Here is a 56,326-nt window from a genome sequence, read left to right as displayed (position 1 = left end):
GCTGGGCCATGGGTCTCCTCTCGGCGGTCGGCGCACCCCAGGCTCCCACGGACGGGCGCGCCGGACCTGCTCGACGTTGCCCGGTTCGCGCGCTGGCGACGCGCCCGTGCGTCCCATGAACGCGATCGCCATTCGACGACAATTCGCGAATTCGTCGAAACATCGCCTGTACGCGGACCTATTCACGTGCATGAACTTCCTACACAAATGTGACCGCGCAGGGTTACCCTTCCTGGGAGCGCTCCCAGAATGCCCTGCTCGCAAGGAGGCGACGCATGAACACGGTTACTGGCACGCGCAGAAGAAAGCTGACCGGTCGATTCGCGGCGATCACGGCCGCGGCTTCGGTGACGGCGATGGCCGCGGCGATGGTGGTGGCCGGCGGCCAGAGCGCCTACGCGGCCGTCGGGTGCCGCGTCGACTACACCGTCACGAACCAGTGGGGCGGCGGGTTCGGCGCGAACGTCACGATCACCAACCTGGGTGACGCCCTGTCGAGCTGGAGCCTGGAGTGGACCTTCGCCGCCGGCCAGCGCGTCGACCAGCTGTGGGGCGGCGAGTTCAGCCAGTCGGGCAGCACGGTGACCGTCCGCAACGCGAGCTACAACGGCTCCCTGGCCACCGGCGCGAGCACGACGCCCGGCTTCAACGGCTCGTGGTCCGGCTCGAACCCCGCGCCGACCTCGTTCAAGCTCAACGGGGTGACGTGCACCGGCTCGCCGACCAGCACGTCCGTCTCCCCCTCCACCTCGCCCTCGACCACCAGCCGGACCACCACCACCACCACCACCACCACCACCACCACCAACCCCGGTGGCGGCGGTGACGGCAGCGGCCCCTGGCCCACCGACACGGGCAGCGTGCACACCCCGACCACCCGCAACGCCGGCACGTTCTTCGACGGCGGCATGAAGCGGTACTACGGCATCGGTGACGGCGGCCAGGGCGAGAGCCAGGACCCGATGTTCGTGGTGGCCAACGGCGGCACCATCCAGAACGTGATCATCGACGCCCCGGCGGGCGACGGCATCCACTGCGAGGGTTCCTGCACCATCCGCAACGTCTGGTGGAACGACGTGGGCGAGGACGCCGCGACGTTCAAGTCCTCCAGCTCCTCGGCGCAGTACCTGGTCGACGGCGGCGGCGCGAAGTCGGGCGCGGACAAGGTGTTCCAGCACAACGGCGCGGGCACCGTGACCATCCGCAACTTCCAGGTGCACAGCAGCGGCAAGCTCTACCGCGCCTGCGGCAACTGCTCGACGTCCTACCAGCGCCACGTGGTCATGGACGGCGTCACGGCGCGGTCGACGAAGGTCCTCGCGGGCATCAACACCAACTGGGGCGACACCGCCCGCTTCTCCCGCATCACCGTCTACGGCAGCACGGTGATCTGCGAGAAGTACCAGGGCGTGCCGAAGGGCTCCGAGCCGAAGAAGATCGGTGAGGGCGCGGACGGCAAGAACTGCTTCTACTCGCCGTCCGACATCACCCAGCGGTAGCGGCACCGGCGGTGCGGGCGCGGCCACCCCTCGACGACGCGCCCGCACCACCGGTCACCAGTGCAGGTCCGGCAGTTCCGCGATCCGGACCAGGTCCGCCTCCCCCAGCGGCGGGGTCGGGCGCGTCGGTGCGTCGGACGCCCCGCCGGTCTGCGCGGCGTTGGAGGTCTGGACGCTGACCCACGTGCCGTCCGCCGCCTGCGCGGTCAGCGACAGCCTGGTCACGCCCCCTTCCACCACGGTCTCCAACGCCGCCTTGCGGCCATCCGAGAGGTCGACCAGGCGGCACGCGGCACGACCGGCGCAGCCCACCTCGCCGCCGCCGGGCTTCTCCAGGTTCACCATCAGCCAGCCGCTGCCGGCGGCGTCGGTCAGGTTGGCGATCGCGCGGTAGGCGCCCTGCCTGATGCCGAACTTCAACGCCTCCTCGGCGGGAGTCCGCTCGGGCCTCAAACCGGGTGGGAGGGCGCCCGCCAGCACCGGGTCGAGCTCGGCCGCGCGGCGGTCCGAAGGCGCGGGGGGCACCGGACGGCCCACCCACTGCACCTTGAGCTGCGGCGCGGTGGCGATGGCGGTCAGGCGGTCGTCGTCGAGCACCCTCGTCTTGGAGCCCTGTCCGCCGGTCTCCATGACGCGCACGTACGTGCCGTCGGTGCGCCACACCTCGACGGTGGCCATCGTCACCTCGGCCGTCGACAACACGTCGACCTTCGCCGTCGCCCCGTCCGGCAGCTGCTCGATCGCGCACCGGACCTCCGACGTGGGCGCCCCCGACAGCGTGCACTCCCCCGGCGGCTGGCCGCCGAGCGGCCTGACGTAGACGATGACCGTCCGGTCGCCGGTCAGCACGAAGTTGCCGCCCCAGCTGTCCGCGATGGCGCAGAGCCGCAGCGGTGTCGCCTCGACCCCCGCCGGCAACGGCAGCGCGAACCGCGCGAACGCCTCGGTGAGGCGACCGGACTCGGCCAGTTCCGCCGGCGTCGCCGAACCGCGCGGCTGGTCGGGGAAGCCGCCCGTCATCCGCTCCGCCGCGCATCCCGGAGTCGTCACGACCGCCGACGTCGCGCTCGTCGTCGGCGACGTCGACAGCACGCCGGCGGGCGGGGCCGAGGCCTGCCCGAACGTCCCGCTCACCGCGACCGCGACCACCGCCACGACACCCGCCGCCGCGGCGGTCAGCGCGCCGTACCGCCGACGTGCCCGCCGCCTGCGCCCGTCCTCGACCACCTGCTCGAACGCCAGGCCCAACGCGGGCTCGTCCGCCAACGCCGACCTGATCATGTCCCGCACCTCGTCGCTCACGAGCCCTCCCACAGCACGGTCCGCTTGGTCGCCAACGCCCGGCGCAGGGCGCCCAGCCCCTTGGCGACCTGGCTCTTCACCGTTCCCTCGCTGCAGCCCAGCGCCGCCGCGGTCTCCGCGACCGGCAGGTCCTCCCAGTACCGCAGCACGACCGCGGCCCGCTGCCTGGGCGGCAGCGCGGCCAACGCCCGCCGCACGTCCAGGGCCTCCTCGAGCCCCGTCGACGCCTCGGCCACCTCCGGCACGGCCTCGACCACCGTCTCCGGCCGCCGTCCCCGCCACCGCGACTCGTCGATCACGGCCCGCACGAGCACCTTGCGCACGTACGCGTCGACCCGTCCCTCCCGGTCCAACCGCCCCCAGTGCACGTAGACCTTGGCCAGCGCCGTCTGCGCCAGGTCCTCGGCCCGGTGCCAATCGCCGCACAACAAGAAGGCGGTCCGCCGCACGACAGCCGCCCGTGCCTCGAAGTACGCCCGGAACTCGCGGTCCCGATCGTGCACGTGACACCTCCTCCACTCGGTCACCCCCTATACGGCGTCCGCACGCGGCCCGTTGCCCGTAACTTTGCGTGAGCACGCCGAAGGGCCCGCGCGCCGTCGAGCGCACGGGCCCCCGAACCGCCGGGCTCCCCGATCAGCCGGCGGGCTCGACCCCGATGGCGTCCACCACCGCCGTCGTCACCGCGGTGAACTCCAGCACGGTCCCGGCCTCGAAGTCGTCCACGTCGTCGGTCGCGACCTGCCGCTCGCCGATGAACCGGCCGGTCTCCGGGTCGATGATGATGTCCCGGCGCCGGTCGTCGTCCTCGACGCCCAACGCGATGCCGACCCGACCGCCCAGGTTGGCCTGCTCCTCGGTCACCTCCAGGCCGTCGATCCTGGTCAACGCCCGGTAGATCGCGGCACGCACGTCCTTGTCGACCAGCCCGCTGCGCAACGCGTCGGCGGCGTAGGCGAACAGCGCGGCGTCACCCCGGCCGTCCGGCACGTCGGCCCGCAGCCGCTCGAACAGCGCGTCCGGATCGGTCGGCAGGCCCGCCTGCCACTCGGCGGTCGGGTTCTGCCAGGAACCGCCGTCCTGGCACTTCGACTCGCCGAAGAAGTCGCCGCACGGCGCGCGCCACTCCCCCTCGGGCCAGCCGCGCCGGTCGGGCAAGCCGCGCCGGCCGGCCACGCCAGCCGCCTCCGCCTCCGCCCGCGTGCCGATGACCCACTGCTCGTTGCCGGTCGCGTCCCGGCGCAGCATCCACTCGTCGCTCGGGTTCGCGGGCACCCACGTCTCCATCAGGTGCTCCGTGAGCCAGGCGAAGCCCTTGCCCTCGACCGAGGTCGTGCCCATCCACCAGGCGTGCGTCGCGACGTAGCGGTACTGACCGGGCCCGACGGGCTCGTCCACGGCGCCGATCGTCGTGGAGGCCGCCTGGTCGAGCGTCCGCACGGCCTCGGCGGTCGCCGGCGCGGGACCGCCGAACGACACGGTCTGCGCGACCAGGGCCCCGGCCACCAGCACCACGACCACCGCCGCGGCGGCCAACCAGCGCCCGGTGCTCCTCCGTGGTCGGCGCTCCGGTGTCGTGGTCACGCCCTCCTCCTCCTGCTCGATGTCCGCGAGCAACGCCGCCCTGGTCCGGACGAGCACCGGCTCGTCCGCGCGGACGTGGGCGTTCAAGGCGTCCAGCGCGGAGTCCAGTTCGTCCTCGGTCCACAGGCGGCGGACGTCGTCGTCACTCATCGCCGCTCCTCGTGTGCTCGGTGTTCGACGCGTGGGCCCGCAGCCGCTGCCGCACGCGGTGCAGCCGGGAGCGGACCGTGCCGACGGGGATGCCGAGCGCCTCGGCGACCTCGTTCGAGTCGAGGCCCGCCCAGCTGGTCAGCAGCAGCACGTCCCGGTCGCCCTCGTCCAGCCCGACCAGCGCGCCGGCCAGCAGCCTGGCCCGCGACGAGGCGTCCACCCGGTCGGCCACCCGGTTCCCGTGGTCCTCGGCGCCCGAGGCCGACCCGGCCGCCCGCGCCGCCGCGCGCAGCCCGCGCACCTCCTGCCGCACGTGCCTGCGCAGCAGGTTCGTGGCGATGCCGTAGAGCCAGGAACGCGCCGTGCCGCGGCCCGGGTCGTACCCGGTGCGGGTCTGGAACGCGATCAGGAACGTCTCGCCGACCAGGTCGTCGGCCAGGTCGCCGACGCGGCGGGCCAGGTACCGGTGCAGCGGCCGGGCGTGCCGGTCGAACAGCTGCCCGAAGAGCCGCGACGGGTGCGGTCCGGCCAGGTCCGGCCGGTCGTCGGCGGCCGCGGCCCCGCCGCCCGCGTGCTCGGTCATGATCCTCACACCAGGTGTTGCCCGCAGCGCGCCGCCACGTTCACGCCGTGCCGGTCGGTCACGCCGCACGGTACGGCGTCCGGGGACGTCTCCGGGGCGCGATCAGGGGCGTCCGCAGTGCAGCGCGGTGATGCCGCAGTCGAACGCGCGGGCCTCCACCAGCCGGAACCGCCGTCGGGCGGCGGTGTCGCCGAACACCGGCAGGCCCGTGCCGATCGCGGTCGGGTCGACGAACAGGTGCAGTTCGTCCAGCAGGTCCTCGGCGAGCTCGCGGCCGAGCACGATGCGGTCGACCGGTCCGGTCAGCGCGCCGACGTGGGGTGAGGTCCTCGGTCCACGGGGAGGTGAGCCAGTCCGTCTCCCCGCCCGGACCGGCCACCACCCCGTTCCGACACCGACGACCGGGAACCGCGCGCGACGGCCGTCGCCTCCGGCTCAGCGGGCGCCGGGGCGGTAGGCGTCGTTCACGGCCACCGGGCCGGCGCCGCTCGTGGTGCCACCACCCGGGACGTAGATCGTGCCGTCCACCGCGACGGCGGCGGTGCCGTGGCGGGGTACCGGCATCGGCGCCAGGCGCTGCCAGCGGTCGCGGGCCACGTCGTACACCTCGTGGTCGGGGAAGACGCCGTGCGCGCCCGGCGCGTGGTTGCCCTCGCCGCCGAACGCGTGGATCCGGCCGCCGACGACGGCGGTCGCGATGCCGCCCCGGGCGGTCGGCATGGGCGCGCGCTCGGTCCAGCGCCGGGTGCGCAGGTCGAGCGCGTACACGCTGTCCCGGACGTTCACCTGGCCCCGGTCACGTCCGCCGAGCACGTAGAACGTCGCACCGAGGATCGCGCCGCCGACGTGGTCACGGGCCTCGGGCAGGCTCGGCAACGACTCCCAGCGACCGGTGACGACGTCGTAGGACGACACGGTGTCCACCGTGTCCTGCAACCCGCCGGGTCCGGGCGTCAACGTCCGCATGCCGCCGGCGAGGTAGATCTTCGTCCCCCGCACGCCCACGGCGGCGCTGCCGCGTTCGGCGCCGGCGGGCATCGGCGGCAGTTCGGTCCACCGGTCCGCGCGCGGGTCGTAGACGTAGCTGTCGGGCAACGCCTGCCACGACGCGCCGCCGGTCAGCCCGCCCACGACGTAGAGCCGACCGCCCACCGCCGCCACGTTCGGGTGGTTCATCGCCACCGGCAGGGGCGCGGCCGTCGACCAGCGGTCGGTGCGCGGGTCGTAGACCTCGACCTTGTCGGTGGTCACGACCCCGCCGCCGGCGTTCGGGAGGATGCCGCCGATGACGTAGACCCGGCCGTCGAGCGCGGCGACGCTGTGCTCCTGCCGCGGCCCGCTCGCGATCGGCGCCAACGGCTGCCAGCCGTGGCCGTACCCGGTCGTCGGCGGCGTGCCGCCGGGGGATGTCCCGGGTCCGGGATGGGCGTGGGCCGCAGGGGCGACCAGCAGCGCCACGCCCGCGGCCAGGGCGGTCCATCGTCGCATCGCGACCTCCACTTGCACGTCGTTACACCATCTCTATATCGACGTTAGACGAGTTCTATAACGGTGACAAGTGTGGGTATAGTCCGGTTACATGAGCGAGGGGCAGCAGGCGCGGGAGCGCATCCTGGCCGCGGCGGCGACCCTGGTCGGCAAGGTCGGCATCGAGGGCACGTCGATCCGCGACGTGTGCACGCGCGCGGGCGTCACGCCGCCGACCGTCTACCACTACTTCGGCGACAAGCGCGGTCTGCTCGACGCCGTGGTCGCCGACGGGTTCGAGCGCTACCTCGCGGAGAAGCGCAGGCGTCGCCCGTCTCCCGACCCGGTCGAGGACCTGCGCCGCGGCTGGCACGGGCACGTGGAGTTCGGGCTGCGCAACCCCGCGTTCTACGGGCTGATGTACGGCGGCGTGCGGGCCGGTCGGCACCCGGCGGCGCTGGAGGGCGAGCGGATCCTCCGCCGGATCGTCGAGCGGATCGCCGAGGCCGGCCTGGTGCGCGTCACGGTGGACGAGGCCGTGCAGACCGTCCACGCCGCCACCGTCGGCACCACGATCCTGCTGATCGGCGACCCCGACGCGCCGGGCGCCGCAGGGCTGTCCGAGCGCAACCTCGAAGCCGTGCTCGACGCGGTGCTGATCACCCGGCCCGACGCCGACCGCACCGGCCTGCCCGCCGAGGCCGAGAAGCTGGTCGCGCTCGTCGCGCGGACCCCGGATGCCCCGCTCACCCCCGGCGAGCGGGGCATCCTGCTGGAACTGCTGGCGAAGCTCGCCCGGACCGGGTGAGCTACGCCTCCCTGGCCCAGGCCTTGGCCAGCGCGAGCTTGCCGCCGGTGTGCAGCAGCGACCCGGAGTACACCCGGCTCGCCAGCAGCACGGTCAGCACCACCGTCCCGGCCAGCAACCCCATGGCCAGCAGCGGTTCCCACAGCGCCGCGTCACCGGCGAACAGCCGCACCGGCATGGCGATCGCCGACGAGAACGGCAGGAACGACAGCACGGTGAGCACGGCGACGTTGTCGGAGAAGAACATCACGCCGAAGTAGGGCCCCATCACCAGGAGCATCACCAGGCCCATGCTCGAACCCAGGTCCTCCTGCCTGCTGACCAACGACCCGGCCACCGCCCACATCGCGGCCAGCAGCACGAAGCCGAGCAGCAGGAACGGCACGAACCAGCCCAGCGCGGGCGCGACCAGCGCCAGCAGCTCCGAGTGCCCGCCGAGCCGCATCGCCACCGGCCCGGCCACCGCGATCACCAGCACCTGGCCGATCGTCAGCAGCGAGTGGCCCACGATCTTGCCCGCCAGCAGCGCGCGCACCGGCACCGTCGACACCAGGATCTCCACGATCCGCGTCTGCTTCTCGGTGACCGTGCTCTGCGCGATCGCCGTGCCGCTCATCCCGAACATGAGGAACAGCAGGGCGAACACCATGATCACGAGCTGCCGCTGACCCTGGCCGACCTCGGCCGGGTCGAGCAGGTCGACCGGCGGCGCGGTGCGCAGCGCGGCCAGGACGTCGGTCGGCGGGTCGGCCAGCGCGACCACCCGGACACCCGTGGCCGACTCGCCCGTCGGGTCCGGCACGACCGCCGCCTCCACCTCCTCCGACCGGACCAGCGCCTCGGCCTCGGCCACGTCGGCGACGGCGCGGACCTCGACACCGGTGTCCGTCAGCACGTCCGCGGCCCGCGCGCCGACCGTGGCCACCTTGGTCTCGCCGCCGCCGATCACGGTCGGCAGGATCGACATCGCGAACAACCCCACCACGATCACGCCGAGGCCGATCCAGAAGGCCTTGGCGCGCAGGAAGGTCTTCATCTCCCGCTCGGCCACCAGCCTGGTGGCCGCGACGAACCCGCGCGACCCGCCGTCCCGCTCCCGCTCCGCCACGCCGGTCATCAGATCGCCTCCATGAAGATCTCGCCGAGCGTCGGCACTACGGGGGTGAAGCTGCGCACGGGACCGCGGCGCAGGGCCGCTGCCAGGACCGCCTGGTCCACTTCGGCGTCACCGTCCGGTTCGAACACCACGCGCGGACCGTCCACGTCGACCACCCGGACGCCCGGCACGTCGCGCACCCACCCCGCGTCGGACGCCACGACCAGCTCGAACCTCGTGGTGCCGTACCGGGTCCGCAGCTCGTCCCGCGCGCCGGCGACCGCGATCCGGCCGCCGGAGATGATCACCACGTCGTCGCAGAGCCGTTCCACCACCGACAGCTGGTGGCTGGAGAACAGCACGGGCACGCCGTTCGCGGCCCGCTCGCGCAGCACGCCGAGCACCGTCTCGACCGCGATCGGGTCCAGCCCGGAGAACGGCTCGTCCAGGATCAGCATGACGGGGTCGTGCACGAGCGCGGCGGCGACCTGCGCGCGCTGCTGGTTGCCCAGCGACAGCTCCTCGAGCTTGTCCTTGGCCCGGTGCCCCAGTTCGAGCTGGTCGAGCAGCCGCTCGGTGTTGCGCCGCGCGGTGTCCTTGTCGAGGCCGTGCAGCTGCCCGAGCCAGGCGATCTGCTCGCCGACGGCCATCTTCGGGTAGAGGCCGCGCTCCTCGGGCATGTACCCGAACCGCTGCCGCACCGCGCCGGTCACCGGCGAGCCGTGCCAGGCGACCGTGCCGCCCTGCGCCGCCAGGACGCCGAGGACGATGCGCATGGTGGTGGTCTTGCCGGACCCGTTCGCGCCCAGGAACCCGGTCATGCGGCCGGGTCGGACCTCGAAGGACACCCCGTCGAGGACCTGGTGGTCGCCGAAACTCCGGCTGACCGACGTCACTGTCAACATGACCGCAACGCTAGGTCCCGCAACCCGGCGGCGCGTCCGGCGCGAGATCGACTCCCGGGGTCATCCTCGCGGAGGACCCCCTTGGCCCGGCTCCACGATCCCGTGCTCGTAGGCGAACACGACGGCGTGCGTGCGGTCGCGCAGGCCCAGCTTGGCCAGGATGCGCGACACGTGCGTCTTCACCGTCGTCTCGCCCAGGTACAGCGCGCCGGCGATCTCCGAGTTGCTCGCGCCGCGCGCGAGGTGTTCCAGCACCTCGAACTCGCGGTCGGTCAGCTCCGCCGGCCGCCGCGCGGGCGTGGCGGGCCCCCGTTCGGTGAACCGGGCGATGACGCGCCGCGTGACCTCGGGCGAGAGCAGGGCGTCGCCGCGGGCCACGATCCGGACCGAGTCGACCAGGTCCTCCGGCGAGGCGTTCTTGAGCAGGAAACCGCTCGCGCCCGCGCGCAGCGCCTCGAACAGGTAGTCCTCGCGGTCGAACGTGGTGAGGATGACGACCTTGATCGGGTTGCCCGCGCCGGCCGGGCCGAGGATGCGCCGGGTGGCCTCCAGGCCGTCGACGCCCGGCATCTGCACGTCCATCAGCACGACGTCCGGCCGGAGCCTGCCGACCACCTCCACGGCCTCGACGCCGTCACGGGCCTCGCCGACCACCTCGATGTCGTCCTCGGTGCCGAGGATCACCCGGAAGCCCGCCCGCACCAGGTCCTGGTCGTCGGCGAGCACCACGCGCAACGGGATCGTCATGCCGGGAACCTCGCACGGACCCGGTACCCGGCATCACGGCGGGGTCCGGCTTCCAGCTCGCCGCCGTGCACCGCGACCCGCTCCCGCATCCCGACCAGGCCGAACCCGGCCCGACCCGACGTGCCCGACCGACCCCGGCCGTCGTCGGCCACCTCGACCTCCAGCGAGTTCGCCAGGAACCGCACCCGCACGTCGGCCTTGCGCGCGTCCGCGTGCTTCACCACGTTCGTCAACGACTCCTGCACGATCCGGTACACCGACAGCGCCACGCCCTCCGGCACCGGCCGAGGCTCGCCGTACACGCCGTGCTCCACGTCGAGCCCGGCCGACCGCGCCAGTTCGGCCAGCTCGGGCAGCTGGTCCAGCCCCGGCGAGGACGTCTCGCCCGCCTTGGGTGGCGCCTCGTCCTGATCGGCGCGCAGCACGCCGAGCAGCCCGCGCAGCTCGCCGATGGCGGTGCGGGCGGTGTCCTCGACGGTCCGCAACGCCTCCCTGGCCAGGTCGGGGTCGCGGTCGAGCACCCGCCGCGCCGCGCCCGCCTGCACGCCCATCACCGACACGTGGTGCGCCACGACGTCGTGCAGGTCGCGGGCGATGCGGACGCGTTCGGCGACGATCGCGCCACGCGTGTTCTGCTCCTGCGAGCGGCGCAGCTGCTCGGCGCGGTGCTCCAGCTCGGCCTGCCGACGGGCCGAGACCCACGCCATCTCGCCGAAGAAGTACGCGGACAGGAAGAACAGCACGTTGAACCCGATGCCGTAGAGCACGGTCGCGAGCACCGGGTCGAGCGGCCCGGCCGCGCCCTCGAACGGCGGCATCGGCCTGACCAGGAACCGCACCAGCCCGAACCCGAGCCAGCCGAACATGGCCACGATCACCGCGATCCGCGCCCACCGCGCCCGCGTCCGGTCCCGCCCCCACGCGCCCGCGCTGAAGATGGCCAGGAACAGCGCGACGGACGGCACGAGGTTGTCGCCCACCTGCCGGGCCTGCGCCGCGACGAGCAGCGCGCCCACCACGAACATCACCGTCAGCGGGTAGCGCCGGCGCGCCGCCAGCGGCAGGGTCATCGCCGCGCCCCAGGCGAGCTGCTCGGCCAGCGGCGGTCCGCCGTCCCACGGGCTCGCGCCCATGCTGTTGATCAGCACGGTCACCGCCACCGCGCCGGCCAGGGCCGCGAGCGCCAGCCAGACGTCCTCGCGCCACTCGGCCCCGGTGGGACCGGGACGCCGCCACCGCGCCCACACCGGCTCGGGACCGCCGTCGCGCGTCCAGTCGTCCGCCATGCCCGTGAACGTAGCCCGAGCGGCGTTCGGCCGGAGCGCCGGACCACTGCGGTTCACCGGGCAGGTGCGGCAGCGGGGGTGCTGCGCCAGACCGGCGGGGTGGACGGGTTCCGCCACTCCGGCCTGCTCGACGACCGGGACCGGTTGCCCATCCCGCCGTCCGGCGACCCGCGGGCTTCCTAGTCCGCGCCCGACCGGGCGGCGGTGACGACGACGGCGGTGTAGCGCATGACGAAGGCGCCGCCCACCGAGTCGATGGCGGCGCCGGTCGCGGCCAGCACCTCGTCCAGCTCGGCCGGTGGGAGCCGGGCGGCCACGCCGGAGGTCGGCAGCTGGTCCAGCCACTCGTCCCGGGTGTAGGTCCGCTCCCAGTCGAACCGCCACTCCTCGTGCTCGCCGAACGCGCCCGACCGCCGGATGCCGTCGACCGCCTTGGCGGTGAAGGGCGAGTACCCGGCCGCGGGGGCGGGCGGGGAGTCCGGCAGGACGCGGCGATAGCCGGCGTTGAAGGCCTCGGCCAGGTCGGGCGGCGGTTGGGCGACGTTCCAGAACACGGCCAGCCGGCCGCCCGGCCGCAGCACGCGGGCCGCCTTCGCCGCGCCCGCGACCGGGTCGACCCAGTGCCAGGTCTGGCCGGACACCACGGCGTCGAACACGCGGCCGGCGGGCTCCCAGTCCTCGAACCTGCCCACCTCCACGTCGAGACCGCGCCGCCGTGCCACGTCGGCCATCCGGGGGTCGACCTCGACGCCGAGCACCCGGCACCCGGCCGCCTGGAACCCGCGGGCCGCGATGCCGGTGCCCGTGCCGACGTCCACCACGTGGGGCCCGGGGCTCGCGGCGACGATCGCCCGCACCATGGCGTCGGGATAGGACGGTCGGGAGCGGTCGTAGCGCTCGGGGTCCGTGCCGAACGACTCGGCCATGTCACGGGCGCGGTGCGGGTCCGGGGGTACTGTGGGCATGCGCCCACTATGAGTGGGCAAGCGCCCACTCGTCAACCGAGAGGAGCACCGTGCCGACCGGTGTGGCCATCCGCGACGTGCGCGAGCAGCTGTTCGACGCCGCCGACCGCATCCTGCTGCGGGACGGGCCCAGCGCGCTGACCAGCCGTGCCGTCACCACCGAGGCGGGTTGCGCCAAGGGCGTGCTGCACCGGCACTTCGAGGACTTCGACGCCTTCCTGGCCGAGTTCGTGCTCGACCGCGTCGACCGGATGGACGCCCAGGCCGCCGCGCTGCGCGGGGCCGCGGGCTCCGGCGCGGTCGTCGACAACCTCACCGACGCGCTCATCTCGCTGTTCGGGTCGGTCGCGGTGGCGATCGTCGCCCTGGTGACCTTCCGGGACGAGCTGCGCGCCCGGCTGCGGCGGGCGTGGCCCGCGGGCGTGCCGGTGCTGACGGAGGCGGTGACCATGATCGCGGCCTACCTCACCGCCGAGCGCGACCTCGGCCGCATCGCGCCGACCGCTCAGGTCGACGCCCTCGCACCCACCCTCATCGGCACCGCGCACCTGCTGTTCGCCGACCGCGGCGCGCGGCCGGAGCGCGACGCCGTGCGCCAGGCCGTGACCGCGGTCGTCGCCGGCGTGCTCTGAGCGCTTCAGCGCGGCTCGACCCTGGTGGCCGTGTCGCCGAAGACGAACGCGGACGGCTCGCACTCGGCGATGAAGTCGCCGGGGAACCCGAGCCGGAACTCCACCGCCGCCTCCAGCCGCCGGACCGCGTCCTCGGGCAGGGTCAGGTCGAGCGCGCCGAGGTTCTCGGCGAGCTGCTCGACGCTGCTCACGCCGACCAGCGGCAGCACCGCGCGGTGCTTGGCGCGCGTCCACGCCAACGCCACCTGCGCCGGGCGTGCGCCCAGCTCGTCGGCGACCTCCCGGACGGCACGGGCCGCCGCGCGGTCGCGTTCGGTCAGCGTGGCGGGGTCGGCGCGCCTGGGGTTCGACGACCCGGACAGCTTGCCCGCCGCGAGCGGGGCCCAGGCGGTGACGCTCAGGCCGAGCGCCTCGGCCATCGGCAGCAGCTCGCGCTCGACGTCGCGGTTGAGCAGGTTGTAGGGCACCTGGAGCCCGGCGAACGGCGTCCAGTCGCGCCACTGCGCGAGCGTGTTGGCGCGGGAGACGACCCACGCCGGCGCGTCGGAGATGCCGGTGTAGAGGATCTTGCCCGCGCGGACGGCGTCGTCCAGGGCGCGCATCGTCTCCTCGACCGGGGTGTGCCGGTCCCAGATGTGCACCCAGTAGATGTCGACGTAGTCGGTGCGCAGCCGGCGCAGGCTCCGGTCCAGCGAGGCCGTCAGGTTCTTGCGGTGGTTGCCCGAGGCGTTGGGGTCGGCGGCGTCGCGCGACAACGTGTACTTCGTGCCGATGACGAACCGGTCCCGCCGGTCCACGATCGAGCCGAGCAGCTCCTCGCCGGCGCCGTAGGCCGACGCGGTGTCGAGCACGTTGCCGCCCGCGTCGGCGTAGGCGTCCACGATGCGGCGCGACTCGACGGGGTCGCTCAGGGTCATCGTGCCGAGCAGGAGTTCCGACACGCGCAAACCGGTCTGGCCGAAGAGGCGGTACTTCATGGTCATGCCGCCCAGCCTGGGGTGGCGGGCCGGGCGGAGGGAGGCCCCCGCAGGGCCACCGTCGGCCTAGACTCGGCGACCATGAACGCGTTGGGCGGGTTCCTGCGTGCCCGGCGGGAGGCGATCACCCCGGCCGAGGTCGGCCTGCCGACCGGACCGCGCCGCCGCACGCCCGGTCTGCGCCGGGCGGAGCTGGCCGCGTTGGCCGGGGTGAGCGTCGAGTACCTGACCCGGCTGGAACGCGGGCGTGACCGCCACCCGTCGGCGCAGGTCGTCGGGGCGTTGGCGGACGCGTTGCGCCTGTCGTCGCACGAGCGCGTGCACCTGCACCGGCTGGTGAAGGGCGGCGGCGCGGTGTGCCCGGCGGCGCCGGAGCCGCGTCCGGTGCGGCCGACCGTGCTCGCGCTGCTCGACCGGCTGGAGCCGACGCCCGCGTACGTCTGCGACGGGCAGGGCGACCTGCTCGCGTGGACCGCCGGGTTCCGCCTGCTGGCCGCGCCGTCCGGCCTGCTCGACGTCGACCGGCCGAACCTCGCGCGGTTCGTGTTCGGCGATGCCAGGGCGCGCACGGCGTTCCCGGACTGGGACCGCGTGGCCGACGACCGCGCGGCCGCCCTCCGCACGGCGGCGGACCTGGGTGACGGCTCGGCGGCCGTGCTGGCGGAGGAGCTGTCGATCACGGTGGGCGCGGACTTCGGCCGCCGCTTCACCGCCGGAACGGTGCCCGGCGGCACGGGCGTCGAGCGGTGGCGCCACCCGGAGGCGGGCGTGCTGCGCCTGGCCTACGAAACCCTGACCGTGCCGGGCGACGAGGACCACAGCCTGGTCGCCTACCTGCCCGCCGACCCCGCGACCGCGCAGGCGCTCGACGCCCACGCCTACGCCGCCACGTCGTAGGCATCGGGACACCGCGCCGGCCGAGCGGGCTGCCCGGCGGACCGCGGCAGCACCGCTGCCGCCCGGCGGGCCCGGGACCGCGCCGCTACAGCACCGCGGCGAGCTCTTCCAGCGCCGCCAACGGATCCGGACCGATCGGGAAGAGCACGGCGCTGTCCACACCGGCCGCGAACAGCTCGGCCAAGCGGGCCCGCGCGTCCGCCGGCGTGCCGGTCACCGCGAGTTGCCGCACCCACTCCTCCGGCAGCCGGCGCACGAACTCCTCCCGCGTGCCGCACTCCCGCCGCAGCGCCGCGAACTCCGCCGCGAACGGCAGCGGGGCCAGGTGCGGCGCCCAGTCCGGCTCGCCGATCCACTCCAGCCCGGCCCGGACGGCGTCGATCGCGACCGTCGCGTCGGCGTGCACCGCCGCCACGTTGTAGCCGACCAGCCGGTGGGGCCGGCCCGCGTCCACGTGCGCCAGCGCCGCTCGCGCGTACTCCGGCGTCGTCGGCTCGGCCAGGACCGTCCCGTCCGCCACCCGCCCCGACACCGCCAGCGAACGCGGACCGCGCACCCCGGCCAGCACGCGCGGCGGGATGTCCGGCACGCAAGCGGGTTCCAGGCGGACGCCGTCCAGCCGGACGTACGTACCCCGCTCGACCGACTCGCCGCGCACCAGGGCCATCACCGCGCCCAGGTACTCCTCGATCGACGTCAACGGGCTGGCGGGCCACTCCCCGACCGACCGCATCCACCCCGGCATGCCGTGCCCGATGCCGATGTCGATCCGACCGGGGAACAGCTGGGCCAGCGTCGCCGCCTCCATCGCGGCGAACGCGGCGTTGCGCGCGCCGACCGGCAGCAGCCCGATGCCGACCCGGATCCGCCCCGTCACCGCCAGCACCGCCGCGGCCTGGCCGATCCCGCCGCGGAAACCCAGGTCCTCCACCACCCACAGCTCGTCGAACCCGAGCTCGTCGGCACGCCGCGCGAACGGCAGCACCTGCGACGGCGCGAGGTCACGGGGCAGGATCAGCCCGACCGATCCGGAACGACTCACCACAAGCTCCTAGGTCCGCAAGTACGAAGCGCCGTTGAGGTCGAGCACCGCGCCGGAGGCCCACTCCGCCGCCGGCGAGGCGAGGTAGACCACCGCGGCGGCCACCTCCTCCGGTTCCGCCACCCGGCCGAACGGGCTCTGCGCCAGCACCTCGTCGGTCACCAGGTCGGCCACCCGGTCGGTGCCGACGAACCCGGGCGCCACCGACGCCACCGCGATGCCGTGCGGCGCGAGGGCCACCGCCAGGGACTGCCCCATCGAGTGCAGCGCCGCCTTGCTCGCGCCGTACGCGGGCATGGCCGGCTCACCGCGGAACGCGCCGCGCGATCCGACGTTGACGATCCGCCCGCGGGTGCCGCGCGCGATCATGTGCCGGGCGACGCAGTAGGACATGTCGGCCGCGCCGAACACGTTCACCGCGAACGTGCGACGCCACAACGCCTGCCACTGCGCGTACGGGAGCTCCACCGAACCGAGCTCCACCAGACCCGCGTTGTTGACCAGGACGTCGATGCCGCCGAGGGTGTCCTCGGCGGAGTCGACCACCCGCTCGATCGCCTCCGGGTCCGCCAGGTCGACGTCCGAAGAGGACAGCGCGACGACCTCGTCACCGAGGTCCCGGAACGCCTGGACGATCGCCGCGCCGATGCCGCGGCTGCCACCGGTGACCAGCACGCCCCGGCTCACTTGGCGAACACCTGCGACTCGTCCTTGAAGGCCTTGAACTCCAGCGCGTTGCCGGCCGGGTCGCGGAAGAACATCGTCCACTGCTCGCCCGGCTCGCCCGCGAACCGCAGGTACGGCTCGATCACGAAGTCCGTGCCCGCCGCGCGCAGCCGCTCGGCCAGCGCGTGGAACTCGTCGACGGGCAGGATCAGGCCGAAGTGCGGCACGGGCACGTCGTGGCCGTCGACCGGGTTGCGGCCGGAGTCGCCGCGCGGTCCGGGCACGACGTGCGTCACGAACTGGTGGCCGTAGAAGTTCCAGTCCACCCACTTCTCGGCCGAGCGCCCCTCTTCGAGCCCGAGCACGCCGCCGTAGAACTCGCGGGCCCTGGCCAGGTCGTCGACGGGAACAGCGAGGTGGAACCCAGGTCTCATGCCTCCACCTTGACCAACGGCCGGGCCAATGTCAACATTCGACATTATGCAGCTGCGCAAGGCCGACCGGCGGGGCCTGGCGGACGAGGCCGCCGACCGGATCCGGGAGGCGATCTTCGCGGGCCTCTTCCCGCCCGGCTCGCCGGTGCGCGAGGTGGAGCTGGCCGAGTCACTGGACGTCAGCCGCGGCTCGGTGCGCGAGGGCCTCGCCGTGCTGGAGCGCGAAGGGCTCGTGCGCAGCGCCTGGCACCGCGGCACCAGGGTCATCGACCTCACCGCGCGGGACGCCGAGGAGGTCTACTCGGTCCGCGCCGCGCTGGAAGGGCTGGCCGGCCGCCGCGCGATCGGCCGGGTCGACCTGGACGCGCTCGGCGACCTGGTCGACGCCATGGCCCGGCGGCTGGCCGCGGGCGCGCCGAGCGACGAGCTGCTCGCGCTGGACATGGAGTTCCACGACACGATCTACCGGTCCGCCGACAACCGGCGCCTGCTCGAGGCGTGGCGCGCGGTGCGGTCGCAGGTGCACCTGTTCCAGCTCACCCGCATCCGCCTCGGCCACCACGACTACCGCGCCGTCGTCGTCGACGAGCACCGGGAGATCGTGCGGCTGCTCGACGCCGGCGACGCCGACGAGGTCACCCGCTTCGCCGAGGAGCACGTCCACTCGGCGAAGCGGGTGCTCGTCGGTCAGCTCGACGGCTCGACGAGCGAGACCTCCGGGTAGCTCGCCGACGCCCGGTCCAGCAGCGGCTGCGGCTCACCGCGCAGGTGCAGGTCGAAGAACGCCCGCACGTAGGCGCGGGTGATCGCCGCGCCGCGCTCGCCCGGGACGCCGCCGCCGGGACCGATGCCCAACTGCGGCAGCACCACGCCGATGTCGGTGAACGACGGGTGCGACATGCCCGCCACCACCAGCCAGCGCTTCCACCCGGTCAGCATCGGCCAGGTGTCCTGCCAGCTCTTGGCGCCGTCCCGGCCGGGCGCGTAGTTGTCCTCCCGCCCCAGGAGCATGACCGGCTGCGAGATCCCCGGCGCCGGGACCGGCGTGCTGATCACGCCGTCCACGTCGATCGCGGCGCGGATGCGGGCGTCGGCACGTGCGGCGACGAGGCTGCTCGCCCCGCCCACGGAGTGGCCGCCCATGGCGATCCGCGAGGCGTCGACCAGGTTCGCGCCCCGGTGGTGGCGCAGCGGCCCGGTCAGCTGGTCAAGCACGAACGACACGTCCGCCGCGCGGCCCTCGCCCAGCTTCAACCAGAACTCGTGGTCGTGGAAGAGCTCGCAGGAGGCGCAGGGCGCGACCCGCCCGTCGGGGAACGTGGTGGCGACGTTCTCGTAGGTGTGGTCAACCACCGCGACGACGTAGCCGTGGCTCGCCAGGTCCTCCGCGAGGGTGGTGAGGGTGGCGCGGGACCGCTTGTAGCCCGGTGACAGCACTACCAGCGGCAGGCCGTGCCGCCGCCCGACCGGTCGGGCGTCCACCACCGCGTTGGTCCGCACGTGGCTCAACGCGTCGGGCGGCACGGTGGTGATGCCGCCTTCTTCGAGCGCCGCCTGGGACTCGGCCGGCGTCATGTACTGCTTCTTCGGACCGCGCGCGGACGCCGTCGGGTAGAAGAGGGAGACCATCAGCTCCCGGTTCACCGCCGGCACCCAGGGATCGGGGCGCGAGGGGTCCGTCAGGTGCAACGAGGTCGTGCCCACCGGGTGCCGACCGGTCGGCGCGGGCAGGTACGGCGTCGGGTCGGCGGGCTCGGGCTCCGACGCCGACGCGGGCGTGGCGGACAGGACGAGGGTCAGGGCGATCAGGAACGTGAGGCCACGCATGGGCCTTCCTTCCGACGAGGGGTCAGGACAGGTGGCGCAGCCGGCGGAAGCAGAACCACGTCAGCAGTGCCGACAGCACGAGGAACAACGCCAGTTCGGCCCACTGCAAGGGCCAGAACCGGGTCACCGGCTGGTAGGCGAGGTGCTGCCGGTAGCCGAGGCCGTCCAGCCGCGCGAAGCACGCGCGGATCCGGTCGAGGTCCGCCAGGGTCGGCGGGTCGGCCGACGCGGGCGGCAGGCAGTCGCCCACCGCGGCGGGCAGCGGGTGCGTCACGACGCCGTTCGCGTCGACGGTCTCGTTCGCCAGCACCCAGGCGCCCGCCGGTTCGGCCACCCGCACGGACACGGGCACGTCACCGCTCACGCCCTCGTCCGCCTGGATGCCCTCGATGCTGCGCGCGGTGAGCGTGACGGACTCCTCGACCGGCGGCAGCACGTGCGGGCGCACGCCGTACGGGACCGCCAGCTGCACGGCGACGTACACCACGAGGGTCACCGCCATCGCGGGCACGGTGCGGCGCAACAGGATCGCGATCGCGACACCGAGCACGAACGCGAACGCGGCGTAGCCGATGGGCGCGATCCCCCGTGCGGCGAACACCAGCGGCGTGACGCGCGCCTGGAAGCCCCGCTCGGCGTCGAGGTCGGCCGCCGTGTCGATCGGGTCGGCCCACCAGCCGACGACCAGGCTGAGCACGCCCGCCGCGACCATGGCGGCCGGCGCGCCGATGCCGAGCTTCACCGCGAGCCACCGGGTGCGGGTGACGCTCTGGTTCCACACCAGGTTGTGCGTGCCGGTCTCCAGCTCGCGGGTGATCATCGGCACGCCCCAGAACACGCCGAGGACGGCCGGCAGCAGCTGCACCGCCAGCGTGCCGGCGAGGTAGGCGAACCCCAGGTCGCCGAAGTCGCCGCCCACCGGGCGGCTGATCGCCAGCACGAGCACCGCCGGCGCGAGCACCGCGTACACCGACATCACCGGGAAGCGCAGCTGCCGCCACGCCAACCACGTCATCGGACGACCCCCAGAGCGGGGCGTTCGACGCCGGACGCGGTCAGGTAGGCCAGGATCAGGTCCTCCAGGCCGGGTTCGCCGACGTCCCACGCGGGGTCGAGGATCGGCGCCCCGGTGCGCACCAGCGCGGTGGTCTGGCGCTCGGTGTGGCTCGCCGCGACCACCCGCTGGTCCGCGGGCAGGGTGTCGAGGTCCCGGCGCGGCCCGGTCAGCCTGCGGTGCGTGGCGAGCAGCTCGTCGACGTCGCCCGCGATCCGGACCCGGGAGTCCACCAGCACGACGAGGTGGTCGCAGACCCGTTCCAGGTCGGCGACCAGGTGCGAGGACATCACCACGCTCAGCCCGTGCTCGGCCACGGCCGCCATGAGGTCGCCCAGGAACTCCCGCCGCGCCAACGGGTCCAGCGAGGCGACCGGTTCGTCCAGCAGCAGCAGTTCGGGCCGCTTCGCGATGCCGAGGGTGAGCGAGAGCTGGGCGCGTTGCCCGCCGGACAGCTTGCCCGCGGCCAGCGCCGGGTCGAGCCCGAGCCGCGCCACCCGGCCGCGGGCCAGCTCGTCGTCCCAGCCGGGGTTGAGGCGGGCGCCCAGGCGCAGGTGCTCTTCGACGGTGAGGTTCGGGTAGACCGGGGTGTTCTGCGCGACGAAGCCGACCTTCGCCAGCTGGGCCGGACCGCTGCCCGGCACGCCGCCGCACACCTCGATCGTGCCGCTCGACGGTGCGAGCATGCCCGCGGCGAGGCCGAGCAACGTGGACTTGCCCGCGCCGTTCGGGCCGACCAGCCCGGTCACGCGCCCGGCGGGCACGTCCAGCGTGCAGCCGGTCAACGCCCAGCGCCGCTTGTACTTCTTGCCCAACCCCCGGGCGCGCAGCACGCTCACGCTATGTCCTCCTTGGCCCCGGTGCGGAACGTGGTGAGGAACAACGCCTCGATGCTCTCCTCGTCCAGCCCGGCGCGGCGGGCCTTGGCCAGCCAGCGCCGCAGGTCCTGGCGCAGCGGCGCGAGCGCGGCGGGCGACGTGCCGGACAGCGTGCCCGTCACGAACGTGCCCACCCCGGGACGGGCGGCGACCAGGCCGTCGTGCTCGAGCTCGCGGTAGGCCTTGAGCACCGTGTTCGGGTTGATCGCGAGGTCCGCCACCACGTCCTTCACCTTGGGCAGCTGATCGCCTTCGCGCAGCAGGCCGAGCCGCAGCGCGTGCCGCACCTGTCGGACCAGTTGCTGGTACGGCGACAGTCCCGACTTGCCGTCCAGGTGGAACTCGATCACGACTACCTCCATTTATCTAGCTACCTAGCACTATAGGCATAAGGAGGTGCCGCGTCGAGCGGGCGACGGCGCGACGGGCCGGTCCTCGGGTCAGGGTGGACAAACGACGGGCGGGGGGGGGGGGGGGGGGGGGGGGGGGGGCCGCGGGGGGGGGGGGGGGGGGGGGGGGGGGGGGGGGGGTGGGGGGGGGGGGGGGGGTGGGGGGGGGGGGGGGGGGGCCCCCCCCCCCCCCCCGCCCGTCGGATCGGAGGTCAGAAGCGCGCGCCCACGTCCGCGCCGTTGCTCGGGCGCAGGAAGGTGGAGGACGGGATCGAGCCGTCGGCGGTGCGCGGACCGGTGATCGTGCCCGGGTTCGTGCTCGCGAACGACCACGAGCCGCCGAGGTCCCACGAGTTGCCGGTGCCGGCGGAGTTCGAGCCGAGCGAGGCGTTCGTGCCGTTGGCCGCCGCCAGGTTCTTGGTCAGCGTGCTGCTCGACCGGTCGAACTGGAACCCGGTCTTCGGGTTGTCCCAGGCCGTGCTGCGCTCGATCCGGTGCCGGCCGGGGTTGTTGTTGTCCACGAAGCCGCCCGCCGCGTTGTCCCACGTCATCGTGTTGCGCACGGTGTGGTCGGCGGCGACGCCGTTGCCGCCGAGCTTGAACCCGTTGCCGTCACCGGTGAAGCCGGGCAGGTTCCAGCGGTTGAAGCCGTTGCCCCAGGCCAGGCTGTTCTCCAGCAGGATCGGCGAGGAGAACATCCAGTAGTCGAGGCCGTCGTCGGAGTTGTTCCACAGCCGCGCGCCGCGCACGACGTTCCCGCTGCCGGAGCCCTCCTTGATGGCCAGGCCGTCGGCGCTCTCGCCGTTCTTGCGCGGGTCGCGGTTGCCGTAGGCGTCCAGGTTGACGATCTGGTTGTTGCTCGACGCGCCCTGGAGGTGCAGCCCGGACTCGTAGTTGTCGCGCGTGACGAGCCGGTCGAAGACGGAGTTGTTCACGTCCAGGCCGAACACGCCGTACGGGCCGTGGACGATCTCCAGGCCGATCAGCCGCCAGTGGTCGCCCTCGATGTGCACGGCGCCGCGTTCCGCGCGGGGGATGCTGGACCCGACGGCACCCGGCGTGTGCGGCATGTTCTCGCCGTCGATGACCACGTGCTCGCCGTTGTAGTTGCGCAAGGTGATCGGCCGGCTCGCGGTGCCGTCCTTGAGCAGCTGGATGTTCGTGCTCGGCGCGTACGTGCCGCCGCGGACGTGGATCGTGGAGCCGGGCTGGGCCAGGTCGACGCCGCGCTGGATGGTGCGCAGGGGTGCGGCCAGGGTGCCGGGGTTGCCGTCGTCGCCGTCGGGCGCCACGTAGAGCGCGTCGACGGGTGGCGGCGTGCCGTCCTGGGTGAAGTCCAGGTAGTCGACGTTCGGCAGGCCGGCGGAGGTGGTCGGGCTGAGCCGGATGTCGACGGCCCCCGACGGCACCGTGACGGCGAGGGTTTTCGACGCCCAGGTCGACCACGCGCCCGTCGCCTCGAACGAGACCGACCCCGCGGTCGAGCCGTTGACCACGAGGTCCGCGGTGCGGGCGGTCGTGCCGCCGTTGGCGAACCGGACCAGGACCGTCGCGGCGCCGGCGGCCGGGGCGCTGACGGTGAACTGCGCGTGGGCGCCGACGGCGTTGTCCGCGTTGCAGAACCCGGAGCCCGAGTAGCCGCCCCAGTTGGCCTCGATGGCGCCGGTGCACACCGCGGGCGCGGATTCGGCCTCGTGGTGCGTGGTCGCCGCACTCGCCGCGGTGCCCGGCAATACGAGGGCCGCGACCACCGCGGTGGCGACGACAAAGGGTTTCAACGACATTGTTTCTCCCTCGATGTGACGCGAAGCGGGGTCGGTTCACGCTTCTGAACAGCGCAAACCCGTTCCGGTAGCGGCCCGGGCACGCTAACGCACATCTTTGGAAGCACGCAATGCACCGAGGGAGGCAAACTGCGGTTTCACAATTATGAACAATTGCGACAACCGCGACGAAGGTCGGGCGCGGGGGCGAATGCCGCCCCCGCGCCCGCCGTTCGCTAGTGCGGGGCGTCCTCGGCCTTGCCGGCCTTGATCATGAACGAACCGGCGACCGCGACCAGCGACAGGATCGCCGCCAGCAGGATCGCGGCGTGCATGCCGCCCATCTCCGCGCCGACCTTCGCCTCACCGGCCGTGGCCAGCTCGGCGGCCCGCGCGCTCATCACGCTGACCAGCAACGCCACGCCCGCCGCGGCGGCGAGCTGCTGGGTCGTGCTGAAGATCGCGCTGCCGTGCGAGTAGAGCCGCGCGGGCAGGGCGCCGAGGCCGGAGGAGAACAGCGGCGTGAACGAGAACGCCAGGCCCAGGCTCAGCACGAGGTGGAACACCAGCACGAGCGGCGTCGGCGTGCCCTCGTCGAACGTGGTGGCGAACCACAGCGAGCCGCTGGTGGCGACCGTGCCGACGATGAGCAGGACGCGCGGCCCCACCCGGTCGTAGAGCCGGCCGACGAACGGCGACAGCAGCCCCATCAGCAGACCGCCCGGCAGCAGGAGCAGGCCGGTGGCGAGCGGGTCGAGCGCCAGCACGTTCTGGGTGTAGATCGGCAGGATCGTGACGACGCCCAGCAGCAGGCCCATCATCACCATCATCAGCGCACTGGCCAGGGTGAACGTGCGGAAGCCGAACGTGCGCAGGTCCAGCAGGGCCCGTTCGTGCCGTTGCAACTGGACCTGCCGCAGCACGAACGCGGTGATGCCCACCACGCCGACCGCGAGCGACACCCACAGCGTGGCGGACGACCCACCGCCGCTGTGCCCGATGCTCGACAGGCCGTAGACCAGCCCGCCGAACCCGAACACCGACAGCACGACCGACAGCACGTCGAGCGGCGCGCTGCTCGACTCGCCGATGCGCGTGACCCAGCGCAGGCCGAGCACCAGCGTGGTCACCGAGATCGGCAGCACTACCCAGAACATGGCGCGCCAGCTGAACATGTCCAGCACCACGCCGGACACCGTCGGCCCGATGGCGGGCGCGACGGAGATGACGATGGAAATGTTGCCCATCACCGCGCCGCGGCGGGCCGGCGGCACGAGCGTCATGACGGTCGTCATGAGCAGCGGCAGCATGATCGCCGTGCCGCAGGCCTGCACGACGCGTGCCGCGAGGAGCACCTCGAAGCCGGGAGCCAGCGCGGCGAGCAACGTGCCCGCGCTGAACAGGCCCATCGCCACGCCGTAGAGCACGCGCGTGGTCACGCGTTGGATGAGGTAGCCGGTGATCGGGATGACCACCGACATGGTCAGCAGGAAGCCGGCGGTGAGCCACTGGCCCACGGCGGCGGTCACGTTGAGTTCGGTGAGCAGCACGGGCAGTGCGACGCCCATGATGGTCTCGTTCAGGATGACCACGAACGTGGCCACGAGCAGCACGCCGATCACGGCGCGGTCGGCGCGGGTGAGCGCGGGCGGCGACGTCACGGCGTCGGACACACCTGCGGAAGTCATGCGTGGATCCCCCAGAGGAAAAGACGGGCGCGACAAAGAGGCAACGGCGCCCCGAACACACCAACCCTACCTCCGAAGATGCCGACGACAACTCGCTTTTCCGTGGGCGAACGCCGACGGACCGGCGTGCCGGCCCGGACCGGGTGTCCAACCGCGACGCCGCCGCGGCGCTGCGCGACCGACCCTGTTCAGCCGGTCACCCGCGTGAGGAAGGCGTGGAGCTTGACGGTGGTCCGGTCGACCAGTTCCGCCAGGGTGAGCGACTCGTGCAGCCGCGAGCCGGGGCCGGCGTCCTTCTTGCCGCGCAGGTAGAGCGAGCAGGCCAGGTCTGCGCAGAGGTAGACGCCGACGGAGTTGCCCTGCTGGCCCTCGCGTCCCGCCTTGCGCGCCGTCATCAAGGAGACGCCGCCACCTTGGTGCGTGGTCAGGCACAGCGAGCACATGGTGCGCCGCGGCTGACCGGCGTGCGGCGACGCCAGGCGCAGCGCCACGCCGACCACGGCGTCACCGGACGTGGCGACCAGGTAGGCGCGTTGCGGTGACGCGGGATCGCGCCAGCCGAGGAAGTCCAGGTCGTCCCACGGCCGCTCGGACAGGTCACCCGGCACGGACAGGCGCTTCGCCTCGCCCTTGGTGCAGTTGACGAACGACGCGCGGATCTCGCGCTCGGTTACGGGTTCCATGCACCCCAAGCTACGTCAGCTAGTCACCAGGGACAAACGTATAAGTGCTAGCCTAGGACTCCTAGGTTGCGGGAGGGCGACATGGCACGCGTGGGACTGACCGTCGAACGCCTGGTCCGAGCGGCGGCGGAGCTGGCGGACGAGGTCGGGTTCGACAACCTGACCGTGTCGGCGCTCGCCCGCCGGTTCGGCGTCAAGGACGCGAGCCTCTACTCCCACCTCAGGAACGCCCAGGACCTGCGGGAGCGGGTGGCGGTGCTGGCGCTGGCGGAGCTCGCCGACCGCGCCGCCTCCGCCCTGGCCGGGCGCGCGGGCAAGGACGCCCTGGTCGCCTTCGCCAACGCCTACCGCGACTACGCGAGGGAGCACCCCGGCCGGTACGCCGCCCTGCGGGTCGACCTGACCCCGGAGATCGCGGCCACGAGCCGGGCCGACCGGCACTCGGAGCTGACCCGCGCCATCCTGCGCGGCTACCACCTGCCCGAGCCGGACGAGACCGACGCCGTGCGCCTGCTGCACAGCACGCTGCACGGCTACACGGCTCTCGAAGCGACGGGCGGCTTCAGCCACCACCCGCGCGACACCGAGGCGTCGTGGGCGAAGGCGCTCGACGCGCTCCACGCCGTCCTCGGGAACTGGCCGTCCTGACGCGCCGTCCGAACTCCCCCGTCTTTGTCGGACCCCTGCGCTACCGTGCGCCGACGACTTTCTTGGGGGTTGGGACCGTGCTGTACTTCGGGGGCCTCTTCGGCGTGCTCACGCTGGGCCTGTGGTTGTTCTGCCTGGTCGACGTCATCACCACCGACGACGGCGACGCCCGGAACCTGCCCAAGGCGGGCTGGCTGCTGATCGTGCTGTTCTTCCCGCTGGTGGGCTCGATCAGCTGGCTCGTGGCGGGCCGCCCGGTCCGTCCCGCCGGCAGGCCGCGCGCCTACGAGCGCACCGCGCCCGCGTTCCCCGAGTACGACCGCCCGGGCCGCTTCGCCGACTCCGAGTCCGACTCCGAGTCCGACGCCGAGTTCCTCCGCCGCTGCCGCGAACGGGCCGAGGAGCAGCGTCGCAAGGCGCGCAGGTCCGAGGACGAGTCGCACTAGCCCGCCGCGCCGCGCCGCCGCCGGTCCGTCGCACGTGGACGGACCGGGTGTCAGGGCGCCGGCTCCCGCCAGGACTCCGCGCCGAGCGCGTTGTGCGCGCCGGCGACCTTCACGAGTCCGCCGCGTGCCAGGACGTCACGGAAGGACGGGTGCAACCCTCGGATCGCTCGGCGCTCCTCGTCGTGCGGGCCGGAACCGGTGTGGCGCGACGCCGGCGGGCCGCCGAACGGTGTCGGCGGCCCGGCACCGACGGGCTCCCCACCAGGGAGCGGTAGACGTAGTAGTCCAGGCCGCCGCGCCTGCCGACGACGCTGGAGCCCTCCTCGGGCAACTGGAGCCGGACCCCGTCGGTCAGGTCGTCCTCGGGTGCGGGCACCAGGTCGGCGATGCTCGTGCTCAGCGCGGCCCGAAGTCCTTGCCGCTCAACTCGTGGCCCGCCGGCTCCGCCTTCCGCCACGACCGGCGCGCACCTTGCCGGTCGGCGAGGGCGATCCGGCCCGCACGACGACCCGGGTCGACCACGAGGACCTTCGCCGGTTCGAACCGTCCCGGTCGTCGCCCTTCGGAAGACCGGCGCTCGTGGCGTGATCTAGCTCGGGCAAGTTGGCTCCACTTGATCCGAAACTTTCGACACCACTTGACATGGGTCGATTACCGCGCGTACCGCTCGACCGGCCCACCAAAAGGCGGCCATCACAGCGTCCGAATGGCGTCTACCAGCGAAGTATCCACCTTTTGATACGCGCCAGTACACCGGCAGTTCATTGACGCGACACCAGGGTGGCCCCTATCGTTTCGAACGAGTTCCCGAAAGTTTACCTGAATATTCGAAAGTTTCGGCGACCGTCCTGCAGACCCCCGCCAAGAAGCGGGCGGTGCCCAGCCGATCTCGGCACGCGGCTGTAGGAGGAACGAACGAGATGTCACAGCTCGTCCTGTTCGCGATCGACATCTGTGCGGTGGTGCTGCTCGTCTTCGGGCTCTACTTCCCGCGGCACCGCCGACGCGACCTCGTCGTCGCCTACCTGGGGGTCAACATCGGCGTCCTCGCCGTCGCGAGCGCGCTGAGCACCACCAACACCGGTGCGGGCATCGGGCTCGGCATGGCGCTGTTCGGCGTGCTGTCGATCATCCGCCTGCGCTCGACGGAGCTCGACCAGCACGAGGTGGCGTACTACTTCTCCGCCCTCGCCCTCGGCCTGCTCGGCGCGTTGAGCACGAGCTCGTTGTGGCTCAACGGCGGCCTCATGGGGCTCATCGTCGTGGTGATGTTCCTGGGCGACAACCGGAAGCTGTTCCGCCACTACCGGCACCAGATCCTGGTCCTGGACTCGGCCATCACCGACCACGTCACGCTCGTCGCGCACCTGGAGCAGCTGCTCAACGCCAGGGTGCACGCCGTCACCGTGCAGCGGCTGGACCTGGTGAACGAGACCACGATCGTCGACGTCCGCTACGCGCTGACCCCGCACGCCCTGACCACGGCGCCCACCGCGCCCGCAGCCTCGGGAGCGCGCCGATGACCATGACGACCACCATGCCCGCCCTCGCGCGGATGACCCCGGTGGGGCTGGCCGAGCTGATCGAGCGGGCCGCGTTGCAGACCAGGGTCGACCGCAAGTACGTCGTGCCGTCCGACGCCCTGCCGCACCTGCTGGAGCAGCTCGCGCCGCACGCGCGGGTGCTCGACATCGGCGGCGAGCGGACGTTCCGCTACGAGTCGGTCTACTTCGACACGCCGCGGCTGGAGAGCTACCACTCCGCGGCCTACCGCAGGCGCCGCCGGTTCAAGGTGCGCACCCGCACCTACGTCGACTCCGGCGAGTGCTGGCTGGAGGTCAAGATCAGCGGCGCGCGGGGCAGCATCACCAAGCACCGGCTGCCCTACCACCCGGACGACTGCGACACCGTCCGCCCGGGACGCGACTTCGTCGACGAGGCGCTCGCCCGCGAGTCGATCGCGCCCGACGCCGACGGCTCGCTCGACCCGGTCCTGGTCACGGACTACGACCGCACCACGTTGCTGCTGCCGGAGTCCGCGAGCCGGGTCACCATCGACACCGCGCTGTCCTGGCGGCACGACGACGCCACGCTGCGGTTGTCCGGCTGGGCCGTGATCGAGACCAAGACCGCGTCGGCCGCCTCGCCGGTCGACCGCATGCTGTGGCAGCGGGGGGTGCGGCCGGCCCGGATCTCCAAGTACGCCACCGGCCTGGCCGCGCTCCGCCTCGACCTGCCCGACGCGCCGTGGCGACGCACGCTGCGCCGCCACTTCCGGGGCGCCACGTCGTCGCTGGGCCCGGCGCCGACCGCCCTGTCCCACCGAACCGAACAGGAGGCATCGTGCGTTTGACCCTCCGCAGCAACGGCGCCGCGGCGACGACCCACAAGGCCAAGGGGCTGGCGGTCGCCGCCGTGCTCCTCACCGGTCTGCTCATCCCGTTGTCCGCAGGCGCAGAACCGAGCTCCCCCACCGGATCCACCGGCGGCACGGCCGCCGCCGACGCCATCGCCGCCGCCGCGGCGGCCGACGACCTGGTCGGCGACATCACGTTCTCCGTGCCCAGCGGCACGTTCCAGGGACAGGTGTCGGTCGCGCTGAGCACCGCGATCGCCGGCGCCCAGATCCGCTACACCACCAACGGCCAGCTGCCCAACGCGCAGTCGACGCTCTATCAGGGCGCGGCGGTGCAGCTCACCCGGACCACGCAGCTGCGCGCGCAGGCGTTCGTCGACAACGCCGCCTCCGGGCGTCCCGGCACGGCGATGTACGTCGCCCGCGAGGCCACCGCCACGGCGCACGACCTGCCCGTGGTCGCGATCGACTCCTACGGCGCGGGCAAGCCGCAGCGCGAGTACTTCGACGGCGCCACCATGATCTTCGAACCGCAGGCGGGCGGCACGACGTCGTTGGCCGCGACCCCGACCGTCGCCACGCGCGGCGGGTTCAAGCTGCGCGGGCAGTCGTCGGCCTCGTTCGAGAAGACGCCGTACCGGCTGGAGTTCTGGGACAACGAGGGTGACGACGCCGACTACCCGGTGCTCGGCATGCCCGCCGACTCCGACTGGGTGCTGCGCGGACCGTTCACCGACAAGTCCCTGATCCGCGAGGCGTTCGTCTACGACCTCGGTCGCGAGATGGGGCTCAAGGCCCCGCGGTACAAGTTCGTCGAGTTCTACCTCAACACCGACACCACCCCCGTCGGCGCGAGCGACTACATGGGCGTCTACATGTTGGTCGAGACGATCAAGAACTCGAAGAACCGGTTGGACCTCAAGGGCCTGGACGAGGACGACACGACGCTGCCCACGATCCAGGGCGGGTACATCTTCAAGTTCGAGTGGATGGCGACCGAGGAGCCGACGCTGGCCTGCACCGGGCCGACGAACACCTGCTGGAACTACCTGGAGGTCGCCGACCCCGACCCGCTGAACACGCAGCAGCGGGACTGGCTGCGCGGTCACATCCAGCAGTTCCACGACGTGCTCCGGGCGCCGAACTTCGCGGACCCGACCACCGGGTACCAGAAGTACATCGACGTGCCGTCGTTCATCGACCACATGATCATCAACGAGCTCAGCCGCGGCATGGACGCCTACCTCCGCAGCGCCCACTTCTACAAGGACCGGGACAGCAAGATCTTCGCCGGGCCGCTGTGGGACTTCGACCTCACGTTCGGCGTCGGCGGGTTCTTCCAGAACGACCAGGTCTCCGGCTGGCAGCACCTGCAGACCCGGCAACCGATCGCCAACGACTGGCACACGCAGCTGTTGCGCGACCCGGCGTTCGTGAACCAGGTCAAGTCGCGCTGGCAGTCGCTGCGGCGCGGCCTGCTCTCCGACTCCTCGCTCGCGACCCGGGTCGACGCCCTCGCCCGGCCGCTGACCAACGGCGCGCAGCGCAACTTCCAGCGCTGGCCGAACCTCAGCTCGCCGACCGTCGGCTTCTTCCGCACCCCGACCGCGCCCACGTGGCAGGGTCAGGTGCAGGCGATGCGGGACTGGATGCAGCGCCGCATCCAGTGGCTGGACTCCACGTCGGGCTGGGGCGGTTCGACCACCCCGACGTCCACGACGACCTCCACCACCACGACCACGACCACGTCGACGACCACCACGACCACGCAACCCGGCGGTGCGCGGTGCTCGGCGACGTACGCGGTGGTCAACCAGTGGCAGGGCGGGTTCCAGGGCGAGGTCCGCGTCACCGCGGGCACGTCGGCGATCAGCAACTGGACCGTGTCGTGGACCTACACCGGCGGTGAGACGGTCAGCCAGTCGTGGAACGCCACCGTGACCAGCCAGGGATCGACCGTCACCGCCCGCAACGCGGCGCACAACGGCTCGGTCGGCGCTGGGGCCAGCACCTCGTTCGGGTTCCTCGGCACGTCCACCGGGTCGCCCGGCACGCCGGTGCTCACGTGCACCGGTAGCTGACCCGTTCCCCCGAGGACCGTGCCCGGCGCCACCCCGGCGCCGGGCACTCGGTCGTGCGAATGCCTTTTCGGCCTGATCACGTGAATCCGTTCGGCGTACCCGACCGGAAAGTTTCGCAAACTGTTGACCGCGCCCGAGGCCGACTCGATGCTATTCGACGTCGATCAGCAATGCTGCTGAAAGGAATTCCCCCGATGTCCGTCAAGATCAGAGGCGGGAGGTTGCTCCCGCTGACGGCGATCACTTTCCTGCTCATGGCAATTGTGACGTCGAACGCCCAGGCGGCGGTGACCACCAACCAAGAGGGCACCAACAACGGCTACTTCTACTCGTTCTGGACCGACAGCCAGGGCACCGTCTCGATGGAGCTGGGGTCCGGCGGCAACTACAGCACGTCGTGGCGCAACACCGGCAACTTCGTGGCGGGCAAGGGCTGGGCCACCGGCGGGCGCCGGACGGTCAACTACTCGGGCAGCTTCAACCCGTCCGGGAACGCCTACCTGACCCTTTACGGTTGGACCCGGAACCCGCTCGTCGAGTACTACATCGTCGACAACTGGGGCACGTACCGGCCCACCGGCCAGTACAAGGGCACGGTCACCACCGATGGCGGCACCTACGACATCTACAAGACGACGCGGACGAATGCGCCGTCCATCGACGGCACCCGGACCTTCGACCAGTACTGGAGCGTCCGGCAGTCGAAGAAGACCGGTGGCAGCATCACGTCCGGCAACCACTTCGACGCGTGGGCGCGCAACGGGATGAACCTCGGCAGCCACTACTACATGATCATGGCGACCGAGGGCTACCAGAGCAGCGGCAACTCCAACATCACGGTCGACGGCGTGTCCGGCGGCAACCCCGGCACGGGCAACCCGGGCACCGGCGGCTGCACCGCCACCCTGTCCGCGGGTGACAAGTGGAGCGACCGCTACAACCTCAACGTCTCGGTCAGCGGCTCGACCAACTGGACCGTGACGATGAACGTCCCGTCGCCCGCGAAGGTCCTGGCGACGTGGAACATCAGCGCGAGCTACCCGAACGCCCAGACGCTGACCGCGAGGCCCAACGGCAGCGGCAACAACTGGGGCGTGACCATACAGGCGAACGGCAACTGGACCTGGCCGTCCGTCTCCTGCGCGGCCGGCTGACCCCGCCAGCCGACCCTTCACCGACCCACTGGCACACGTGGCGCGACGGTCTTGAACCGTCGCGCCACGCTGCGTTCCCGGCCGGTGGCGCCCGAGACGTGCAGCCGGGAGCGGCCGGTGCCCGACTGCACTTACATGCCACCCCACCAGCGCCGATGCCGCCAGTCGGGCTTGTCAGGCGCATCCGGACCAGCCCTCGTGCCCCTGAGGTCTACCCTGATGCAGACCCGCTTAAAGCACAGTCGCGCCGCGGTTGCTATCGTCCTTCAGAGCAAACAGGCACTGAAAAGTGCCACGTAGCACTTTCGCCGCACAGTGACTCGGAGCACCAATGGATGACACACCCCCGTACACCGTCTTCCTCTCGTACGTACACGGGGAGCAGGACAACGCCGCGGCTGAAGAGCTGGTCCGATCGCTCACCGCGAGGGGGATCGAGGTCCTCTACGACCGGCAGCTCGCCCGTCGCAACCCGAGCTCACTGCACCAGTGGATCAGCCGTTGCATCCAGAACCACCCGGTCATCTACCTGATCTCCCGGAACTCGATCGCGTGGTACGACAACGACGACCCGACGACCGATCACCTCGGCATCCGCTATGAGACGAAACAGGTGATCCAGCGCCACTACGAGCACACGTCGCACGAGGGGTGCCCGATCATCCCGGTGCTGCTGCCCGACACACCGGCGGACGTGGCGCCGTTCGCGTTGCGGAGCTTGCAGATGGCCAAGCTCGACCAGATCGACCTCATCGTCGCGCGGATCAAGGACGTGCACAGGCACGAACGCGAGTCGATCAACGCGTCGGGGAACAGTGCCGAGCACCCTGCACCGGACAACGCCACGACGTCGACGACCGAGAGCCCACGCACGTTGCGGGACGTCCTTCGGGACCTCAGGCTGGTCGGCCCGGCCAACTCACCCGCACCAGGTCTGGTGCGCGAGTGGCACGCGCTCGCCTCTCGCGCCCCTCGACCGCTGGACCCCCGTGCGATCCGGATCTTCTCCACGGTCGAGCGGATCATCAAGGCGGCGGGTGACGTCGAACTCATGGCCGACGTCTCCGACCTCTGTCTCGCCGAACTCGAAGCGACCGACGGTGACGAGACGAGCAGCAGGGAAAGGGCGCGGTGGCTGATCTGCGGTCGCGCCTGGGTGCTGCGCAGGCGCAACGCACTGGACGAGGCGCTGCGGGTGACCCACGAGGGTGTGGCGATCGCGGAGGAGATCGACGACCAGACCCTGCTGGCGAAGGGCTGGCGGTGCCTGAGCCGGATCCACCTCGACATCGCGGCCACCCGGCTCGGCGACAAACGCGATCACCACTTGCACAAGGCGCACGAGTACCTCGACCGGGCGCAGAAGATGTTCCTGTTGGCCAACAACCCGCACGAAGTCGACGTGTGCCTGTTGATCGACGCCCGCATCTGGTTCACCCGGCACCGGCTGCTGGGGCATCGCCGTGCCCTTCGCATCGCCCGGAAGCTCGCGGACAGCGCGGAGGAGCGCCTGCGCATGGGTCGGCCATGCCGCGAGCGCTACGAAGCGGCCCTCCTGCGCGCCGAGATCGCGGTCAGGGCCGGCAACCTGGCGCTCGCGACCCGCTTGGCGGGAGGGGACTTGTTGACAGCGCTCCAGAACCGGGCCCGTGACGGGGCGTCCTACATCGAGCTTTCAGGCCGCTTGCACCTCCTCAGGGCCCACTTGGAGCGTGACCGCCGGGGTGCCGACGCCACCTCCGAGATCGACGCCGCGACGCGGATCTTCGAGAAGCTCGGCCTCGACCACCTCGTGGCGGACTGCCGATGGTTCACCATCCGGAGCACCCACAGGGACCGCGGCTTCTCGGCCGGGGACATCCGGGCTCTGGAGCGACTCTGCCCCGACCCGGTCGAGCGCGTCCGGGTGGCGGCGGAGGGCCGGACCTGGACGACCACGCAGGGGATCTGGGGCAGCATCGGCAACCGGAACTGGAAGGCGGTGGTCAAGAAGGTCAGGACGTCCGGAGCGCGCTGAGCGCCACGTCGCACCGCGCCGATTCGACGGCGCGGTGCTGACTCGCGTAGAGGTCGCGCGCCCGTCGCAGGACCGTCGGCGCCGATTCGTCCGCCAGTTCGGCCAACACGGATCCCAGGTGCTCGGCCACCTCGGCCTCGAACGAGATCGACCCCGTGGCGGCGGCCAAGGCGAGCGCTCGTTCGTAGTACTCCACGGCCGTCCGCAGGTCCTCCATCCGCCAGGTGATCGAAGCGAGATTGTCGAGGATCACCATCTGCCCACCGGCGTCCGCCGCCTCGTCGGCGATCCGCAGCGCTTCGGTGCAGAACTCCACCGCCTTCGCGGACGCTCCCAGCTCGGCGTGCGCACGTCCGAGGGCGTTGAGCGCGTGAGCTTCGCCGATGGCGTTACCCGCCGCCCGGTACTGGCGCACCGCCTGCGACGCGTGGTGCCGCGCCCCGTCCTGGTCACCTGACCGGGCGCACAAGCGGCTCAAGTCATGGTGGGTGTGGGCGGACTCCGTGATGTCGCCACCGTCCGCCGCGAGGTCGAGTGCGTGACGCAGTGAATCGGCGGCGGCGGCGAAATCACCGATCCGGGTCTGCGCGCGCCCCAGTTGACGAAGCGCGATACCGCTCATGGTTGGGTCGCCCAGCAGGCGGGCGGCCTCCACGCCCGCCTGCGAGGTGCGGACGTTCTCGGCCAAGTGCCCGCGCCGGTAGTGGAAGGTGTCGAGCGCACGGGAGAGGTGCCACGTGGTCGTGGGCCAGTTGCGCCGCACCGACTCGTCGAGCGCGGCCAGCACTTGTTGGTGCGCCCGTGCGAACCACGCGAACGCCTCCTCTTCCCCGGAGAAGGCCAAGGGCACGCAGCCGTCGACCGGCGGTGGCAGAGGTAGCCGAGTCCGGTGCGGGTACAGGAGGACGTCGGCGGCGTGTGCGGTGCGGGCGTAGAAGTCGACCCATCGCCGTGCGCTCTCCATCAGTGCCCCAGGCTCTTCCGCGTCCTCGGCGAGGGCGCCGGCCCACGCCCGTACCAACGAGTGCATCTGGAACCTGTCGGGCTCACGCTGCCACAACAGGTTCTTCGACTCCAGTGCGCGCAACAGCCGTCGTGCCGAACGCACCGCGTCGGCGAGCAGGGCGGCCGCGGCCGGCAGTTCGAGGTCGCCGGTCGGCGCCGCCCCGACGAGGCGGAAGGCCCGCGCTTGAGCCGGGGTCAGCGACGTGTACGACCACTCCAGCACTCCGCGCAGGCTCACGCTGCCGTCGTCGGACTCGAACGCGTCCACACCGGCCACCGACTCGTCGAACTCCTCCGCCAGGTGGGACAGCGGGAAGTCGGGATGTGCGGACACGCGAGCCGCGACGATGGCGAGCGCGAGCGGCAACCCGGCACAGGCCTCGACCAGGACGTCCGCCGCTCGCGCGCCGGATTCCCCTTCCACGGGTCCGACCCGGCTCTCGAACAGTTCCTTCGCCGCATCCCGGTTCAACACGTCGAGGTGCAACGAGGCGGTCGGTCGAAGACGCAGACCGTGCGGGCGGGTCCTGCTCGTGACCATCACCGCGCACGACGGCGTGCCCGGCAGCGCGAGGTGGACCTCCTCGTTCTCATCGACGTTCTCGAGCACGATGAGCACCGCCTGGTCCGCGATCAGGCTGCGGTAGAGCGCCGCGGCGGACTGCTCATCACCCGGAATCGCACCCGGGTCGGCCCCGAGTGCGAGGAGGAACCCGTGCAACACCCGTTGCACGGGTGAGCCGGGCAGTTCACGCGAACTGGCGAAGTCGGCGAACAGCTGACCACCGGCATAGCGCGACGACTGCCGGTGCGCCCACTCGATCACCAGGGCCGACTTGCCGATCCCACCGACTCCCTCGACCACGAGCACCGGGAGTTCACCGTCGCCCACCGCCGCTTCGAGCGCGCTGTCGAGAAAGGACAGTTCGCGCCCGCGGCCCACCAGCGAGCGGTGCCGAGCCGGCAGTTGACGTGGCGCGCGTCGTGACGATCCGGGTGACGAGACGACGTGGACGCCACCGTGGACGGCACCGACCTGCACGACGGTCCCGCCGACGGAGGACGTGACGCTGTTGCTGGCGTCCAGGTTCATCGCTCAGGGCCGTGGCAAGCGGGATCGATGTGCTTCATGCGCTCTTGAGGTCGGAGAGGAAGGACAACCACGAGGATCCGGTGAAGCTCAAGCGCTCCCCGCCGCGGTTGCGCGAGCTCCTGACGGCGATGCGACTGTCGCGCACCGCGATTTCGACACAAGCGCTGTTGATGTTGCCGCCACTGGCCGAACTCTTCACCCAGACCCTGCCCGTGGAGTCCACCTCGACCACCACGGTCCCGCCCGTTCGCTCCACGCAGCCCCCTTCGCACCGACTTCACCCCGTCCGGCACCTGCCCCCACAGTGGATGTGCCGTGACGAGCGCGCCCTCAGGCACCACCACGAAGCTAGTCGCGGAAGACGGTTCGCCAAAACCGCCGATAGACGTACCGGGGTATCTACGCACAGCGCTCGACGCTGCGCCCGAATGCCCACTCAGACCGCATTATTGCGCACATCCGACCAACCGGGCCGAGACGTCGCGCGGCCGACCGGAACACCACTCGACTATTTCAGCTCATCCTTGAGCTCCCCGATGAATTCGACGGTCTGCCCCTTCGGGGTCGCTACCTCGTCCAGCATGGTGAAGGCATTCAAGTATTTCTCCACCTCGTCCCGGTTGTCCCGGACGAGCACATCCCTCAAAGGCTCCTCCAGGACGAGGATCTTGCCATCCTCGAGCTCACCGAGGTCCAGGATCGAAAAAGACCCCTTCAAGCCCAGGTGACCGCCGGCCACATCGAACGGAAGGAGCCTGATGGAAACGTTCGACAACTGGGCCGCATCGATGAGTCGTTGATATTGACCACGCATCACGTCGACGCTGCCGACACGACGGCGAAGCACCGCCTCGTCCAAGATGAAGACCAGGTCAGGGCCACCCGGACCGACAATGCCTTGCCGCTGCGATCGAATTTTGACGCCGAGGTCGACAGCCTCTTCGTCGTATCCGAACGCACCGGTGAGGACCCTTGTGTAATCCGCCGTCTGCAGCAGTCCGGGCATGGTGAGGGACTGGTACTGGGAGATGCGGACAGCCGATGCCTCATAGCCGATGAAACTGTAGAACTGAGGCTCGACAAGCGATCGGTACTCTTTCCACCAGGCCCGCTGACGGCTCGCCCTGGCCTCCGACACCAGAGAGTCGACCTTGGCCTGGTCCTCCACCCCGTAAAGCAACAGTAAGGCGCGCAAGTCGGTTATCCCGACGTTAGTGGCGCCGTTCTCGATGCGAATGACCTTCGACACGGACCAGTCCAGCCGCTCAGCGGCATCCTTCTGGGTCAGTCCAACGCGTTCACGCAGTCGACGCAGCTCAGACCGAAGACGCCGCTGGTGGACCATGGGAGTGTCACCTTGACTCATGCTGCCCTCCGTTAGCTGGTGGCATTCTGCCACATGTCACATGGAGCATCGCAGAGTGATAGGGGCCGCGTTACAGGTTCCACGATGAAGGATTACTTACCGCATAGTCCTGTAAAAGGACCTACCTGGCTGTGCAGCACCCGCCTGAGCCAACCGGAGCCGCATGAACACGCTGCGTAACAGTCGGGCACCTCCCGCTCGCCTTTCGGGCGGTCACGAAAGGATGCAGGCCACAGGTTGCGCAAGATCGCCACTAGCAGCGGATTCCTCGACCACCGTCACGTGGAATGACGCGCCCGCGACCTGAGCGGCGGAAGCGAAGCGCGGCCGACAACCAATGGACGACCACTCTCCGCTATAGGCGCCAGTCGCCCCAGCGGCCCATAGACACTTCGAATGTGGTTCGTATCAAGACAGGCATTGGTCTATTCCACACAGAGGGGAATTACGACGAACTCGGACGCACACGACATCGTGCCCGCCGCACCGATGGTGGAGAACGGGTCGTCGAAGGGCCGATCCAATCCGGCGCGGATCAGAGTGCGCCACAGCACTCGTCGTGTGCACGCAACGCCGCCGACCAGGTCGCCAGTGGCACGAGGTAGTTGACGCCACACAGAACCCCACGCGGTTCGTCGTCGTCCCCCAGCCCTCAGGGGTGACCGCGGCGGAGCGGGATCGGGCGCGAACCGGCCTTGGTGGCACGAGCCTGTCGGACCGATCGCAAACGGTCGTTCATGGCGCGCCCCAGTACGTTAACTACCCATAGCCGCGCGCATTTCCCGCTCGAAAGGGCCTTGCCCTGGATCGGTTCCCCTCCCTTGAGGACAGTGGAGGCGCAATCCGCTTTTCCCCTCGTCCTAGGGAGTTCGACGTTGTCCAGTACAGCTGAAACGCGGGCCGGGCGACCGGTCGGCGGTGGGGCGCGCGGTGGGCTCGTCCTGCTGTTGTTGTGCGCCGCGCAGTTCATGATCGTCCTCGACTTCTCCATCACCAACGTGGCGCTGCCGACCATCCAGACCGACCTCGGCTTCTCCGTCAACGACCTGCAGTGGGTGGTCAGCGCCTACGCCCTGACCTTCGGCGGGTGCCTGTTGCTCGGCGGGCGGGTCGCCGACCTGCACGGGCAGCGGCGGCTGTTCATCGTCGGGTTGTTGGTGTTCGGCCTCGCCTCGCTGTTCGCCGGGCTCGCACAGGACGCCGCGCAACTGGTCGTGTTGCGCGGCGTCCAGGGCTTGGCGGCGGCGTTCGTGGCGCCGGCGGCCCTGGCGTTGTTGACGACCTCGTTCCCCGAAGGCCCGGCCCGCAACCGCGCGCTGGGCGTGTGGGGCGCGGTGCTGTCGTTGGGGTTCGTGTGCGGTGTCATCGCGGGCGGTGTGCTGACCGACCTGCTGAACTGGCGGTGGGTGTTCTTCATCAACGTGCCCATCGGCGTCGTCACCGGTGTCGCGGCGGTCGTGTTCCTCACCGAGGTCGCCCGGCCCGCCACCCGCACGAAGCTCGACCTGCCCGGCGCGGTCACGGTCACGGTGGCGTTGATCAGCCTCGTCTACGGGCTGTCGGTGGCGCACACCCACGGCTGGCTCGGCGCGACGACGTTGACCGCGTTCGGCCTGTCCGCCGTGCTGCTGGTGGCGTTCGTGCTCATCGAGAACAAGGCGCCGCACCCGCTGGTCCCGATGAGCATCTTCCGGCTGCGCGCCCTGGTGGTGGCCAACGTGACGAACCTGGTGCTGATCGGGGCGTTCGTCGGCTCGACCTACATCGTCACGCTGTACCTCCAGGTGATCGAGCGGTACACGCCGTTGCGCACGGGGTTGACGTTCTCCGTGCTCGGCCTCACCGCCATGCTCGCCGGGTTCACCGCGGGCCGGATCGCGGCGAAGATCGGCTCACGGGCCGCGATGGTCCTCGGCGTCGCCGCGCAGGCGGTCGGGTCGCTGGTGATGGCCGCGCTGCCCTCCGGCGCGGCGGGGCTGGTCGCGGTGCTCGTCGGCACGGCCCTGGTCGGGTTCGGCAACATCACCGCGGTCGTGATGATCATCATCTCCGCGACGGCGGGCGTGCCCGACGACCGGCAGGGACTGGCCGGCGGTCTGTTCAACACCTCCCAGCAGCTCGGTTCCGCGCTCGGTGTCGCGCTGTTCGCCGCCATCGCGGTGAGCCGCACGGCCGGTGAGCTGCCGGCGGGCGCGTCCGTGGCCGAAGCGCCGGCGGCGGCCCTGCTGTCGGGCTACCGGTTCTCGTTGCTGCTGTGCGGTCTGCTCGCCGTCGCGGCCGGGCTGTTCGCCGCGCTCGCCGACCGCCGCCGGGCGAACTGACCCCGAGCACGCGAAAAGGCTCGTAGGACGTGCCGGTCCTACGAGCCTTCTCGCGTGCTCAGAAGCGGGTGAGCCAGACCGCGGCACGGGCGGGCAACGCCAGTTCCGCCACCGCGCGCCCGTCCTCCGGCACGGCCACGACCGCCTCGGGCGCACCGGCGCCGCCGAACTCGACGGCCTCGGTGTGCAGCAGCACCCGCCACACCCCGGACGACGGCAACGGCAGCCGGAAGCCCTCCCTGGCCACGCCGAAGTTCGCCACGCACACCACGTCGGGCGCACCGGGCGCACGCCGCCCGAACGCCACCACGGCGCGTGCCGGGTCGTCGTCGACCAGCCACTCGAAGCCGTCCGGCCGGTCGTCACCCCGGTACAGCGCGGGGTGCAGCGCCTGCACCCGGTTCAGCGCCGCGACCAGCCGCGCTACGCCAGCGTGCACGGGATCGTCCAGCAGGTCCCACGGCAGCTCGAGGTGATCCGCCCACTCCTGCGGCTGACCCAGCTCACCACCCATGAACAGCACCTGGCCTCCGGGGTGCGCCCACAGGTGCGCGAGCAGCACCCGCAACCCCGCCGCGCCACCGGTCTTGGCGATCAGCGAGCCCTTGCCGTGCACGACCTCGTCGTGCGACAGGGGCAGCAGGTAGCGCTCGCCCCAGGCGTAGGACACGGGCAGCTTCAGCCGCTCGTAGTCGCCGTCGCGGAAGTACCGCAGCGTGTCGTGCATCCAGCCGAGGTTCCACTTGCGGTCGAACCCCAGGCCGGACGGCGAGGTGACGCCGGGCCAGGTGGTGGACTCCTCGGCGATCAGCAGCGCGTCCGGGTGCAGCCGACCCACGGTCGCCGTCAGCTCCCGCAGGAACGCCACCGCCTCCAGGTTCTCGTTGCCACCCAGCTCGTTCGGCTCCCACTCACCCGGCCCGCGCGAGTAGTCCCGGTAGAGCATCGACGACACCGCGTCCACCCGCAGGCCGTCCACGTGGAACTCCTCGAGCCAGTACAACGCGTTGGCCACCAGGAAGTTGCGCACCTCGGGCCGACCGAAGTCGAACACGTACGTGCCCCAGTCGGGGTGCTCGCCCCGGCGCGGGTCGGGGTGCTCGTACACCGGCACGCCGGTCAAGCGCCCCAACGCCCAGTCGTCCTTGGGGAAGTGGGCGGGCACCCAGTCCAGGATCACGCCGATGCCGCGGCGGTGCAGCACGTCCACCAAGTGCCGCAGGTCGTCCGGGCTGCCGTGGCGCGCCGTGGGCGCGTAGTACGACGTCACCTGGTAGCCCCACGAGCCGCCGTACGGGTGCTCGGCCAACGGCAGCAGCTCCACGTGCGTGAACCCGAGCCGGACCACGTGGTCGGCGAGCCGTTCGGCCGCCTCCCGGTAACCCAGGCCGGCCCGCCACGACCCCAGGTGCACCTCGTACACGCTGATCCGGTCCGGCCGGTGCCGCCACCCGCCGTCCGACCACACGTGCCGCGACCGCGCCACCACCGACTCGGTCGCGGGCGGCGGCGCGGTGCGGAACGCCAGCGGGTCGGCCTTGTCCCGCCACACGCCGTCCTCGCCCAGGATGCGGAACCGGTAGCGGTGCCCCTCCCGCGCCCGCGGCACCACGGCCTGCCAGACGGGGATCAGCGGGTCGCACGCCAGCTCCGACGAGCCCCACTCGCCGGTCACCCGCACCGCACGCGCGCCGGGCGCCCAGAGGGCGAAGCGCACGCCGTCGTCCACGACGTGCGCGCCCAGCACCTCCCACAGCCGCTCGTGCCGCCCCTCGGCGATCAGGTGGCGGTCCAGGTCGGCGAGCGCCAGCGTGACGACGGCGGTCACGACGACCCGCCGACCAGCTCGCGCACGGCCCGCAACGGCACCGGCAGCCAGCCCGGCCGGTTCGCCGCCTCGTACCGCACCTCGTACAGCGCCTTGTCCAGCTGATAGGCCCGCAGCACGGTGGACGCGGCCCGCAGGTCGAGGCCCGACTCGCTGGCGTACCCGGCGAGGAACGCGCGCTGGGCGTCGCGCACCCAGTGCCGGCTGCGGCGCTCGTCCTCCACCGACCAGTAGGTCGCGGTGAGCCGGTGGTGCCCGGCCACGTAGTCCAGCGACCGCAACATCCCGGCCACGTCGCGCAACGGCGAGTCGGGACGGGCCCGTTCGGCGGGTGGCGCGGACGGCTCGCCCTCGAAGTCCAGCAGCACCCAGCGGCCGTTGCCGCGCAGCACCTGGCCCAGGTGCAGGTCGCCGTGCACGCGCTGCACCTCACCGGGCTCCGCCGCGCGGACGCGGTCGCCCAACGCCACCCGCAACGCCGCCGCGTAGGGCCGCAGCGTCGGCGCGACCTCCAGCGTCTCGGCCAGCCGGGTCAGGAACCGGTCGGCCAGCGCCTCGTGGTCGGCGGGCGCGGCGCCGAGCGCGCGACCCAGGTCGGCGTGCACGGCGGCGACGGCGACGCCCAGCCGTCCCAGCTCGCCGACCAGGTCCAGCTCGCGGGGCGTGCCGGTGAGCGTGTGCCCCAGGTCGGCGCGCGCGGCCTCCCACCCCTCGACGGCGCCGTCCACGAAGGACTCGACCAGCCCCAGCGTGTCCGTGCCGTCCAGCGTGATCGAGCCGAGCAGGCGCGGCACGTACAGGCTGTCGCGCAGCACCCGGTGCAGCGTGAGGTCGGGGTTCTCGCCCGGCCACACCCGCCGGAACGCCTTGAGCACGCTGTGCCGGCCGATCACCAGAGAGGTGTTGGACTGCTCCACGCCCATCGGCCGCACGTCGCCCGCGCGTTCCGGCAGGTCCACGCCCAGCTCGGGCCGGAACGCCACCGCGCCGGTCGTCCCGGCCTGGGCCACCAGCTCGTACAGCCGCGTCACCAGCTCCGGGTCGGCGAGCGCGTCGTAGTGCACCTCGCCGTCGACGGCTCCGATCACCGCGTCGGCCAGGCCCGCGGGCAGGTCGGCGCGGATGCCGACGGGCACGTGGAAGCGGCCGTGCGCGGTGCCGACGACGGCGATCACCCCGCGCACCGGCCCGTCCGCGAAGGGCTCCACCCGCTCGACGGTCACCTCTCCCGCGTCCTCGGCGGGGAACCACCGCTGTCGCGGCAGCCAGTCGGCCAAGCCGGGCAGACCCGTGATGGCGGTGGTCATCGCGAAGGCACCTCCAGGTGGACGGCGAACCAGTAGAAACCGTGACCGGGCAGGGTGATCTGGTACGGGGCCGCGCCGATCACCGGGAACTCCACTCCACCGGTCAGCTCGGTCAGCTCGTGCCCCTGGAACTCCCGCAGGTCCAGCTCGACGGCCTGCGGGTGGCGGGACAGGTTGTTCACGCACAGCACGATGTCCAGGCGGCCGTCCTCGGCGACGTGCTCGCGCAGGTAGGTCATCACGGCGGCGTTGCCCGAGGGCAGCTCGCGGAACCCGCCGAGGCCGAACGCGCGGTGCCCGCGGCGGACGTCGATCATCCGCTTGGTCCAGCGCAGCAGCGAGCCGGGGCTGTCGATCTGCGCTTCCACGTTCAGGCTCTGGTAGCCGTAGACCGGGTCGGAGATGACCGGCAGGTAGAGCCGGCCCGGGTCGCCGGCGCTGAACCCGCCGTTGCGGTCGGGCGTCCACTGCATCGGCGTGCGCACGCCGTCCCGGTCGCCGAGCCAGATGTTGTCGCCCATCCCGATCTCGTCGCCGTAGTACAGCACCGGCGACCCGGGCAGCGACAGCAGCATCGCGGTGAACAGCTCCAGCTGGTTGCGGTCGTTGTCCAGCAACGGTGCCAGGCGCCGCCGGATGCCGATGTTGGCCTTCATCCGGGGGTCCTTGGCGTACTCGGCGTACATGTAGTCACGTTCCTCGTCCGTGACCATCTCCAGCGTCAGCTCGTCGTGGTTGCGCAGGAAGATGCCCCACTGGGCGCCGGCCGGGATCTCCGGCGTGGCCGCCAGGACCTCGGAGATCGGCACCCGCGACTCCTGCCGCACGGCCATGAAGATGCGCGGCATCAACGGGAAGTGGAACGCCATGTGGCACTCGTCGCCGCCGACGCTCTGGTCGCCGAAGTAGTGCACGACGTCCGACGGCCACTGGTTGGCCTCGGCCAGCAGCACGCGCCCCGGGTACTCGTCGTCGACGACCTTGCGGCACAACCGCAGGAACTCGTGCGTCTCGGGCAGGTTCTCGCAGTTGGTGCCCTCGCGCTCGAACAGGTACGGCACCGCGTCCAGCCGGAACCCGTCGATGCCGAGGTCCAGCCAGAACCGCAGGACGTCGAGCATCGCCTCCTGCACGGCCGGGTTGTCGTAGTTGAGGTCGGGCTGGTGGCTGAAGAACCGGTGCCAGTAGAACTGGCCGCGCACCGGGTCGTAGGTCCAGTTCGACGTCTCGGTGTCCACGAAGATGATGCGCGCGTCGGCGTACTTGGAGTCGTCGTCGCTCCACACGTAGAAGTCGCCGTACGGCCCGTCGGGGTCGCGGCGCGACTCCTGGAACCAGTGGTGCGAGTCGGACGTGTGGTTGAGCACCAGGTCGGTGATGACCCGGATGCCCCGCTTGTGCGCCTCGTCCAGCAGGTGCACGAAGTCCTCGATCGTGCCGAACTCCGCCAGCAGCGCGCGGAAGTCGCGGATGTCGTACCCGCCGTCGCGCAGCGGCGAGTCGTAGAACGGCGGCAGCCACAGGCAGTCCACGCCGAGCCACGCGAGGTAGTCCAGGTGGTCGGCCAGCCCGCGCAGGTCGCCCGAGCCGTTGCCGTCGGCGTCGTGGAACGCGCGGACGAGCACCTCGTAGAAGACCGCGGACTTGTACCACTCGGGCTCGACCCCGATGGGCGTGGCGGCGGGCGGCGCCTCGCCGCTGGGCAGCAGGCGGCGCGGCATCAGGCCCTCACCGCCACGATGTGCGCGACGGCGCGGGCGGGGTCGAGGCGCACGTAGTTGCTCGGGCCCCACTCCCACGTCCGGCCGGTCACCTCGTCGTGCGCGGTGAACGCGGGCGGCACGCCGAGGGCGGCGAGGTCGGGGGTCAACGTGCCCTCCTGCGGTCGGTCGGGGTCGAGGGTCACCACGGCCAGCACGGTGTCGCCGGTCGCGGGGTCGCGCTTGGAGAACGCCAGCAGCGCGGGGTTGTCGACGGCGTGGAATGCCAGGCCGTCCAGCGACCACAGCGCGGGGTGCGCGCGGCGGACGCGGTTGAGCAGCGTCAGCCACGGCTCCAGGGACGCGCCACTGGCCCGTGCGGCGGCGTAGTCGCGCGGGCGCAGCTCGTACTTCTCGGAGTGCCGGTACTCCTCGCCGCCGGGCGTGGCCGCCTCGTTCTCGTAGAGCTCGAAACCGGAGTACACGCCCCACGTCGGCGAGAGCAGCGCGGCCAGCGCGGCGCGGATGGCGAACATCGCCGGTCCGCCCTCCTGCAGGTGCCTGGGCAGGATGTCGGGCGTGTTGACGAACAGGTTCGGCCTGGCCTCGTGCGCGTGCGCGGCCAGCTCCTTGCCGAAGCCCTCCAGCTCCGCCTTGTCCTCGCGCCAGGTGAAGTACGTGTAGGACTGCGTGAAACCGAGGCGGGCCAGGCCGTACAGGCGCGCGGGCCGGGTGAACGCCTCGGCCAGGAACAGCACGTCCGGCCGGTCCCGGTGCACCTCCTCGATCAGCCACGCCCAGAAGTCCGGCGGCTTGGTGTGCGGGTTGTCGACCCGGAAGATCCGCACCCCGTGGTCGATCCAGAGGTGCACCACGCGCAGGACCTCCGCGTACAGGCCCTTGGGGTCGTCGTCGAAGTTCAGCGGGTAGATGTCCTGGTACTTCTTGGGCGGGTTCTCCGCGAACGCCACGCTGCCGTCGGGCAGGCGGGTGAACCAGTCGGGGTGCTGCCCGACCCACGGGTGGTCCGGCGCGCACTGCAGCGCCAGGTCGAGCGCCACCTCGATGCCCAGTTCGGCGGCCCGCGCCACGAACGCGTCGAAGTCGGCGAACGTGCCCAGCTCCGGGTGGATGGCGTCATGTCCACCGTGGACGGAGCCGATCGCCCACGGCGAGCCGACGTCGCCCTCCAGCGCGACGAGCGCGTTGTCCTTGCCCTTGCGGTTGACCTCGCCGATCGGGTGGATCGGGGGCAGGTACACCACGTCGAAGCCCATCGCGGCGACCCGGTCCAGCTCCTCGGCCGCGGTGCGGAACGTGCCGTGCACCGGCCGTCCCTGCGCGTCCACGCCGCCGGTGGAGCGGGGGAAGAACTCGTACCAGGAGCCGAACGCGGCCTTCGGCCGGTCCACCCACAGCCGGTGCGGCACGCCCTCGGTGACCAGGTCGCGCACCGGGTGCTCGTGCAGCTCGGCGAGCACGGCCTCGTCGAGCGCGGCGGCCAGCCGGTCCGCCAGCGGCAGCGCGCCGGAGCGCAGCCGGGCCGCGGCGGAGCGCAGCAGCACGCCGTTCGCGTCCTCGTCGAGCGCCGCGCGCTCCAGCAGCCGTGCGCCGAGCTCCAGGTCGTTGGCCAGGTCGGTCGCGCCCTGCCCGGCGCCGGTCTTGGCGCGGATCGCGTGCAGCCAGGTCGACCACGGGTCCGACCACGCGTCGACCCGGAACTCCCACTCCCCCACGGCGTCCGGCACGATCACCGCGGCCCAGCGGTCCGCGCCCGCGTCGTCCACCCGCATCCGGGTGCTCTGCCAGGCGCCGTCCGGGCCGCGCCAGCGCACCGTCGCGGCGACCGCGTCGTGGCCCTCGCGCCACACCGCGGCCCGCACCGGCACGTGCTGCCCGACCACGGCCTTGGCCGGCCGCGCACCCGACGACACCGCCGGGTAGACGTCGTCAACGACGAGTCTCCCCACCGTCGCGTCATCCTTCATCAGGTCCACCTCTCGGATTTCCGCGGGCTTTCGGAACTCTTCGCCCACGTCTTTCGAGAATGACTGGGGATTACGCGCGGAACCATCAACGCGAGACCACTCGGAAAATTCGACGTAGTAGCCCGGAAAGCACGGGACCCGGCGCTCGACGAGGTCGAGGCCGGGTCTCGTGGGTGGTGCCCTACAGGTCGTCGCGGTAGCCCTGGCTGACCTCGACCACGACGCCGTCGGGGTCGGTCAGCCACGCGCTTCGCCAGCCCGGGATGAAGCCGTCGAAGTCGATCGGCCCCAGGTTGACCTGCGCGTCTTCGCCCATCTGCGCGAGCAGGGCGTCCACGTCGTCCACCTGGAACGCCAGGTGGCGCACCGTGCCGACGTGGTCCGGGCCGTCGCGCTCCACCAGCGTGGGCGCGCCGGCCGCGTCCACCGCGGCGCCGCCGAACAGCTCCAGGTACGCCTCACCCGATTTCAGGAAGACGATGGACGTCTCCCCGAGGTCGAAGTAACGGGCGCGCTTGAAGCCGAACCAGCGCGTGTAGAACTCCTCGGTCGCTGCCAGGTCGCGGCAGTTGAGCGCGACGTGGGACCACTTCATGGGGATCGCCTTTCGGTGATGGCAGTCGGCGACCCGTTCCGCGTGACGTCGGTCGGCGCGGCGTCAGTCCGGGTGGCGTCAGGTCGGGGGCAGGCCGACCAGCTCGCTGCTGAGCCGCCACAGCCGCCGCCGCGCGGACGGGTCGTAGCACTGCGCGTGGGCACGGGCTTCGCGGACGCCGTCGTAGTAGCGCCCGGTGATCCCGGCGAGGTCGGCGGAGAGCGCGAGGCGCAACGTCGCCTCGGAGCCCTCCGCCACGGTGCTCATGGTGTAGCCGAAGGTCTCGTGGACCATCTTGGTGCCCATCAAGGACGCCGGGTGCAGGCTGTTCACGGTGGCCTGCGCCGGGTCGAGCCGCTCGGCCAGCTCGAAGCAGGTCGCGATCTGGGCCAGTTTGCTCTGCCGGTAGGCGCGCAACGGCTCGTAACCCCGGCGCAGCATCACGTCGTCGAAGTCGATCGGGGACTGCCCGGCCGACGCGACGGTGACGATCCGCGCGGCGGGTGCCAGCAGCGGCAGCAGCAGCCTGGTGAGGAGGAACGGGGCGAGGTGGTTCACGGTGAACCTCAGCTCGTGGCCCGCCGCGCCCTCCAGGCGCTGGTCGTCGCGGCGTCCCGCGCCCATCCCGGCGTTGTTGATCAGCACGTCCGGCCGCGCGCCGTCGTCGGCGAGGCGTGCGGCGAAGGCGCGGACCTGGTCGAAGTCGGCGAAGTCCGCCAGGTAGGTCCGCACGTCACCACCGAGGTCACGCGCCGCGTTCGCGAGGCGTTGCTCGTCACGGCCGTGGATCAGCACGGTCACCCCGGTCTTGACGAGCCTGCGGGCCAGGTCGAGCCCGAGGCCGTCCGTGGCTCCGGTGACCAGGAAAGTGCGGTCCTTCAACGGTGTTTCTCCTTCGGTTCGACTCGCGACCGGCCGCCGGTCAGGCCAGCTCGGTGACCGCGCGCACGCTCTGGGAGACGGGGTCGCCCTCCAGGCACGGCGCGAACTGCTCCCACACCGGGATGATCTTGGCGAGGTGGTCGTCGAGGTGCTGCCGGCTCTCCCAGCGCTCGAAGAGCGTGAACTTGTTCACGTCATCCTCGTGGCGCAGCCAGGTGAAGTCCACGCAGCCCTCGTCCCGCAGGGACAGCCGCTGGATCTCGGCGAGCGTGCGCAGGGCCTCGCCCTGGTGCTGGGGCTTGACGGTGATGTGCAGCAGGAACGTGGGCATGGTGATCCCCTTCACGGACGTGGTCACGGCAGCGGCACCCCGAGCTGGCGCAGCAGGCCCGCGGTGTCGGCCTGGACCCAGCGCTCGGCGATCCGGCCGTGCTCGAACCGGAAGACCTCGATGCTGGTCCAGGTGATCGGCTCACCGGTGGCGCGCTGACCGAGGAAGTCCTTGACGAACCGCCCGGTGAAGGTGATGTGGATGACGACCTTGTCGTCGCCGGCCGGGTAGATCAGGTCGTGGTGCGAGGTGAACGCCATCGCCTCGTGCGCCTCGGCCAGCAGCACCTTGAGCTCGGCGACGTCGCGGACGCTCCACGCCGGGTTGTTGTCGATGAAGCCGGGCGCGAACAGCTCGTCCATGTCGTCGTAGCGGCGCTCGTTGACGACGTCGTTGAGCGTGCGGATGGCGAGGACGTGCTGCTCCTCGACCCGCAGCGGATCCGTTGTGGTCACTGGGTTTTCCTCCGGTCCGAGTGGACTGTGCGCCACCCAGCCTGCCGAGCGGCGCCGGGCCGGACAATCAGCCCGGGTCCACTGTGGCAACTGCGCTCAGACGTGGTGGCCGACGGCACGTCGGTCGCGCGGAACGTGGGCTCGACGCGGCCCACGCCGTGCCCGGGCACCCTCCCGCCCGTGGAGAACCGGCCCGGTGGGGCGAGCTGCCCGGCTCGGGCTACGGGATCACGTAGGGGCAGGATCACAACGCCGGAGTCCCGTCCGATCCGGCCGGCCACCCCGACGAGGCGGGAGAGGCGCACGATCGGGTCGACGGGTCGCGCGTCCGGCGGGCACGCGTCAGCGGAGCCGGCCAGGTCGCGCGACGGCGGGTGTTCGCCCGCCCACAGCGATTCGTGGCCCGCTCCCCCGGCCGACGACGCGATCCCGGCGAGTTCGGCGAGGCCCGCGGTCGGCGCCGCGGTCGACGCGGACAGGGCCACCGCGGGCGGCGGGTCGACGGCGCGGAGCCGCGTCACGACGATCCCCCATGGTGGGAAGGGAGCGCTGAGCAGGCCGTGCGACCGCCGCGCGCGAATACGATGTCCGGGTTCCACCCAGCTCGGCCCGACCGCGGAGACACCCCGATGACCGACCACCGCAAGCGTGAGCTGGGCGCGTTCCTGCGCGCTCGCCGGGAACGGCTCAAGCCGCAGGACGTCGGCCTGGCGTCCGCCGGCCGTCGGCGCACGCCCGGCTTGCGCCGCGAAGAGGTCGCGCAGCTCTCCGGCGTCGGCCTGACCTGGTACACGTGGCTCGAGCAGGGCCGCGACATCCCGTCGTCCCGGCAGGTGATCGAGGCGCTGGCGACGGCGTTGCGGCTGGACGACGACGACCGCGACCACATCTTCGAGCTGGCCGGGCTCCGCGCCGCCGAGCCGCGTTCGCCGGACGGCGAGCTGCCCGCGCTCGTGCAGCGGGTGCTGGACAACCTGATGCCCAACCCCGCGTACGTGTTCGACCAGCGGCTGGACATCCTGGCGTGGAACGCGGCGCAGGCGGTGCTGTGGGTCGACCCGGCGACGGTCGAGCCGCCCGAGCGGAACCTGCTGTGGCTGATCTTCACCGACCCGCTCGTGCGGTCGCTGCTGGTGGACTGGGAGTCCGCGGCGGGCAGCGTGCTCGGCCAGTTCCGCGCGGCGGCCGGGCGCAACAGCGGCGACCGGCGGTACGCCGAGATCGCGGACCGGTTGCGCGAGGCGAGTCCGGAGTTCGGCAAGCGCTGGGACTCCTACCCCGTGGCGGAGTTCGACGTCGAGGTCAACCGGCTCGACCACCCGAAGGTCGGCCGCATCGACCTGGACCTGCTGCACCTGCGCCTGGTCGAGCACCCGACCCTGACGGTAGTGCTCCAGACCCCGGTCGGCCCGGTCGACTCGGCCCGCATCGCGACGCTGCTCGACCGCTTCGACTGACACGGGGTGGTGGGGGGGGGGGGGGGGGGGGGGGGGGGACAACCACCCCCCCCCCCCCCCCCCCCCACCACTCGTCCTGGTCTGCCCCGGGGGAATGCGGCGCGGCCAGGACGTCATCGCGGTCCGGTCAGGCGGCCGCGCGCTTGCGGGTCAGCGTCACGCCGATCACCGACGCGACCACGGACACCACCACGGCCACGACGAGCGCGTAGCGGAAGCCCGCCACCAGCGACGCCGGGTCAGCCTGCTCCAGCGGTGTGCCCTCGGCGAGCATCCCGCCCGTGACGCCGACCGCGATCGCGGCGAACGCCGCCGCGCCGAGCGCCGCGCCCAGCTGCTGCGAGGTGTTCAGCAGGCCGCCCGCGAGGCCCTGCTGGTGGTCCGGCACACCGGACGTCGCCGAGATGCTGACGATCACGACCGCGGACACGTGGCCGAAACCGATGACCGCCATGCCGACGAGGATCCACCAGATCGCGCCGGTGGCGGGCAGGATCGCCAGGGCCACGGTGCCGACCGCCTGCATCAGCAGGCCGCCGACGAGCGTGGCCGTGCCGCCCAGCTTCCCGGACACCTTGCCCGCCGCCATGCCCGCGACCACCGCGGTCGCGCCGAGCACGGCGAACGTCAACCCCGTCTGCAACGGCGTGAAGCCCTCCACGCCCTGCAGGTAGAGGGTGAGGATGTAGGCGATGCCCACGAACGAGCCGATCAGCAGCACGTTGATCAGGTTGGCGATCAGCAGCACGCGCTGCGCGACGACCTTGAGCGGGATCAGCGGGTGCGGGCTGCGCTGCTCGATCGCCAGGAACGCGGCGAACAGCACGATCGACAGCACGAGCGAGATCAGCCAGCCGAGGCCGCCCTGGGTGATCGTGGACAGCGCGTACACCATGCTGATCACCGAGCCGGTGATGGTGACCGCGCCCGGCACGTCGAGCTTGCGGTTGCTCTCCTGGCCGTGGCTCTCGCGGATGAGCTTGGGCGCCAGCAGCGCCGCGCCCAGGCCGATGGGCACGTTGACGAAGAACACCCACCGCCAGTTCAGCACGTCGGTGAGGATGCCGCCCAGCACCACGCCCGACACGAAGCCGAACGACAGCACCGCGCCGTAGACGCCCAGCGCGCGGTTGCGCTCCGGCCCTTCCGGGAACGACGTGGTGAGCAGTGACAGCGCCGCCGGCGCGACCACCGCCGCCGCCAAACCTTGCGCACCGCGCAACAACACCAACTGCACGTCGTCCTGCGCGATGCCCGCGACCAGCGACACCAGCGCGAAGGCGACGAGGCCGATGATGAACAGGCGGCGGCGACCGTAGAGGTCGGAGATCCGGCCGCCGAGCATCAGGAATCCGCCGAAGGTGATGGCGTAGGCGCTGATGACCCATTGCAGGCCGGAAGTCGTGAAGCCCAGCTCGGTCTGGATGACCGGCAGCGCCACGTTGGTGATGGAGAAGTCCAGGGCGATCATGAACTCGGCCAGGCACAACAACAGCAGGACGAGACCGGCATTCGGACGCCGGCCCGACGCGGTGGCCCCGGTCGTGCTGGTAGTGGTCGCCGCATCCGACGCGGCGGTGCCCGTGGGCGGCCCTGCAGCCGTCTGGTCGGCAGTTTGAGACAAAGTCGGCTCCTTGATATCGCCGGCGTTACGCCGATGCGCCCACCCTCCTCATTCCGCAACCGGGTAACCAGACCAGGGTCTTTCCTAGTAGCAGGACTACCAGGCAACGCGCACCGGCCGCCGCTGTGGGGCTCATCACCAGGGCTATCACGTCGAGCGCAAAAGCCCCCGTAACACGGGCGCAAACAAGCCCCTTCCGCAATTCCGTCAAGTACACCCAGTTGCACCGGCTGCCTTGCCCCGGACCACTTGCGCGGATTGACTCATGTCGTCAATCACGACACCAAAGATGTCACAGCGGGTGACGGTCGCCACGGTCCGTTCGCCACCGACACGGCCACACGGGAGAAATCAGTGCCAGCAACCCTCGACAATGATCTGATCAGCCGGTTCGTCGGCGATTGGTACCGCGCTCTCGACGAGCACGGCACCGAGGACGAGGTGCTCGGATATCTCGTCGACACCAACCTCGCGATGACCTTCCCGGAAGGCACGCTCAGGACCACCGAGGAATTCCTGGGTTGGTACCGGACGGTCGTCAACCGCTTTTTCGACGAAGTGCACGAAGTCACCGAGGTGACGTCGTCCATTCGCGGCGACGTGGCCGACGTGAAGGTGCGCGTGAATTGGCAGGCACGAATCTGGAACCCGCCGGCGGCGACCAGCCAGTGGCTGGGTTTCGACGCCGACCAGACGTGGCAGGTCGTGCGCGACGACGCGGGGCGCCTGCGCATCCGCTCGTACGTCGTGGACGCCCTGCACCCGATGCCCGGCTCCGCCGAGCTCTGAGCAACCCTCACACCCAGGGAGTAGAGAAGTGACCCGACGAGTTCTCGTGGTGCTGTCCGAGTACGGCTACTGGGGGGAGGAGCTGGTCGGTCCGCTGGAGGCGTTCGACGCCCGCGGCTACCAGGTCACCTTCGTCACCCCCACCGGCAAGCGCGCCCACGCGCTGCCGCCGAGCATGGACCCCGACTACATCGACCCGCCGCTCGGCCGCACGGTGACCACGCCGGAGATGGCCCGCGCGGTCCGCGCGCTGGACGAGTCCGACCGGCTGGACAACCCGCTCAGCCTGGCCGACCTCATCCCCGAGCGGCCCTACCACAGCTCGATCAACTTCCTGCGCGAGCTGGAGGCCTACCACCGCAACCTGCAGCCCGCGGTGGACGACCTGGTCGCGGCCTACGACGCGCTGGTGCTCGTCGGCGGCTCCGGCCCGCTGGTCGACATGGTCAACAACGAGCGCCTGCACGAGGTCACCCTCGGCTTCTTCGCCGCGGACAAGCCGATCCTGGCCGAGTGCTACGGCGTCACCGTGCTGGCCTTCGCCCGCGACTGGGAGTCCCGCCAGAGCATCATCTACGGCAAGCACGTCACGGGCCACCCCAAGGAGTACGACTACAAGGACGGCACCGGCTTCCTCGGCGTCGACTTCAACATGGGCCCGCCCCCGTTCCCGCTGGAGTACATCCTGCGCGACGCGACGGGTGCGTTCGGCGGCTTCCACGGCAACGTCGGCAAGGAGCTGTCGGTGATCGTGGACTACCCGTTCGTCACCGCGCGGTCCACTCCGGACTCCGCGCTGTCCGGCGAGCTGCTGGTGCGCACGCTGGAGAACGGCCTGCGCCGCTACGGCTGGTAAGGCGTCACGGGCGGACGCGGCGCCGGTCCGCGCCGCGTCCGCCACCACACTGGGGAAGGTGGATCGAAGCACATGACCAAACGACCGGGACGGGTCGCGATCTTCGAGCAGTTCGCGGCCGACGGCATCACGCACATGTTCGGCAACCCGGGCACCGTCGAGCAGGGTCTGCTCGACGCCATGGGGCAGACCGAGATGTCCTACGTGCTGGCGTTGCAGGAGAGCGTGGCCGTGGCGATGGCCGACGGGTACGCCCGCGCCTCGCAGCGGCCGGGCCTGGTGCAGCTGCACACGGGCGTCGGCCTCGGCAACGCCGTCGGCATGCTGTACCAGGCGAAGCGGGGAGGCTCGCCACTGGTCGTGATCGCGGGCGACGCCGGTGTGCGTTACGACGCGATGGACGCGCAGATGGCCGTCGACCTGGTGGCCATGGCCGAGCCGGTGACGAAGTACGCCACCCGGGTCACCGATCCGGACTCGGTGCTGCGGGTGCTGCGCCGGGCGGTGAAGATCGCCATGACGCCACCGCGCGGTCCGGTGTTCGTGGCGCTGCCCGCGGACGTGCTCGACGCCGTCACCGAGGAACCGGCGCTGCCGACCGTGGTGCCGTCGACGCGCGTGCTGCCGGAGCCCGCGCTGGTGGCGCGGATGGCGTCGGTGCTGTCGGGCGGCAGGCGTCCGCTGGTGCTGATGGGCGACGGTGTCGCGACGAGCGGCGCGCAGCGCGAGCTGGCCACCGTGGCGCAGCTGCTGGGCGCGCGGGTGTACGGGGTGAACTCGTCGGAGGTCAACATCGACGCGGCCGACCCGTCCTACGCGGGCAACGTCGGCCACATGTTCGGCGCGGACAGCGCACGCATCGTCGGTGACGCGGACCGCGTGCTGATCGTGGGCACGTACGTGTTCCCCGAGGTGTTCCCCGCGTTGAGCAACCCGTTCTCGCGGGACGCCCGGATCGTCCACATCGACCTGGACGCCTACGAGATCGCGAAGAACCACCCGGTGGAGATCGGTGTGGTGGCCGACCCGAAGCTCACGCTCGCGGCGCTGGCCGTGGAGCTGGGGCACCAGGGCGGGGAGGTCGCCGCGCCGCCCGCGCGTCCGGTCAACCGCACCGTCGCGCCGTCGGGTCCGCCGAGCGTGCTGGAGCTGTTCACCGAGCGGTTGGCGCAGCAGGCGCCGAACGACCTCATCCTGTTCGACGAGGCGCTCACCGCGGGCGAGCCGCTGGGGCGGCACCTGCCGGCGCGTGAGCCGGGCCGCTTCTTCCAGACCCGCGGTGGTTCGCTCGGGATCGGCATCCCCGGCGCGCTCGGCGCGAAGCTGGCGCGGCCGGACCAGCCGGTGATCGCGTTCACCGGCGACGGCGGCAGCATGTACACGATCCAGGCGCTGTGGACGGCCGCCCGGCACGACATCGACGCCAAGTTCGTGATCTGCAACAACGGCCGCTACCGGTTGCTGGACCACAACATCGACCAGTACTGGCGGGAGCAGGGCATCGAGCCGCACGAGCGGCCGAGCGCGTTCGACCTGACCAAGCCCGCCATCGGGTTCACGCAGCTGGCCGCGTCGCTCGGCGTGCCCGGGCGCCGGGTGAGCCGGCTGCGCGAGGTGGACGGGGCGGTGGCCGAGATGCTGAGCCACCGCGGGCCGTTCCTGATCGACCTGGTGATCGAGTGAGCGGGGCGGCCGGCCGCGGTCGGTTGGAGCGGGCCGAGGTCGTGGCGCTGGTGCGCGAGTGGCACGGGGCGTTGGAGCGGCACGTCGACGTGGCGGAGCTGCGGGGGCGGCTCGTGCGGTCGGGGTTGTTGCTGCGGTTGCCCGGCGCGACGGTGCGGGACGGCGAGCAGTTCGCGTCCTGGTACCGCGAGGTGAGCGACTCGTGCTTCGACCAGCGGCGGGACGTGCTGTCGGTGGAGGTCGACCTGGTGTCGCCGCTGCACGCCGAGGTGACCGTGACGCTGCGGTGGGAGTCGCGGCGCTGGCAGCGGCCCGCGCCGCGGAGCCGGTGGACGGGCTGCCTGCTGACCGAGCAGTGGCTGGTCGTGCTCCAGGACGGCGAGCCGCGCATCCGCACCCTGGTGACGCGAACCACCCAACCGCTACCGGGCTCACCTCCCCCGATCGGGGACGACGACCGGACGGCGCCGGCCCTGTCCCTGGTCGCCGGACAGCCCGCGCCGACCCCGGCAGCAGGGGCGCCGGCACGATCCGGCGCGGCCGGGCAGAGCGCGGCGCTCTCCGCGCCGGGACTGCCGGGCGGGGCCCTGGTCACCGACGAGGCGCGAACGGCAGGCACCTCCTCGGCCGACCACACCGGGCGACCACGGCCGGCCTCGGACCCCGCGCGGCCGGTGGCGGGCGAATCACCCACCGCCGACACCGCGCAGCCGGACGCCGCGGGCTCACCGGCCGCGCCCCAGGCCCGCGGCGAGCTCGTCGCGAGCTGATCGCGAGCTGATCCACCTCCCCACCACCGGCGGCGGCGCGGCACTTCCGCGCGCCCGGTGTCACGCGGTGGGGGGGGGGGGGCAGCCCCCCCCCCCCCCCCCCCCCCCCCCCCCGCCCCCACCCCCCCCCCCCCCCCCCCCCCCCCCCCCCCCCCCCCCTCCGCCTGGCCGACCGGGACGGTGTTGATGCCGGCCCGCACGACCTCGCACACGAACGCCGCCGTGTAGAGGATCAGCGCGGTGAGGGCGGCG

Annotated in this window: 54 protein-coding genes and 1 pseudogene (1 of these 55 cut by a window edge); 18 read left to right on the top strand and 37 right to left on the bottom strand. The window is 71.9% G+C overall.

Annotated elements, in window-relative coordinates; all coding sequences use genetic code 11:
* Positions 1 to 10, bottom strand: the beginning of a protein-coding gene (locus ACZ7GX_RS02740) for an SDR family oxidoreductase (RefSeq protein ID WP_498772102.1). Its footprint begins 842 nt before the window's first position; only the first 10 of its 852 coding nucleotides appear in the window; the start codon lies at positions 8 to 10; the stop codon falls past the left edge of the window.
* Between the two features lie 265 nt (positions 11 to 275).
* Here ACZ7GX_RS02740 and ACZ7GX_RS02735 point away from each other — a divergent pair, with 265 nt between their 5' ends.
* Complete coding sequence (locus ACZ7GX_RS02735) at positions 276 to 1,499, top strand: pectate lyase (RefSeq protein WP_498772100.1); 1,224 nt, start codon at positions 276 to 278, stop codon at positions 1,497 to 1,499.
* A 54-nt stretch (positions 1,500 to 1,553) separates the two neighbouring features.
* Here ACZ7GX_RS02735 and ACZ7GX_RS02730 read toward each other — a convergent pair whose 3' ends face one another.
* The 6 genes from ACZ7GX_RS02730 to ACZ7GX_RS02705 form a co-directional block, all read right to left on the bottom strand.
* A complete protein-coding gene (locus ACZ7GX_RS02730; RefSeq protein WP_498772098.1) occupies positions 1,554 to 2,801 on the bottom strand; it encodes a hypothetical protein in 1,248 nt (415 codons plus the stop codon).
* Positions 2,798 to 3,304 carry a SigE family RNA polymerase sigma factor gene (locus tag ACZ7GX_RS02725; RefSeq protein WP_498772096.1) on the bottom strand — a complete coding sequence of 169 codons (507 nt, stop codon included), beginning with the start codon at positions 3,302 to 3,304 and terminating at the stop codon, positions 2,798 to 2,800. Before ACZ7GX_RS02725 ends, ACZ7GX_RS02730 begins: the two co-directional genes overlap by 4 nt.
* A gap of 133 nt (positions 3,305 to 3,437) precedes the next feature.
* Positions 3,438 to 4,535: a CU044_5270 family protein gene (locus ACZ7GX_RS02720; RefSeq protein WP_498772094.1), complete on the bottom strand. Its 1,098-nt coding sequence runs from the start codon at positions 4,533 to 4,535 to the stop codon at positions 3,438 to 3,440.
* Positions 4,528 to 5,118 carry an RNA polymerase sigma factor gene (locus ACZ7GX_RS02715; RefSeq protein WP_498772092.1) on the bottom strand — a complete coding sequence of 197 codons (591 nt, stop codon included), beginning with the start codon at positions 5,116 to 5,118 and terminating at the stop codon, positions 4,528 to 4,530. Before ACZ7GX_RS02715 ends, ACZ7GX_RS02720 begins: the two co-directional genes overlap by 8 nt.
* A gap of 102 nt (positions 5,119 to 5,220) precedes the next feature.
* Complete coding sequence (locus ACZ7GX_RS02710) at positions 5,221 to 5,400, bottom strand: dihydrofolate reductase family protein (RefSeq protein WP_498772090.1); 180 nt, start codon at positions 5,398 to 5,400, stop codon at positions 5,221 to 5,223.
* Between the two features lie 153 nt (positions 5,401 to 5,553).
* Complete coding sequence (locus ACZ7GX_RS02705; protein ID WP_498772088.1) at positions 5,554 to 6,606, bottom strand: Kelch repeat-containing protein; 1,053 nt, start codon at positions 6,604 to 6,606, stop codon at positions 5,554 to 5,556.
* 91 nt (positions 6,607 to 6,697) lie between these two features.
* On the opposite strand from ACZ7GX_RS02705, the gene ACZ7GX_RS02700 reads away from it, so the two are divergent.
* A complete protein-coding gene (locus ACZ7GX_RS02700) occupies positions 6,698 to 7,393 on the top strand; it encodes a TetR/AcrR family transcriptional regulator (RefSeq protein ID WP_498772086.1) in 696 nt (231 codons plus the stop codon).
* A 1-nt stretch (position 7,394) separates the two neighbouring features.
* On the opposite strand, the gene ACZ7GX_RS02695 is transcribed toward ACZ7GX_RS02700, so the two are convergent.
* From ACZ7GX_RS02695 to ACZ7GX_RS02675, 5 genes are all read right to left on the bottom strand, one after another.
* A complete protein-coding gene (locus tag ACZ7GX_RS02695) occupies positions 7,395 to 8,510 on the bottom strand; it encodes an ABC transporter permease (RefSeq protein ID WP_498772084.1) in 1,116 nt (371 codons plus the stop codon).
* Entirely contained in the window at positions 8,510 to 9,394 is an 885-nt protein-coding gene (locus tag ACZ7GX_RS02690) for an ABC transporter ATP-binding protein (protein ID WP_498772082.1), read from the bottom strand. Before ACZ7GX_RS02690 ends, ACZ7GX_RS02695 begins: the two co-directional genes overlap by 1 nt.
* 60 nt (positions 9,395 to 9,454) lie before the next feature.
* Entirely contained in the window at positions 9,455 to 10,141 is a 687-nt protein-coding gene (locus tag ACZ7GX_RS02685; protein ID WP_498772080.1) for a response regulator, read from the bottom strand.
* Positions 10,138 to 11,427 (bottom strand): sensor histidine kinase, encoded by a 1,290-nt coding sequence (locus tag ACZ7GX_RS02680; RefSeq protein WP_498772078.1) that lies wholly within the window; start codon positions 11,425 to 11,427, stop codon positions 10,138 to 10,140. The genes ACZ7GX_RS02685 and ACZ7GX_RS02680 overlap by 4 nt, the downstream gene beginning before the upstream one ends.
* A gap of 179 nt (positions 11,428 to 11,606) precedes the next feature.
* The gene (locus ACZ7GX_RS02675; protein WP_498772076.1) at positions 11,607 to 12,392 is read right to left on the bottom strand and encodes a class I SAM-dependent methyltransferase; all 786 of its coding nucleotides are present in this window, start codon (positions 12,390 to 12,392) and stop codon (positions 11,607 to 11,609) included.
* 50 nt (positions 12,393 to 12,442) lie between these two features.
* Between ACZ7GX_RS02675 and ACZ7GX_RS02670 the strand changes: the two genes are divergently transcribed.
* Positions 12,443 to 13,024, top strand: a complete 582-nt coding sequence (locus ACZ7GX_RS02670) for a TetR/AcrR family transcriptional regulator (RefSeq protein ID WP_498772074.1) — start codon at positions 12,443 to 12,445, stop codon at positions 13,022 to 13,024.
* Positions 13,025 to 13,029: 5 nt separating this feature from the next.
* Here the strand turns inward: ACZ7GX_RS02670 and ACZ7GX_RS02665 are convergent, their stop codons facing one another.
* Positions 13,030 to 14,007: an aldo/keto reductase gene (locus ACZ7GX_RS02665; RefSeq protein WP_498772072.1), complete on the bottom strand. Its 978-nt coding sequence runs from the start codon at positions 14,005 to 14,007 to the stop codon at positions 13,030 to 13,032.
* 75 nt (positions 14,008 to 14,082) lie between these two features.
* Here ACZ7GX_RS02665 and ACZ7GX_RS02660 point away from each other — a divergent pair, with 75 nt between their 5' ends.
* On the top strand, positions 14,083 to 14,898 hold the full coding sequence (locus tag ACZ7GX_RS02660; RefSeq protein WP_498772070.1) for a helix-turn-helix domain-containing protein: 816 nt from the start codon (positions 14,083 to 14,085) through the stop codon (positions 14,896 to 14,898).
* An 85-nt stretch (positions 14,899 to 14,983) separates the two neighbouring features.
* Here ACZ7GX_RS02660 and ACZ7GX_RS02655 read toward each other — a convergent pair whose 3' ends face one another.
* From ACZ7GX_RS02655 to ACZ7GX_RS02645, 3 genes are read right to left on the bottom strand one after another with little or no spacing between them, the layout of a single operon-like run.
* Positions 14,984 to 15,940 carry an LLM class flavin-dependent oxidoreductase gene (locus ACZ7GX_RS02655; protein ID WP_498772068.1) on the bottom strand — a complete coding sequence of 319 codons (957 nt, stop codon included), beginning with the start codon at positions 15,938 to 15,940 and terminating at the stop codon, positions 14,984 to 14,986.
* A gap of 9 nt (positions 15,941 to 15,949) precedes the next feature.
* Entirely contained in the window at positions 15,950 to 16,627 is a 678-nt protein-coding gene (locus tag ACZ7GX_RS02650) for an SDR family NAD(P)-dependent oxidoreductase (protein ID WP_498772066.1), read from the bottom strand.
* Positions 16,624 to 17,040: a VOC family protein gene (locus tag ACZ7GX_RS02645; protein WP_498772062.1), complete on the bottom strand. Its 417-nt coding sequence runs from the start codon at positions 17,038 to 17,040 to the stop codon at positions 16,624 to 16,626. Before ACZ7GX_RS02645 ends, ACZ7GX_RS02650 begins: the two co-directional genes overlap by 4 nt.
* A 46-nt stretch (positions 17,041 to 17,086) precedes the next feature.
* On the opposite strand from ACZ7GX_RS02645, the gene ACZ7GX_RS02640 reads away from it, so the two are divergent.
* Entirely contained in the window at positions 17,087 to 17,764 is a 678-nt protein-coding gene (locus ACZ7GX_RS02640; RefSeq protein WP_498772059.1) for a GntR family transcriptional regulator, read from the top strand.
* Here the strand turns inward: ACZ7GX_RS02640 and ACZ7GX_RS02635 are convergent.
* The 7 genes from ACZ7GX_RS02635 to ACZ7GX_RS02605 all read right to left on the bottom strand — a co-directional run bounded on the left by ACZ7GX_RS02635 (position 17,728) and on the right by ACZ7GX_RS02605 (position 25,322).
* A complete protein-coding gene (locus tag ACZ7GX_RS02635; protein WP_498772057.1) occupies positions 17,728 to 18,867 on the bottom strand; it encodes an alpha/beta hydrolase family protein in 1,140 nt (379 codons plus the stop codon). The two genes, ACZ7GX_RS02640 and ACZ7GX_RS02635, sit on opposite strands and share 37 nt — an antisense overlap.
* Before the next feature lie 22 nt (positions 18,868 to 18,889).
* Positions 18,890 to 19,882, bottom strand: coding sequence for an ABC-2 membrane transporter-related protein (locus ACZ7GX_RS02630; RefSeq protein WP_498772055.1), 993 nt, complete (start codon positions 19,880 to 19,882; stop codon positions 18,890 to 18,892).
* Positions 19,879 to 20,760, bottom strand: coding sequence for an ABC transporter ATP-binding protein (locus ACZ7GX_RS02625; RefSeq protein WP_498772053.1), 882 nt, complete (start codon positions 20,758 to 20,760; stop codon positions 19,879 to 19,881). Before ACZ7GX_RS02625 ends, ACZ7GX_RS02630 begins: the two co-directional genes overlap by 4 nt.
* Positions 20,757 to 21,149 (bottom strand): GntR family transcriptional regulator, encoded by a 393-nt coding sequence (locus ACZ7GX_RS02620; RefSeq protein WP_498772051.1) that lies wholly within the window; start codon positions 21,147 to 21,149, stop codon positions 20,757 to 20,759. Before ACZ7GX_RS02620 ends, ACZ7GX_RS02625 begins: the two co-directional genes overlap by 4 nt.
* Positions 21,150 to 21,400: 251 nt before the next feature.
* Positions 21,401 to 22,972 (bottom strand): right-handed parallel beta-helix repeat-containing protein, encoded by a 1,572-nt coding sequence (locus ACZ7GX_RS02615; RefSeq protein WP_498772049.1) that lies wholly within the window; start codon positions 22,970 to 22,972, stop codon positions 21,401 to 21,403.
* Positions 22,973 to 23,187: 215 nt separating this feature from the next.
* The gene (locus ACZ7GX_RS02610; RefSeq protein ID WP_498772047.1) at positions 23,188 to 24,639 is read right to left on the bottom strand and encodes a DHA2 family efflux MFS transporter permease subunit; all 1,452 of its coding nucleotides are present in this window, start codon (positions 24,637 to 24,639) and stop codon (positions 23,188 to 23,190) included.
* A gap of 188 nt (positions 24,640 to 24,827) precedes the next feature.
* The gene (locus ACZ7GX_RS02605; protein WP_498772045.1) at positions 24,828 to 25,322 is read right to left on the bottom strand and encodes an FBP domain-containing protein; all 495 of its coding nucleotides are present in this window, start codon (positions 25,320 to 25,322) and stop codon (positions 24,828 to 24,830) included.
* Between the two features lie 81 nt (positions 25,323 to 25,403).
* On the opposite strand from ACZ7GX_RS02605, the gene ACZ7GX_RS02600 reads away from it, so the two are divergent.
* Positions 25,404 to 25,970 (top strand): TetR/AcrR family transcriptional regulator, encoded by a 567-nt coding sequence (locus ACZ7GX_RS02600; RefSeq protein WP_498772043.1) that lies wholly within the window; start codon positions 25,404 to 25,406, stop codon positions 25,968 to 25,970.
* Positions 25,971 to 26,047: 77 nt separating this feature from the next.
* On the top strand, positions 26,048 to 26,416 hold the full coding sequence (locus tag ACZ7GX_RS02595; protein ID WP_498772041.1) for a PLD nuclease N-terminal domain-containing protein: 369 nt from the start codon (positions 26,048 to 26,050) through the stop codon (positions 26,414 to 26,416).
* A gap of 109 nt (positions 26,417 to 26,525) precedes the next feature.
* On the opposite strand, the gene ACZ7GX_RS02590 is transcribed toward ACZ7GX_RS02595, so the two are convergent.
* Positions 26,526 to 26,873: a hypothetical protein gene (locus ACZ7GX_RS02590; RefSeq protein ID WP_498772039.1), complete on the bottom strand. Its 348-nt coding sequence runs from the start codon at positions 26,871 to 26,873 to the stop codon at positions 26,526 to 26,528.
* 463 nt (positions 26,874 to 27,336) lie between these two features.
* Between ACZ7GX_RS02590 and ACZ7GX_RS02585 the strand changes: the two genes are divergently transcribed.
* The 5 genes from ACZ7GX_RS02585 to ACZ7GX_RS02565 all read left to right on the top strand — a co-directional run bounded on the left by ACZ7GX_RS02585 (position 27,337) and on the right by ACZ7GX_RS02565 (position 34,024).
* Positions 27,337 to 27,939 carry a DUF4956 domain-containing protein gene (locus ACZ7GX_RS02585; RefSeq protein WP_498772037.1) on the top strand — a complete coding sequence of 201 codons (603 nt, stop codon included), beginning with the start codon at positions 27,337 to 27,339 and terminating at the stop codon, positions 27,937 to 27,939.
* The gene (locus ACZ7GX_RS02580) at positions 27,936 to 28,769 is read left to right on the top strand and encodes a polyphosphate polymerase domain-containing protein (RefSeq protein WP_498772035.1); all 834 of its coding nucleotides are present in this window, start codon (positions 27,936 to 27,938) and stop codon (positions 28,767 to 28,769) included. Before ACZ7GX_RS02585 ends, ACZ7GX_RS02580 begins: the two co-directional genes overlap by 4 nt.
* Positions 28,760 to 30,853: a CotH kinase family protein gene (locus ACZ7GX_RS02575; protein ID WP_498772033.1), complete on the top strand. Its 2,094-nt coding sequence runs from the start codon at positions 28,760 to 28,762 to the stop codon at positions 30,851 to 30,853. Before ACZ7GX_RS02580 ends, ACZ7GX_RS02575 begins: the two co-directional genes overlap by 10 nt.
* A gap of 254 nt (positions 30,854 to 31,107) precedes the next feature.
* Positions 31,108 to 32,007 (top strand): endo-1,4-beta-xylanase XynA, encoded by a 900-nt coding sequence (gene xynA / locus ACZ7GX_RS02570; protein WP_498772031.1) that lies wholly within the window; start codon positions 31,108 to 31,110, stop codon positions 32,005 to 32,007.
* A gap of 331 nt (positions 32,008 to 32,338) precedes the next feature.
* Positions 32,339 to 34,024: a TIR domain-containing protein gene (locus ACZ7GX_RS02565; protein WP_498772029.1), complete on the top strand. Its 1,686-nt coding sequence runs from the start codon at positions 32,339 to 32,341 to the stop codon at positions 34,022 to 34,024.
* Here the strand turns inward: ACZ7GX_RS02565 and ACZ7GX_RS02560 are convergent.
* From ACZ7GX_RS02560 to ACZ7GX_RS02550, 3 genes are all read right to left on the bottom strand, one after another.
* Complete coding sequence (locus tag ACZ7GX_RS02560) at positions 34,002 to 36,122, bottom strand: tetratricopeptide repeat protein (protein WP_498772028.1); 2,121 nt, start codon at positions 36,120 to 36,122, stop codon at positions 34,002 to 34,004. The two genes, ACZ7GX_RS02565 and ACZ7GX_RS02560, sit on opposite strands and share 23 nt — an antisense overlap.
* A gap of 34 nt (positions 36,123 to 36,156) precedes the next feature.
* Positions 36,157 to 36,378, bottom strand: a complete 222-nt coding sequence (locus ACZ7GX_RS02555) for a DUF397 domain-containing protein (RefSeq protein ID WP_498772026.1) — start codon at positions 36,376 to 36,378, stop codon at positions 36,157 to 36,159.
* Positions 36,379 to 36,630: 252 nt separating this feature from the next.
* On the bottom strand, positions 36,631 to 37,467 hold the full coding sequence (locus ACZ7GX_RS02550; RefSeq protein WP_498772024.1) for a helix-turn-helix domain-containing protein: 837 nt from the start codon (positions 37,465 to 37,467) through the stop codon (positions 36,631 to 36,633).
* A gap of 896 nt (positions 37,468 to 38,363) precedes the next feature.
* Between ACZ7GX_RS02550 and ACZ7GX_RS02545 the strand changes: the two genes are divergently transcribed.
* Complete coding sequence (locus ACZ7GX_RS02545; protein WP_498772022.1) at positions 38,364 to 39,809, top strand: MFS transporter; 1,446 nt, start codon at positions 38,364 to 38,366, stop codon at positions 39,807 to 39,809.
* A 58-nt stretch (positions 39,810 to 39,867) separates the two neighbouring features.
* On the opposite strand, the gene glgB is transcribed toward ACZ7GX_RS02545, so the two are convergent.
* The 8 genes from glgB to ACZ7GX_RS02505 form a co-directional block, all read right to left on the bottom strand.
* Positions 39,868 to 41,637, bottom strand: a complete 1,770-nt coding sequence (gene glgB / locus ACZ7GX_RS02540; protein WP_498772020.1) for a 1,4-alpha-glucan branching protein GlgB — start codon at positions 41,635 to 41,637, stop codon at positions 39,868 to 39,870.
* On the bottom strand, positions 41,634 to 42,944 hold the full coding sequence (locus ACZ7GX_RS02535; protein WP_498772018.1) for a maltokinase N-terminal cap-like domain-containing protein: 1,311 nt from the start codon (positions 42,942 to 42,944) through the stop codon (positions 41,634 to 41,636). Before ACZ7GX_RS02535 ends, glgB begins: the two co-directional genes overlap by 4 nt.
* Positions 42,941 to 44,665: a maltose alpha-D-glucosyltransferase gene (gene treS, locus ACZ7GX_RS02530; protein WP_498772016.1), complete on the bottom strand. Its 1,725-nt coding sequence runs from the start codon at positions 44,663 to 44,665 to the stop codon at positions 42,941 to 42,943. Before treS ends, ACZ7GX_RS02535 begins: the two co-directional genes overlap by 4 nt.
* Positions 44,665 to 46,632 carry a maltotransferase domain-containing protein gene (locus tag ACZ7GX_RS02525; RefSeq protein ID WP_498772014.1) on the bottom strand — a complete coding sequence of 656 codons (1,968 nt, stop codon included), beginning with the start codon at positions 46,630 to 46,632 and terminating at the stop codon, positions 44,665 to 44,667. The genes treS and ACZ7GX_RS02525 overlap by 1 nt, the downstream gene beginning before the upstream one ends.
* Before the next feature lie 181 nt (positions 46,633 to 46,813).
* Entirely contained in the window at positions 46,814 to 47,227 is a 414-nt protein-coding gene (locus tag ACZ7GX_RS02520; RefSeq protein ID WP_230571704.1) for a VOC family protein, read from the bottom strand.
* Between the two features lie 78 nt (positions 47,228 to 47,305).
* Positions 47,306 to 48,109, bottom strand: a complete 804-nt coding sequence (locus tag ACZ7GX_RS02515; protein ID WP_498772011.1) for an SDR family NAD(P)-dependent oxidoreductase — start codon at positions 48,107 to 48,109, stop codon at positions 47,306 to 47,308.
* A 40-nt stretch (positions 48,110 to 48,149) separates the two neighbouring features.
* A complete protein-coding gene (locus ACZ7GX_RS02510) occupies positions 48,150 to 48,467 on the bottom strand; it encodes a putative quinol monooxygenase (RefSeq protein ID WP_498772009.1) in 318 nt (105 codons plus the stop codon).
* Complete coding sequence (locus ACZ7GX_RS02505) at positions 48,464 to 48,895, bottom strand: ester cyclase (protein WP_498772007.1); 432 nt, start codon at positions 48,893 to 48,895, stop codon at positions 48,464 to 48,466. The genes ACZ7GX_RS02510 and ACZ7GX_RS02505 overlap by 4 nt, the downstream gene beginning before the upstream one ends.
* Before the next feature lie 629 nt (positions 48,896 to 49,524).
* Here ACZ7GX_RS02505 and ACZ7GX_RS02500 point away from each other — a divergent pair.
* On the top strand, positions 49,525 to 50,352 hold the full coding sequence (locus ACZ7GX_RS02500; RefSeq protein ID WP_498772005.1) for a helix-turn-helix transcriptional regulator: 828 nt from the start codon (positions 49,525 to 49,527) through the stop codon (positions 50,350 to 50,352).
* Positions 50,353 to 50,479: 127 nt separating this feature from the next.
* Here ACZ7GX_RS02500 and ACZ7GX_RS02495 read toward each other — a convergent pair whose 3' ends face one another.
* The gene (locus tag ACZ7GX_RS02495; RefSeq protein ID WP_498772003.1) at positions 50,480 to 51,976 is read right to left on the bottom strand and encodes an MFS transporter; all 1,497 of its coding nucleotides are present in this window, start codon (positions 51,974 to 51,976) and stop codon (positions 50,480 to 50,482) included.
* 249 nt (positions 51,977 to 52,225) lie between these two features.
* Between ACZ7GX_RS02495 and ACZ7GX_RS02490 the strand changes: the two genes are divergently transcribed.
* The 4 genes from ACZ7GX_RS02490 (at position 52,226) to ACZ7GX_RS02475 (ending at position 56,074) form a co-directional block, all read left to right on the top strand.
* Complete coding sequence (locus ACZ7GX_RS02490) at positions 52,226 to 52,765, top strand: hypothetical protein (RefSeq protein WP_498772001.1); 540 nt, start codon at positions 52,226 to 52,228, stop codon at positions 52,763 to 52,765.
* Between the two features lie 28 nt (positions 52,766 to 52,793).
* Positions 52,794 to 53,621, top strand: a complete 828-nt coding sequence (locus ACZ7GX_RS02485) for a type 1 glutamine amidotransferase domain-containing protein (protein WP_230571697.1) — start codon at positions 52,794 to 52,796, stop codon at positions 53,619 to 53,621.
* 72 nt (positions 53,622 to 53,693) lie between these two features.
* Positions 53,694 to 55,304, top strand: a complete 1,611-nt coding sequence (locus ACZ7GX_RS02480; protein WP_498771999.1) for a thiamine pyrophosphate-binding protein — start codon at positions 53,694 to 53,696, stop codon at positions 55,302 to 55,304.
* On the top strand, positions 55,301 to 56,074 hold the full coding sequence (locus ACZ7GX_RS02475; protein ID WP_498771997.1) for a hypothetical protein: 774 nt from the start codon (positions 55,301 to 55,303) through the stop codon (positions 56,072 to 56,074). The genes ACZ7GX_RS02480 and ACZ7GX_RS02475 overlap by 4 nt, the downstream gene beginning before the upstream one ends.
* Before the next feature lie 140 nt (positions 56,075 to 56,214).
* Here the strand turns inward: ACZ7GX_RS02475 and ACZ7GX_RS02470 are convergent.
* Positions 56,215 to 56,326 (bottom strand): annotated as a pseudogene (locus ACZ7GX_RS02470) (amino acid ABC transporter permease); the annotation flags it as partial.

Source organism: Actinosynnema sp. NPDC037264 (assembly GCF_055603705.1).
The sequence above is the reverse complement of the archived record's forward strand: the minus strand, read 5'-3'. Positions and strand labels throughout refer to the sequence as shown.

Coding starts and splice junctions, on each gene's coding strand:
- ACZ7GX_RS02735 (WP_498772100.1), top strand. CDS start 276: ATGAACACGGTTACTGGCACGCGCAGAAGAAAGCTGACCGGTCGATTC.
- ACZ7GX_RS02720 (WP_498772094.1), bottom strand. CDS start 4,535: ATGAGTGACGACGACGTCCGCCGCCTGTGGACCGAGGACGAACTGGAC.
- ACZ7GX_RS02715 (WP_498772092.1), bottom strand. CDS start 5,118: ATGACCGAGCACGCGGGCGGCGGGGCCGCGGCCGCCGACGACCGGCCG.
- ACZ7GX_RS02705 (WP_498772088.1), bottom strand. CDS start 6,606: ATGCGACGATGGACCGCCCTGGCCGCGGGCGTGGCGCTGCTGGTCGCC.
- ACZ7GX_RS02700 (WP_498772086.1), top strand. CDS start 6,698: ATGAGCGAGGGGCAGCAGGCGCGGGAGCGCATCCTGGCCGCGGCGGCG.
- ACZ7GX_RS02695 (WP_498772084.1), bottom strand. CDS start 8,510: ATGACCGGCGTGGCGGAGCGGGAGCGGGACGGCGGGTCGCGCGGGTTC.
- ACZ7GX_RS02690 (WP_498772082.1), bottom strand. CDS start 9,394: ATGTTGACAGTGACGTCGGTCAGCCGGAGTTTCGGCGACCACCAGGTC.
- ACZ7GX_RS02685 (WP_498772080.1), bottom strand. CDS start 10,141: ATGACGATCCCGTTGCGCGTGGTGCTCGCCGACGACCAGGACCTGGTG.
- ACZ7GX_RS02680 (WP_498772078.1), bottom strand. CDS start 11,427: ATGGCGGACGACTGGACGCGCGACGGCGGTCCCGAGCCGGTGTGGGCG.
- ACZ7GX_RS02675 (WP_498772076.1), bottom strand. CDS start 12,392: ATGCCCACAGTACCCCCGGACCCGCACCGCGCCCGTGACATGGCCGAG.
- ACZ7GX_RS02665 (WP_498772072.1), bottom strand. CDS start 14,007: ATGACCATGAAGTACCGCCTCTTCGGCCAGACCGGTTTGCGCGTGTCG.
- ACZ7GX_RS02660 (WP_498772070.1), top strand. CDS start 14,083: ATGAACGCGTTGGGCGGGTTCCTGCGTGCCCGGCGGGAGGCGATCACC.
- ACZ7GX_RS02645 (WP_498772062.1), bottom strand. CDS start 17,040: ATGAGACCTGGGTTCCACCTCGCTGTTCCCGTCGACGACCTGGCCAGG.
- ACZ7GX_RS02640 (WP_498772059.1), top strand. CDS start 17,087: ATGCAGCTGCGCAAGGCCGACCGGCGGGGCCTGGCGGACGAGGCCGCC.
- ACZ7GX_RS02635 (WP_498772057.1), bottom strand. CDS start 18,867: ATGCGTGGCCTCACGTTCCTGATCGCCCTGACCCTCGTCCTGTCCGCC.
- ACZ7GX_RS02630 (WP_498772055.1), bottom strand. CDS start 19,882: ATGACGTGGTTGGCGTGGCGGCAGCTGCGCTTCCCGGTGATGTCGGTG.
- ACZ7GX_RS02615 (WP_498772049.1), bottom strand. CDS start 22,972: ATGTCGTTGAAACCCTTTGTCGTCGCCACCGCGGTGGTCGCGGCCCTC.
- ACZ7GX_RS02610 (WP_498772047.1), bottom strand. CDS start 24,639: ATGACTTCCGCAGGTGTGTCCGACGCCGTGACGTCGCCGCCCGCGCTC.
- ACZ7GX_RS02605 (WP_498772045.1), bottom strand. CDS start 25,322: ATGGAACCCGTAACCGAGCGCGAGATCCGCGCGTCGTTCGTCAACTGC.
- ACZ7GX_RS02600 (WP_498772043.1), top strand. CDS start 25,404: ATGGCACGCGTGGGACTGACCGTCGAACGCCTGGTCCGAGCGGCGGCG.
- ACZ7GX_RS02585 (WP_498772037.1), top strand. CDS start 27,337: ATGTCACAGCTCGTCCTGTTCGCGATCGACATCTGTGCGGTGGTGCTG.
- ACZ7GX_RS02580 (WP_498772035.1), top strand. CDS start 27,936: ATGACCATGACGACCACCATGCCCGCCCTCGCGCGGATGACCCCGGTG.
- xynA (WP_498772031.1), top strand. CDS start 31,108: ATGGCAATTGTGACGTCGAACGCCCAGGCGGCGGTGACCACCAACCAA.
- ACZ7GX_RS02565 (WP_498772029.1), top strand. CDS start 32,339: ATGGATGACACACCCCCGTACACCGTCTTCCTCTCGTACGTACACGGG.
- ACZ7GX_RS02560 (WP_498772028.1), bottom strand. CDS start 36,122: ATGAACCTGGACGCCAGCAACAGCGTCACGTCCTCCGTCGGCGGGACC.
- ACZ7GX_RS02550 (WP_498772024.1), bottom strand. CDS start 37,467: ATGGTCCACCAGCGGCGTCTTCGGTCTGAGCTGCGTCGACTGCGTGAA.
- ACZ7GX_RS02535 (WP_498772018.1), bottom strand. CDS start 42,944: ATGACCACCGCCATCACGGGTCTGCCCGGCTTGGCCGACTGGCTGCCG.
- treS (WP_498772016.1), bottom strand. CDS start 44,665: ATGCCGCGCCGCCTGCTGCCCAGCGGCGAGGCGCCGCCCGCCGCCACG.
- ACZ7GX_RS02525 (WP_498772014.1), bottom strand. CDS start 46,632: ATGAAGGATGACGCGACGGTGGGGAGACTCGTCGTTGACGACGTCTAC.
- ACZ7GX_RS02520 (WP_230571704.1), bottom strand. CDS start 47,227: ATGAAGTGGTCCCACGTCGCGCTCAACTGCCGCGACCTGGCAGCGACC.
- ACZ7GX_RS02500 (WP_498772005.1), top strand. CDS start 49,525: ATGACCGACCACCGCAAGCGTGAGCTGGGCGCGTTCCTGCGCGCTCGC.
- ACZ7GX_RS02480 (WP_498771999.1), top strand. CDS start 53,694: ATGACCAAACGACCGGGACGGGTCGCGATCTTCGAGCAGTTCGCGGCC.